A 56,081-nucleotide genomic window follows, 5' to 3' on the forward strand; every position below is an offset into this window, starting at 1 on the left:
AGCCCCCGCTATCAGCAGCAGGCTGCTCCTCCGGCCGCGCGGCCCGGCTATCCGCCGGCCCAATCCGGCTATCCCGCACCGTCCGGCGGCGCCGGCCTGACGACGCTGCCGCCCTCGGCGACGCCGCGCGACGAGTTCGATCTCGGCATCGGCTACATGCAGCGCAAGGACTATGCGCTGGCCGAGCAGACCATGAAGAATTTCGCGCAGAAATACCCGAGCGATCCCCTGCTCGGCGATGCGCAATACTGGCTCGGCGAGAGCTACTTCCAGCGCCAGCAATATCGCGACTCCGCGGAAGCCTTCCTCGCCGTCACCACCAAATACGAGAAATCGGCCAAGGCGCCGGACGCGCTGTTGCGGCTCGGCCAGTCGCTTGCCGCCCTGAAGGAGAAGGAGGCCGCCTGCGCCGCCTTCGGTGAGGTCGGCCGCAAATATCCGCGCGCCTCCGCCGGCGTCAAAGCCGCGGTCGACCGCGAGCAGAAGCGGGTGAAGTGCTGACACCAGGCGTCCGGGTCCTGACAATGCGGATGGTGCTGCGCTAAACATTGCGGACCATCCGCCGATGATGCCGGGCCGCGTCATGTCAGACGACGACAATTCACCAATCTCCGCGCGTGAGGCGAGGCGGCTCTTCGCCGACCTGAAGGCTGCGCCGGCGCTCGTGCTCGCGGTCTCCGGCGGGCCCGACTCGGTCGCGCTGATGTGGCTCGCGGCACGCTGGCGGCGCGCTCTTGCGCGCGGCCCTGAGCTCACGGTCGTCACCGTCGATCACGGCCTGCGCCCGGAAGCGGCCCGCGAGGCGCGCGAGGTCAAGCGCCTGGCAACCGAACTTGGACTGCCGCACCGGACCCTGCGCTGGCGTGGTGTAAAGCCGAAAACGGGGCTTCCTGCCGCAGCCCGCGAGGCCCGCTACCGCCTGCTCGCCCAGGCCGCGCTGGCCGTGGGCGCCAGCCACGTGCTGACCGCCCACACCCGGGACGACCAGGCTGAGACCTTGTTGATGCGCATGCTCAGGGGCAGCGGGCTCGCCGGGCTGTCGGCGATGGCCGACGTCAGCCAGCGTGACGGCATCGTGCTGGTGCGGCCGCTGCTCGATGTTCCCAAGGCGCAACTGATTGCGACCCTGAAGCGGGCGAAGGTCGGCTTTGCGGACGACCCCACCAACCGCGACACCGCCTTCACCCGGCCGCGCTTGCGCGCGCTGCTGCCGCTGCTCGCGGCCGAGGGCGGCGATGCCCGCACGCTGGTGCGGCTCGCGGCAAGGCTGGGTCGCGCCAATGCAGCGGTCGAGGTGCTGGCCGATGGCGCCGAGCGCTTCTTGCGCTTGCGGGATCGCGACGTTGCGCCGCAGGTGGGCATTCGAAGCTTCGAGGCCTCGGCTTTTGCTGTTCTGCCGGAGGAGGTTCGCTTGCGCCTGCTGCTTCGGGCCATCGACGCGCTCGGGCACGAGGGGCCCGCGGAACTCGGCAAGGTCGAAAACCTGATGTCTGCGCTCGACCGGGCGATGGCCGGTCCCGGAGCGGCCGCAAATGGCCGGCCGGTCCTGAAGCAAACCCTCGCGGGAGCCTTGATCAGCCTGGCCGGCGGGCGTATCCAGATCGCGCCAGCGCCGGCCCGCCGGCGCAAAGGTCCATGATGCGCGGCATGAGGTCGGATCATGACACCGGCCAATTCGCCTTCGCGCCGTCAGGCCACCTTAACCAGGCAGGAAAAACCCCGGTTTCGGCGCCATTATTTCAGCGGGAATCGCGGTAAGATGGGCTAAATAGTCCCATCTCGTTCCCTTGGCAGCGACCGGGGCGGCACCTAAATTGTATCCGTCTAACGATGAGGATTCCTTGGGATTTCCTCGCACTGAGCTAATCAACTTGCCCAAGGATCAGGCCGCGATCCGCGCGACCACGAAGGAAGATCGATGAACGCCAATCTGCGCAATTTCGCCCTCTGGGTCATCATTGTCTTGCTGCTATTGGCGTTGTTCACGCTCTTCCAGAATCCGGGTCAGCGCGCCTCCTCGCAGGACATCGCCTTCTCCCAGCTCCTGAGCGAAGTTGACCGCGGCAACGTGCGCGACGTCGTGATCCAGGGGCCGGATATCCACGGCACCTTCACCAACGGCTCCAGCTTCCAGACCTATGCGCCGAACGACCCGACGCTGGTGAAGCGCCTCTATGACAGCAAGGTCCAGATCACCGCGAAGCCGCCCGGCGACAACGTGCCGTGGTTCGTCTCGCTGCTGGTCTCCTGGCTGCCCTTCATTGCGCTGATCGGCGTCTGGATCTTCCTGTCGCGGCAGATGCAGGGCGGCGCCGGCAAGGCGATGGGTTTTGGCAAGTCGCGGGCGAAGATGCTGACCGAGGCCCACGGCCGCGTCACCTTCGAGGACGTCGCCGGCGTGGACGAAGCCAAGCAGGACCTGCAGGAGATCGTCGAATTCCTCCGCGACCCCGGCAAATTCCAGCGCCTCGGCGGCCGCATTCCGCGCGGCGTGCTGCTGGTCGGCCCTCCCGGCACCGGTAAGACCCTGATCGCGCGTGCGGTCGCGGGCGAAGCCAACGTGCCGTTCTTCACCATTTCCGGCTCCGACTTCGTCGAGATGTTCGTCGGCGTCGGCGCCAGCCGCGTCCGTGACATGTTCGAGCAGGCCAAGAAGAACGCGCCCTGCATCATCTTCATCGACGAAATCGATGCGGTCGGTCGTCACCGTGGCGCCGGTCTCGGCGGCGGCAATGACGAGCGCGAGCAGACGCTGAATCAGCTGCTGGTCGAGATGGACGGCTTCGAGGCCAACGAGGGCGTGATCCTGATCGCCGCCACCAACCGCCCCGACGTGCTCGATCCCGCGCTGCTGCGTCCGGGCCGCTTCGACCGCCAGGTCGTGGTGCCCAACCCCGACGTCGTCGGCCGCGAGCAGATCCTCAAGGTTCATGTCCGCAAGGTGCCGCTGGCGCCGGATATCAACCTCAAGACCATCGCGCGCGGCACCCCGGGCTTCTCCGGCGCCGACCTGATGAATCTCGTCAACGAGGCTGCCCTGACCGCCGCCCGCCGCAACAAGCGGATGGTGACCCAGGCCGAGTTCGAGGAAGCCAAGGACAAGGTGATGATGGGCGCCGAGCGCAAGTCGCTTGTCATGACCGAGGAAGAGAAGCTGCTCACGGCCTATCACGAGGGCGGCCACGCCATCGTCGGCCTCAACGTGCCCGCGACCGATCCGATCCACAAGGCGACCATCATCCCGCGCGGCCGTGCGCTCGGCATGGTCATGCAGCTGCCGGAGCGCGACAAGCTGTCGATGTCGCTGGAGCAGATGACCTCGCGCCTCGCCATCATGATGGGCGGCCGCGTCGCCGAAGAGCTGATCTTCGGCCGCGAGAAGGTGACCTCGGGTGCCGCCTCCGACATCGAGCAGGCCACGCGCCTTGCCCGCATGATGGTGACGCGCTGGGGCCTGTCGGAAGAGCTCGGCACTGTCTCCTATGGCGAGAACCAGGACGAAGTCTTCCTGGGCATGTCGGTATCGCGCACGCAGAACGCGTCCGAAGCCACCGTCCAGAAGATCGACTCCGAGATCAAGCGTCTGGTCGAGGAAGGCTACAAGGAGGCGACCCGCATCCTCACCGAGAAGCACGCCGACCTCGAGGCGCTGGCCAAGGGCCTGCTCGAGTTCGAAACGCTGACCGGCGACGAGATCGTGGACTTGCTCAAGGGCAAGAAGCCGAACCGCGAGTCCGTGCTCGAGCCGACCACCCCGCGCGCCTCCGCCGTGCCCCCTGCCGGCAAGTCGCCGCGCCCGCGGCCCGATGCGGATCCCGGCCTCGAGCCGCAGCCCCAGGCGTAAGCTCAAGGCGACCCGATCGAATTGAAAAACGCGGCGGCAACGCCGCGTTTTTTATTGGGCCATGGCGCATTTGCGAGGGGGCATGTTCAGTGACTCGCTTATTGCGAACTACCATGTTCGTTCACCGACCACGATTGGACCTACGCGATCACCTTGTTCGCGAGGACCAACATTCGCGTGTTCAGTCGTGCCAGGCGATTTGGCGTCCTCAAGGTTCAGTCACGGAGCACTTCGACTTTGGCCGCCATATCCGGCGCGCGCGTGATCCTATACGTCGCATTGCTGCATCTAAGAACCCAGGCATCACGATCTGGCCGGGAGCGTTTCTTGTCCAGTTTTGCTCCGAGGGTCTTCTCGCAGATGAAGCCTTGCGAGCGAATCTGGGCAGAGAGCATCTCCTGAGGCGTTTCAGATCTAACCTGTTGCTGCGCCCTAGCTTCCAGGCTGCAGAGAACGGCCAATATGGTCAAGCATGGTAGCGATATCCGCTGCTTACGCATTTCCTGCTCCCCTGACAAAGTCTTCTTGAACTGAACTCTACAGTAAAACGCCTGATCGTGTGCATCGGGTTGGAAGCAGCAGCTCGGTCAAATCCCTCCCAAAGTCCGCCAGCCATCGCGGATCGGTCAGTTCGCATGGACGTCAGCCGAGAGGTTGACCTAGCGGAGTGCAATGCCGGCACGACGAACTGGTGTCTTGGAGCCAATAGCGAGGCACCAGCTTCGTAGGGTGAGCAAAGGCGCGTAGCGTCGTGCCCACCATTTTTCGTCATTGCACAGACACGGTGGGCTTTCCGTTCGCTCTTGGATATGCGGCGGACAAGGCTTTGCCTCGAGCGACGATGCCGTCACTTTGCGGCAGCCTCTGGCATCTTGCGCCTGAGGAAACGCAGCACATCATCATTGAACTGTTCCGGATCCTGCAGGAACGAGAAGTGACTGACCTCGGGCTGAATCAGCAGGCCAGCGCCCGGAATGTTCGCTGCCATGAACTCGGTATTCTCGCGCTTGATCGCCTCGTCGTGATCGCCATCCACGATCCAGGTCGGGACCTTGATCGCTGCGAGGTCGGACGCCGACCATTTCGGCTGGCTCTCCCACATCTTAGTGATGTCGGCGACGAAATTCTTGTATTCGGTCGGGGTCGGCGAGAGCCGTTTGTATTCCTCGCCGGCCCTGGCGATGTAGGCATTGAAGACGTCGCTCGTCGCGATGTCCGCAACGCCTGACGGATCCGAATTGGCCGCGAAGGCGAACAGCTTGCTCACTCGCTCGGGATGCTTCATCGCGATGTCGAGGCCGATAATCGCGCCGTCGCTCCAGCCCACGATCGCAGCCTTGCTGATCTTGAGATGATCGAGCAGCCCGATCACGTCCGAGGCCATCAGATCGTAGCTGTAGGGCTCATGGTTGCGGCTGCTGCGCCCATGGCCGCGGCTCTCCATGACGATGACCTGATAGTGCCGCTGCAGCGCGCGGACCTGATGGCCCCAATAACTGGCATTGGCGAGGCCGCCATGCAGCAACAGCACCGGCTGCCCGCGGCCGAACCTTGCGTACCAGATATTGACCCCGTTGATCGGCGCGAGGCCGCTCTGGGTCGCCTTGGGCAAGACTGGTGTCGGCGGCAGGCTCAGCCATCGCGGCGCCGCATGCGTCGTGCCGATCGAGACCATGACCAGAAGTGCGATGACCAGATTGCAGAGCCGCATGAGACGCCTTCCTGTTCGACCATCGGATACTACAGCATGGCGCGGCGGGTGCCTTACCTCGCAACATGGTCCACCACCGAGATGTGAAGCCGCGTGATCCTTTGCCGGACAGAGGCGGTCCATGTCACCGCGCAACATCCGGGTTCAAGCGGACGCGCGCTGGGTCTGCGGCGTCATCGCCACTATGGAGATCGCGAGCAGCCGACGCGGTGACAAACGTTGCACCGTGGCGCGTCCGGATATTGAATGAACTGCGCTGGAGGGCGGAGCGGCATGTTATTCTAAGCCATAGTACCTATTGTGATTGTCCAGGAGACTGGATCATGATTCCTCAAGATCGGTTTCGCAGCCTCTTTCGTAAATACTTGCTCGCGCTTTTCGTGGCTGTCGCAACCCCGCTGGCTTTTGCCGGCGTTATCGAAGGGTGGTTAGGCTATCGCGATCAGCGCGCGAGGCTTGACCAGTGGCTTGGTCTCCAGTCGGCATCAGCGGCCGCGGAAATACACGATTTCATCCACGGGATCACAACTCAACTGGGCTGGCTGGTGCAGCTTCCGTGGACCGAGGAGCCCGACGAACGCCGGCGAACCGACGCGTTGCGCCTGCTTCGACAGGCGCCTGCCATCGCTAGTCTCACGCTCATCGACGGCAATGGTCGGGAGCGTCTTTACATCTCGCGGATTGGCCTCAATCGAATTGAGAGCCGCGCGGACCGGTCAGCCGACCCCGCTTTGATCGGTGCGCGCGCAACCCAGATCTGGTTCAGCGACGTCAGCTACAACAGAGGCTCCGAACCGTACCTCACCGTTGCGATTGTCGGCAACCGGCCGGCTGTCGGCGCCGTCGTGGCCGAAGTCAACCTCAAGCTGATTTGGGATGTGATCTCGGCGATCAAGTTTGGAAAGACCGGTTACGCCTTCATCCTGGACCGATCGGGCCGCCTTATCGCCCATCCCGACATCAGCCTCGTTCTGCGTGGGGCGGAAGAAGCAACCTCCGAACGTTTCCGGGCCGTTCGGGACGCGATAGGACCGGGACGGGGGTTCGCAACGAGCCGGGATGCACAAGGGCACTATGTCGCTGCCAGCGCGGCACCAGTAAAGGGCCTCGATTGGACAGTCGTGGTCGAGCAGCCGCTATCCGAAGCTTACGCGCCGATCTATGCCGCACTGTGGCGGACCGCAATGCTTCTCGCAATAAGCAGCCTACTCGCGGGGATTCTGGCCTATGCATTGGCGGACCGCATGACGGAGCCAATCAAATTGCTCGAGAAGGGCACGGAGAAGATTGGTGCCGGGTCCTTTGACCACCGCATCTCAATCCACACCGGGGACGAGTTTCAGCGCCTTGCAGACAGCTTCAACAGAATGGCTTCCGAGTTGGAGCTGGCTCAGCAGCACCAGGAGCGCATAGCCAGGCTCAGGCGGTTCCTTGCCCCTCAGGTCGCCGATCTCGTCGATAGAGCCGGCGACGACAGTGTGCTGGACGGCCGCCGTACGGAAGTCGTCGTCGTCTTCTGCGATCTCCGCGGTTTCACCGCGTTTTCAGCAGGAGCGACGCCTGAAGAGGTCATGAGCGTCCTGTCGGAATACTATGAGAGCCTTGGCGGGGTCATCGCAAAATTCGAGGCAACGCTGGTCAACTTCTCCGGAGATGGGCTGATGGTTCTGGTGAACGCTCCCGTCGCGATCGAAGAGCCTGCTCTGAGAGCCATCGATCTTGCGGTCGACATGCAGAAGAACGTGCAAGCCCTCATCGCCGGCTGGCGATCCCGTGGCTACCACGTTGGTTTCGGAATTGGTCTTGCCAGCGGGCCCGCGACGGTCGGCCGGATCGGCTACAAGGATCGGCTCGATTACACCGCCATTGGCAGCGTCGTGAATCTCGCGGCCCGACTGTGCGCATCTGCCGCAGACAAGGAAATCCTGATCGACGCCAAGGTCGCCGCCGACGTCAAGGGCAAGCGGCCCGTTGAGGAGCTTGGCGGGCACAAAATCAAGGGATTCGACGAAGCTATTCCGGTCTTCGGGATATCCTTCCACTCTCTCTGACAGAGACTGACCACCGGGTCGTCAACGTCATCCAGTTGGGGACTGCTCGGGTGTTCGGGGCTATGCTCTGCCAATCGGCTGACGGCAGCGGGTTCGTAGCCATGAGGTGCACCAACTCTCGAGCGGCAATGCTGCGACGTCGCGTCAAGCGGCGTGATGTCCTGCTCTTGATGGCAGGCGTGGCGATGTCAACGACGAGATCGCATGCGCAGAAGCCCTCCATGCCGGTCATTGGCTATCTCTGTCCGGAGTCGCCCGAGCTATTTGCCAGCCGACTTCAGGCTTTCCACCAGGGACTGGGAGAAGCCGGCTTCGTCGAGGGCCGCAATGTAAAGATCGAATTTCAATGGGCGGACGGACAATATTCCCGGTTGCCGGCCTTGGCGGCCGAGCTGGTCGCCCGCAATGTGGATGTGCTCGTGGCTCCCGGCGGCGCACCCGTGGCGCTGGCCGCGAAAGCTGCGAGCACGACCAAGCCGATCGTTTTCGAGATGGGAGGCGACCCCGTCCAGCTACACGTGGTCGATAGCTTGTCGCGGCCGGGCGGAAACATTACGGGGGTTTCGAGCCTGAGTGTCGACGTTTCGCCAAAGCGGCTTGAATTCATGCGCGACCTGGTGCCCACGGCGACGAAACTGATGGTCGTCGTCAACCCGACAAGCCCGACCGCACAGTCACAATTGCAGAAGCTTCACGCAGCTGCAGCCACGCTGGGTGTTCGATTGGAAGTTTCGGGTGCAAGCAAGGAAGATGAATTCGAATCTGTGTTCGCTGCCGCGACGAGGGACGGGGCAGGTGGACTTGTGTTCACCTCCGACCCCTATTTTGCCTTTCGCAGCTCGCGGTTGGCTGCTCTCGCGATGAAGTATCGCGTGCCCGCGATCACGCAGACCCGGGACTTCCCCATTGCGGGAGGCTTGATGAGCTATGGCGGAGATTTCATGCAGTCGCACCGGCGCGCGGGGATCTATGCCGGCCGGATCCTGTCGGGCGAGAAGCCTTCTGATCTTCCGGTCCAGCTCGTGACCAAGGTGGAGCTCGTGATCAACTTGAAGGCAGCCAAACTGCTAGGTCACGCGTTCTCCTCCGGATTCGTTGCCGGCGCAGATGAGGTGCTCGAGTAAACCACGCGTCCGAGCGGAGGGCGTGCCGTCCGAGGGGATGCGCCTGAAGCCGCGCCTCACTTCGACGACGTCCTCGCCGCTCCCTGCGCGTAGTCCCGCACATGGATCACCGCGATGTCGTCCGCATAGATCCGCTTCCAGCCCTTGAGCTGGTCGAGGATCTGCGGACCCGGCGCATCGGCGACCAGGAGCGTCGCGTCGATCTTGTATTCGTCGAGCAGGCGCGGCAGCAGCTCGGGCTTCTTGCCCTCGGTCGCCTTGAAGAAGTCCATGACGAATTTCTCGCCATAGAGCTCGGCGCGGCCGTCGACGAAGACGGGGATGTCGCGCGAGATCAGATAGCCGCCGAATTGATAGGCGTTGAAGATGCGTTGTACCTTGAGCTTCTCGAGCAGGTCGACCGCCGCGACCGGCGTCTGCGTCATCGTGAAGGTGAAGCGGTGGTGGTTCATGTAGAGCGAGGTCGAGGTCCAGCTCGCGACCACGATCATCACCGCGCCGAGCGCGGTGAGATAGCGGGCCGGCCGGCGGTCGGAGCCGGTGGCGTCGGCCGGCGGGCGGCCGAACATCTCGCCGAGCGGTTTGGCCAGCACCAGCGGCACCAGGAAGGCGAAGGCATCGATGCTGCGGACATGGGTCAGCGCGCTCCAGGTCAGGAACAGGATCAGGAAGATCCGGGGCGCCGAGAGCACGAGGCCGCGATAGTAACCGAGCGCGATCAGGCCGAGCAGCGCGCCTTCGAACGCAGTGAAGGTGGCGAAGTTCGCCGGCATCCATTCGAAGATCACCGACAGCAGCTCACCGAGGCCGAGGATGCCGGTCGCGCCCATCAGCGTCTTCCAGCCGTAAGGCGTGCAGCAGCTCGCGACCAGCGCGCCGATGCCGAACAGCACCCAGCGCAGGAACAGCTGAAGCCGTTTGCCTTTCTCGGCATGCTCGACCGCCTCGAGCGAGATCGGGCCGATCAGCGCGAGGCCCAGCACGAAGCCACCGTGCAGATTCGCCCACAGCGCCATCAGCGGCAGCCAGGTCCAGGACGGCGCGCTCCTGCGGTCGGCGGCCGCCATCAGGAGACCGACCCACGCCACCATCACGGGCAGCGCCAGGATGTGCGGACGCGCCAGCACGTGATGCAGCGCGAGCAGCAGCGCCAGCATCGCGAACAGCACCGCGCGCGGCGCCTCGATCTGCGCGTCGAGCAGATGGACGAGGATCGCGACCGACAGCGCCATCCCGACGGCGGTGAGGATCACGGGCCCGGCCCAGCCCCATTGCGCGTAGGAGAACGCGAACATCACCTGCGACAGCCACGACGTCGAGATCCATGGCGCGCCCGTCCGCGTGAAGGAATAGAGATCGTTGGTGGGCATGGCGCCGTGATCGAGGATCCATTGCCCGATCTTGATCTGCCAGAACGAGTCGGAGTCCTGAAGCAGGGTGTCGCCGACGAAGAGGAAGAAGAGATAGGCGCCGGCACCGACGCATAGCGGCACCAGGGTGCGGGCGCGGCTTTGCACCGCAATGCTGTTGGCAAAGGAAAGGGACATGCCGCCTCGTCGTCCTGTTGTTCTTGTCGGCCGGGCATGATCCGAAAAGAGCGCGTTGCGCTCTTGGGGAAGATCATGCTCGAACGCTAACCAGACGCGCGATGAGCCCTGTCGTGCGTCGGTCCGAGCGGGCGGCATTGGAGCATGCGCGGTCATAACTTCGGGTAAACCGGCAGCTTTGGGCGGTCCTCAGGTTTCGACAATTTAACCGATTGTTTTCAATTTCGGTTTACCGTCGGCGAATACGTGCAAACCGCTCCCTGTTTACGCAGCCGAATTAACTGCGACGAAATTCTTTGCCTCTAGGTTCGTTTCATGGTCGGGCGGCGCTGGGAAGCCGAGAAGACCAGACCATTTTTGCAGCCCCGTTTACTCCTTGGAGCAGTCTATGAAGAACCTCGTTTCGCGTTTCGTGAAGGACGAATCCGGCGCCACCGCCATCGAATACGGCCTGATCGCCGCCGGCATCGCGCTCGCGATCATCACCGTCGTCAACAATCTCGGCACCTCGCTGAACACCAAGTTCGGCTCGATCTCGTCCAGCCTGAAGTAAGATCGGACGACCCAGAGAATTTTCGAGAGCCCCGTCCCTGACGGGGCTCTTTTCTATTGGCTGAGTGCCTTGGCTGGCGGTCTCTCTCCAAGGGCGAGAGGCGGCTCTTACCGCTGTGGGCCTCTATAAACTTCTATCATTGTTCGAGGCGGTACTTCCTCACACTGTATGACGGTGCGAGGTCGCGCTGCATCGCCCGTGATGCCTTCAATCGTGATGGTCTTGCTCATTCGGCTCCATACGATGCGGCGGGGAACGTCGAAATTCATCAATAACATGACCTCATCCTGGCTCGCATCAGTAACCTCACCGCGAAACCCTCTAGCTTCCTGGCCACGCTCGAAGAGTGCTTGTTTTGAAGCGACATCCATCGTGAAGTACATGTATCCGGCGTCTTCACAGCGGACGGAGATTGGGTGCTGAATGGGATCGCGAACCCGGAAGCTTAAAATGCTTCGCGGAGGCGTGATGGTGCACTGATGGGTTAATGTTGGCCGGAAAGTGGGGTCATCAAATCCTGGCCAAGTCATCGTCTTCTTAATGCGATCAAAGATGAGGTCGATCTTGCCCGGATAGACGCGCAGCATGAATTCGATCTTTCCATCGGTTGCGGAAATGATCTCTCCCGAATGCGCATTGATGCCGAAATTTGTGTCGATGTTTATAGGCGGCGTTTCAAAGACGATCGTTTTTGCATCGACGTCGAACGTCGCGAAGTAAGGGCGGCCGGGAACGCCACCTTCACAACGCACCGAGGATAGTTCGGCGGCTGCCGCGTAATCTGGCGTCAGTGTTAGAAAGGCAATGAGAGCGAGGCCCCCAAACCGACCCATGTCGCGCGCTCCTTTCTCGATGAGGCTTCCGCCGTGGCTTGGCAGCGCCCGAAGGCTGTTCGAACTTTTTGGCCTAACTCAGCGGTAAAGGTCGGCCCCATCAGCACACTGCGCACCGGCGCGCGTCAACGTCCGGCTGGGATCTACGTAAATAAACCCATAAGAGCAAATTTCCGTAACGCATCCTGAAGATGTGCTCTCGCAAGCAGAGGGCAACGATCCAGCTTCAATGTGAATTGGCAGTACGCTCGAAGAAAATGCTCGTTCAGACTTGCTGGCGGTTCGCTGAAGATGGACGGACGATAGAGTTGACGTTGATTTCGTTTTGCTCGTGGCATTGCGACCATTTTGAAGATTGGCCTCGGCAACATGCCGCCCCCAGCGCTTCGGCGCTCCAGCCCGCTCGTAATGACGCTTCACGCATTTCCATCTTGTCATCCCCCGTGAATAGTTGTTCAGTCCTTGCGGGGCGATTTGCATCTTTCGACGTGACGAAGCGTTCGGCCGCAGGGCGTGCGGCTGGCGTGGGTGGGACAGGAAGCGCGCCATGGTTTATCGGCGGACGCATCAAGTGGTGAAGCGCCTTGCGGCCCGCCGCAGTGCGATATTGGCGGCGGCGCGGGAGGCTGCGGCGGAAGGTGGGATGGCGGCGGTGCAGATCGCACCCGTCGCGGTCCGCGCCAATGTCGCGGCCGGCACGGTCTACCGCTACTTCCCCTCCAAGGCCGAGCTGATCTCCGAGCTCATTGCCGAGGTCTCGCGCGACGAGCTCGCGGCGATCCGGCGGGCCGCCGACGCCGCGCCGGGGCCGTCCTCGGCACTGGCGGCCGCCGTCACCACGGTGGCGGTCCATACGCTGTCGCAGCGCAGGCTGGCCTGGGGCATCCTGGCCGAGCCGGTCGATGTCGATGTCAGCGCCTCCCGCCTTGCCAGCCGGCGCGAGATCGCGGGCGAGATCGCCTCGCGCATCGACGCCGCCGTGCGTGCCGGTCATCTGCCGGCGCAGGATACCGCGCTCGCCGCCACCGCGCTGCTCGGCGCCCTGCATGAGGCGCTGGTCGGACCGCTCGCGCCCGACAATCTCGATGATCCCGTCAAGATGCGCGATGCGGTGCAGACCGTTACGCTGCTGGCGCTGCGCGCCGTCGGCGTCATGGACGCCCGCGCCCGGGGTCTGGTGGTTCAACAGACGCTTCTGCCGACCGCCAAGGCGCTGGTCGGCGCGTAAATTCGCGGCGCGAAGCGGAATGGCGGCCTGATTGCGCTCAGGCCGTTGCTCGCGCAGGAGTTTTCGAAAGAACCACAGCACCGGCGCCGGGCGCGCCTTCTACTGTGCATGGGGTTGTTTTCGCAGTTTGGTGCGAGCGGCCGAAAAATCAGATGTTGGCGTCGCCCTCGGGGCCGACCGAGGCGATGCGCACCATGTTGGTGGTGCCGGGAATGCCGAGCGGCACGCCGGCGACGATGATGACGCGCTGGCCGGCGCGGACGAAGCCATCCCGGAACGCGATCTGGCCGGCGCGGCCGACCATGTCGTCCTGGTCGCGGGCATCCTCGGCCACCACGCAGTGCACGCCCCAGACCACGGCGAGCCTGCGGCCGGCGGTGATGTTCGGCGTGATCGCCACGATCGGTGGCTTCGGCCGCTCGCGTGCCACGCGCACGGCGGTCGAGCCCGAGCTGGTCCAGCAGATCAGAGCGGGCAGGTCGAGCGTCTCGGCGATCTGCCGGGCGGCGTCCGCGATGGCGTCGCCTGCGGTGGATTCCGGTGCTGGGCGCTGCGCCATGATCACCGAGCGGTAGGTCGGGTCGCGCTCGACCTCCTCGCCGATGCGGTTCATGGTCGAGACCGCCTCGACCGGGAATTTGCCGGCCGCCGATTCCGCCGACAGCATGATGGCGTCGGCGCCCTCATAGACCGCGGTGGCGACGTCGGAGACTTCGGCGCGGGTCGGCACCGGCGACTGGATCATCGATTCCAGCATCTGGGTCGCGACCACCACCGGCTTGCCGGCCCGGCGCGCCATCCGCGTCATCTGCTTCTGCAGGCTCGGCACGCGCTCCAGCGGCAGCTCGACGCCGAGGTCGCCGCGCGCCACCATCAGCGCATCGGAGGCCTCGATGATGTCGGCCAGGCGGTCGATCGCCTGCGGCTTCTCGATCTTGGCCATGACCGCGGCGCGGCCACGGATCATCTTCTTGGCTTCGAGCACGTCGTCGGCGCGCTGCACGAAGGACAGCGCGATCCAGTCGACGCCGGTGACGAGGGCCGCCTCGAGGTCGGCGCGGTCCTTCGGCGTCATCGCGGAGACCGGCAGGTCGGTGTCGGGCAGGCTGACGCCCTTGCGGTCGCTCATCTTGCCGCCGACCACGACACGCGTCACCGCGTGCTCCTTGGAGGTCTCCTCGGCGATCAGGCGCACCTTGCCGTCGTCGAGCAGCAGGGCATGGCCCGGCCGGAGCGCGGCCAGGATCTCCGGATGCGGCAGGTGGACGCGCGTGGCATCCCCCGGCGCCTTGTCGGAATCGAGCGTGAAGGTCTGTCCGTTCTGGAGCTGGACCGCGCCGTCGGCGAAGGAGCCGAGCCTCAGCTTCGGGCCCTGGAGATCGACCAGGATGCCGATCGGCCGGCCATAGCTGCTCTCGACGTTGCGGATCGTCGCCACCAGCTCCCGCATCTTGTCATGCGGGGTGTGGCTCATGTTGATGCGGAACAGGTCGGCGCCGGCCTCGAACAGGCGGCGGATCATCGCGAGGTCCGAGGAGGCGGGGCCGAGCGTCGCGAGAATCTTGATACGGCGAAGGCGCCTCATGGCTTACTTCCAGACGGGGGGGCAGCGGCTGGCGGGAGGCCAGGCGCGGGGGACGTACCACCGGGCGGGCTGTTGGGCAAACCCGGAACCCCGCCCGGTCCAACCGGGCCGGGCAGGCCGGGCACGCGCTGCTGCGCCGGCTGTTCGTTGGCATCCGTGAGCTGGACGGTCCAGGCCCGCTGCTCGCCGGTATCGACCTCGAAATAGCCGGTGCGGTCGTAGCCGCGCGCCAGGCAATCCTCGGTGCCGCGGATGGTGAACTCCTTGTCGCGCGAGCACATGAAAGCCTGGCCCGACCATTCGCCGCCGCGATCATAGTCGATGGCGTAGATGTAATAGTAACGGGCGACCAACGTTCCCCGCAGCAGCGTCTCGCAGGACCGGGACGAGATGTTCCACCAGCCCTCGGTGGTCCAGCCCTCGGCGTCCTTGTAGCCCAGCGCGATCCCGACCCGGCTCGACGTATTGTTGCAGAGGCGGAAATCGGCCGATGCCGGGCTGCTCCAGGAGCACAGCAGCGCGACCGCCAGCACCGGGACCAACCGGGCGAGCAGGCGAAGGGGGGAGCGGGGAGATTCGGCGATCATTGTCGCGGAAGCTATATCAGATCATTGGCGATTTGGCGTAGGGGCAGGGTGCCGCCCGGAAGGCCCGGTTCGGGGTCCGTTTGCGCCGGGATATGGCAAAATCTGTGACAGGCCCCACCTGATCCCGTAAGGGTGAGCGCCATCCGGGCAGCCTCAAGGAATCCAGCCATGGCAATCGACAACAAAACCAGAACGGAGCTCGAGGCGGCCGCTTTCCGCCGCCTGGTCGATCATCTGAAGACGCGAACGGACGTCCAGAACATCGACCTGATGAATCTAGCCGGCTTCTGCCGCAACTGCCTGTCCAACTGGCTCAAGGACGCCGCCGACGCCCAAGGCGTGAGCTTGAGCAAGGACGAGAGCCGCGAGGCCGTCTACGGCATGCCCTACGAGACCTGGAAGGCGAAATACCAGGGCGCGGCCACGCCCGAGCAGCTCGAGGCGATGAAGAAGGTCCATCCCCACGGGCATTGAATAGCCCCGGCGCGCATCGCCTGAGTCGCACCACACAACAGCTTTCTTCAGCCGGCCGCAGGAAGGTGTGGGCGCGCTGTGGACGAGCGTGATGCTTGCTTGAACGCAGGTGGCGCCAACCCTAAGGGTCTACCCAGCACGCGCGGTGGGGATGCCGGCGTCACCTCGTTTTGCCAGTTCCATTGGGAGTACCAAGATGGCCACCTCCGCCGCCGTCCGCGACGACGAGCCCGCGACGAAATTTGCCAAGGACCAGCTCAAGTCCATCATCGAGCGCATCGAGCGGCTGGAGGAAGAGAAGAAGGCGATCTCCGACGACATTCGCGACGTCTATGCCGAAAGCAAGGGCAACGGCTACGACGTCAAGGCGCTGCGCACCATCGTGCGTCTGCGCAAGCAGGACCCCAACGAGCGCGCCGAGGCCGAGACCATTCTCGAGACCTACATGCAGGCGCTGGGCATGATCTGAGGCGCACCGCCCGGTCAGCATTGCAGCGCACCAAGCTTGGCGAAATCCCTTCGTCTGCTACAGTGCGCGGCGAAAGGACCGAGCGATGGATGTGCCCGGACCAGAGCGCAGGCTCGCCGCGGTCCTCGCCGCCGACATGGTCGGCTTTAGCCGGCTCATGGAGGTCGACGAGGCGGGTACGCTTGCGCGCCTCAAGACCCATCGGGTCGAACTCATTGATCCCGCCATCACCAAGAATCGCGGCACCATCATCAAGACGACGGGTGATGGCCTGCTCGTGGAATTCCACAGCGTGGTCGACGCCGTATTGTGCGCCGCGGAGGTTCAGCGCCGCATGGCGCGGCGCAATGCCGATGTCCCGCCGCCACGGTGGATACAATTCCGCATCGGCATCAATCTGGGCGATGTCATCGTCGATCAAAACGACATCTTCGGTGATGGCGTCAACGTCGCGGCGCGGCTGGAGGCGCTCGCCGAGCCTGGAGGGATCTGCGTTTCGGGCGCGGTGCGCGATCAGGTCGGCGACCGCCTCGACGGAGTTGAATTCGACGATCTTGGCGAACAGAACGTCAAGAACATTGCGCGCCCGATCCGTGTTTTTCGGATTCGGCTGCCGGAGCGGCCTGCAAGTCAGCAAGATGGAGCAAGGCTCTCCGCAGCGCCATCCGGTAGCTCGAGGAAGCCGTCCATAGCCGTCCTGCCGTTCGCCAACATGAGCGGCGATCCGGAACAGGAATTCTTCGCTGACGGACTCACGGAAGACATCATCACCGAGCTGTCGCGCTTCCACGATTTGCTCGTCATCTCCCGCAACTCGACCTTCGTCTACAAGGGCAAGGCCGTAAAGGTGCAGGACGTCGGCCGCGAATTCGGTGTCGACTACGTCATCGAGGGAAGCGTGCGAAAGGCCGGGGATCGTGTCCGCGTCACCGTGCAGCTCATCGATGCGGAAACGGATCGGCATATCTGGGCCGAGCGGTATGACGGCGAGCTCAAGGACATCTTCGCGATCCAGGACGAGATGACGCGCGCCATCGCCGCCACGTTGCCCGGCCGCGTCGAGGCGGCCACGCACGATCGGGCGAACCGCAAGCCAACGGACAACATGGCAGCCTATGAATGCGTTCTGGCCGCGAAGATCTTGCACCACCGCTCCAATCGCGAGGACAACGCACGTGCGCGGCTTCTGCTCGAGCGGGCGATCGAGCTCGACGCGAACTATGCTCACGCACATGCGTGGAAGGCGTGCGTCCTGGGCCAGAGCTGGGTCTATAGCTGGTGCGCCGATCGCGACGCCACCTTCCAACAGGTGGCCGCCGAGCTGGAGATCGCGCTGGTTCTCGACGACAATGACAGCGACGTTCATCGCATCCTCGCGGCGCTCAATCTGAACCGCGACGACCATGACAAGGCCGCCTATCATCAGGAGCGCGCGCTCGCGCTCAACCCGAACTATGATCTCGTGGTGGTGCAGCAGGGCGAACTGCTGACTTGGCTGGGGCGGCCGGAAGAGGGCATCGATTGGATCAAGAAGGCGATGAGGCTCAACCCTTATCATCCGGAACGGTTCTGGAGCCATCTCGGGCGGGCCTATTACTGTGCCGAGAAATACGCCGAAGCCGCCGAAGCTTTCTCGCGGATCTCACGGCCCGATCACACCCATCACGCGTTCCTTGCGGGCATCTTCGCGCAAATGGGCAACACGGTGGCGGCGGGCGCGCATGCGGCCGAAGTTCTCAAGCGTGAACCGGCATTTTCGGTGGCCAATCATCTTTCGACCCAGCATTATAAGCAAAACGTCGATCGTCAGCGCTATGAGGCGGGCCTTCTCCAGGCAGGCCTGCCGGCTTGATCCGGCGCGCAGCGGAAACCGGTTGGCGATCATCGAGAGTGAGACCGTGACTGAGCCGCTGTTGCTGCCCGAGGTGCGCCGGGCCTTCGACGCCTTTCCCGTGCCGATGCGCAAGCGGCTCCTGCAGGTGCGCGATCTGATCTTTGCGACGGCTTCGGCGCATGACGAGGTCGGACGGCTCAGCGAAACGCTCAAATGGGGCGAGCCTGCCTATCTGACTGAGGAGACAGGCAGCGGCAGCACGATCCGGCTTGGCCGCCTGAAGGGATCCGAACACGCCGCTATTCTGTTCAACTGCAAGACGACCCTGGTCGGCACCTTCCGCGAACGCTTTCCCGAACAGTTCGAGTATCGGCAGACGAGGGCGCTGCTGTTGCCGGTGGCGGGCAAGCTGCGCACGCGGGAGCTCACGGTTTGTTTGTCGCTGGCGCTGACGTATCACCTCGACCGGCGGAGCAAGAGAGCGCGTTAGGGCACTCGTAGCCAGGATGCGCAAAGCGATATCCGGGGATTCCCAAGCACACGCAGCTTCCCCGGATGTCGCTTCGCTCATCCGGGCTACGAGATCGAGTGTTTGGAAATTGTCGCTGCTATCAGCGCAGCGCCGCCGTCCGCATGACGAACGACGTCGTCGGGAGCTTGGCGGTGGCGCTGCCGGAGAACGTCTCGCAGGACAGGCCCTGCATCGGATCGTCGACAAAGCCCATCGCGATCACGGATTGCGGCTTGACGAAATAACCACGCAGCGCCGCGGTATCGAGCTCGCCCATCAGCGTCACCGACATCGCGCGGCTGGCGCTCGGCGACAGCATCACGATTTTCAGCCAGATGCTCTCGCCCTTGGCGGCCGAGAGGCGGGTCGCGGTCGCGACCATGCCGTCGATGCTCTTGCCGACCACCGTATTGATCTCGGTCGCCTGGGCGACGTTGCGGGGCCGCGTGGAGCGCGGGATCGGTGCGGAGGCGGCGACGACGTTGGCGCGGTCGACCGGGGAAGCGGCCGGCGCGTAAGCCAGGGCCTGAAGAGTTGCGCTGGCGACGCTGGCGGTCGGGTGCGCGTCGGTGGCGGCAGCGAGCGCCTGGCGCGCTTTCAGCGCGGCCACCTGAGCCGGCGTTGCCTGTTGCGGAGCGGCCGGGACGTCATCCCAGAAGCCGCGGGCATTGATGATATCAGCGGGGGTCTCGGGCTTGGCGTCGGCAGACCGCGTGGTCGCCGGCTTGTCAGCCACGGGCGCGGGCTTCGGCTTGGGCGGCGCAACGATCTGCGCATCGGCCGAGGCGAGCTGGATCGTGGCGGCGATCTGCGGCTTGGCGCGGGGCGTCGGCACCGGTTCGGCGGGCTTGGCAGCGGCTGCGACGACGGTCGGTGCTGCCGGCTTTGCGGCCGGGCTGGGCGCGCCCTCGTCGTCCTCGTCGCTGGCGGCCGGAGCCGCCGACTTGCCCTTGAACAGGGCGGCGAAGAAATTCGTCTTGCTGCCGGAATCATCGCCGCTGCCGCGTCGCTCGATCTCGGCCTTGGCGAGCTCATAGTTCTTCAGCGGCACGCCGTCGGTCGGCAGGTGCACGGTCTTTCCATCCGGGAAGACGCGGGCGAGCTGGTCATGCGTCATGCGCGGCCAGTGCCGGACGCTGCCGGTGTCCAGATGAACGAAGGGCGAGCCGGAGGTCGGGTAGAAGCCGACGCCGCCGCGCTGCAGGCGCAGGCCGGCGAAGCGGATCTGCTCCAGCGGCACGCCGGGGATGTAGAAGTCCATCGCATGGCCCAGCATGTGCTGGCTGGCGCGTGCCACACCGGAGGACCGGCGGCGGAGCATGGCGTTGGTGGCGGGGGAGCGGTAGGAGGAGATGATCTGGATCGGCTGCTTGCCGTCGACGTCGCGATAGACTTCCCACAGGATATCGAACAGGCGACGGTCCATGACCGTCGATTCCTGGGTGCGCCAGTCGCGCAGGAAGTGGTTGAGCTGCTTCAGCGCGGCTTCGTCATAGCGCCCGTCGCGCTTGAAGGTGACGGTGAGGTCTTCGCCGGAATGGGTGTGGTGGAAGGAGAGCGTCTTGGTCTCGTTCAGCGCGGCGGCGTCATGAACCGAGCCTGCGGCGGCAAGCAACAGTGCGGCAGCAAGGCCGATCCGGGATCCGGCCTTCACTCCCGCATGGGACAACGACAGCACAACGAATTGGCGTGCGAGACCAGTCAGCACGTATGAGCCCACCCAGTCGACGAGCGTTCAAATGGACTCTCCCGCCAACCCCGTAGCAGCGCGAAAGAGGATGAACGCTTTCTTAAAGCGAGAAGGTTAATTTGAGGTTGACCTTCCCGCCCCCAAACCAAGTCAGAATACAATCCTAACCGGTTGACTGTGGCAAAAAAACGCCCGCTGCTCCGGTCGAGGTGGAGAATGGTTAAAGTTAAGCGACCCCATCCAAGGGATGAGGTCGCTGATTTCTTTGCAAAATTTGAGTGATTCAGGCGCTGAGGCTTAGCGGGTGAACACCCGCTGCTGCGGCGGCCGGCGGCCGACGGGCGCCGGCGGCGGGGTCGGCGGCCCCGCCCCGAACAGCCGCTCGAAGAAATTCGGGCCGGACGAGCCGAAACCGCCGCCATTGTTGGCCACCGCCACACCTGACGGCAGTGTCGTCGCCGGGCGGGAATAGCTCGGCTGCGAATGCGCGACCACGTTCTCGATGTCCTTGCCGCGGCTGTTCTTCAGGATGTTGATCATGACCGCGTCGCGACCATAGATGTCCTTGCGGAATTGCAGCTTGCCGGCGTCATCCACAAACGCGGTCTGATAGGTGATGTTGACCGGGATCGGCGTCGGGAATTTCAGGTCAATCTCGCTCTTGCCGTACATGCTGCGGATGCGTTCCGGCGTGTACTTCTCGTTGGGCATGACGATGTTGAGCAGCACCGAGGCGTACTGATCCGGATTCTGCACACGCATGCAGCCATGGCTGAACGCGCGCTCTTCCTTGGCGAACAAGTGCTTGTCCGGCGTGTCGTGCTGATAGACCAGGAACTTGTTCGGGAAGTTGAAGCGGATGCGGCCGAGCGCGTTGGCTTCGCCAGGCGGCTGCGAGATGTGCACCGAGCCATCGCGGTTTTGCTCGAGCCTCAGGCCCATGCGCTGGAGCACGGTCGGATCCTGCTGCAGCGCCGGCAAATACTCGTTGTAGACGATCGAGGGCGGCACGTTCCAGGTCGGGTTGACCGTGATGTACTTCATCGTCTCGGTGAGGAGCGGGGTGGCATGCTTGCCCGGCTTGCCAGTGACGACGCGTGTGGTCCAGACCTGCTGCCCACGCTGCATCACCTTCAAGGTGAAATCCGGAATGTTGAGGATGACATAGGCATCGCCGATCGCCGGTGCGCCGAGGTCGCGCGGCAGCCAGCGCCAGCGCTCCATGTTGACCAGCACCACGTCGATCTGCTTGTCGCGCTTCGGCGTATTGAGCGCCTTGACGGTCTTGTCGTCGAGGATGCCGGTCGCCTTCATCTCGGCGCCGCTCTGGAATTTGCGCACGGCTTCGGCGACAGCCGCATCGTAGCGGGTGTCGTTCGCGTTCTCGGTGATGCCGAGCTTGGCGCGCAGCTGCGGCACGCGCGGATCTTCCACGATGATCTCGGCCTGCTTCTTGCCGGCCGGGGTGTATTTCAGCGCCGGACCGTCGGAAATCTCGATGGCCGGGCCGCTGCCCTGACCGCGGAGCTCGGCGAGCTTGGCCTTCAGCTCCTTGTAGAGCTTGTGGGGCGGGTTGTAGCTGTCGAGCGCAGCGGACGCATCCGTTGCGGTCGTGACCTTGGCGAGCACCTCGTTCGGATCGACAGGATGCTCGGGATAGAGGATGTCGCCGCTGGCCTGCGACCAGTGCATGCGGCCGCTCTGGGCCTGGCGCGCATAGTCGAACATGCTGGCGGTGAGCTTGAGCTCGGCATCGGCGAGCGCATTGGGCGTGGTGGCGGCGGCGAAATCGGGCACCGGATAATCGGCCGGATTGAGGCCGTCGGAGGCCGCATCCTTCAGCCGCGCAATCACGCCCTTGGCCGCCGGCGTCAGGCTGCCGCCTTGGGTCCAGACCGGCGCGAAGTCGCGCGCGCCGTAGAACTTCTCGATCGCGGCCCGCTCGTTCTTGCGGTCGAAATGGCGCGAGGTCTTGGCGCCGATGATGTCCTTGAGCTTGTCGGCGACCGGCTGGTCGGCAGCGGGAACGTTGCTAGCGGTCTTCACCGGCTCGGCGGCGGGAGCAGCAGGCGCCGCGGGGGCGGTCGCGGTATCGGCCTTGGCGGGCTCGGCCTTGGCGGGCTCAGATTTCGCAGGGTGGGTTTTTGCCGTCTCGCTCTTCGGCGCCTCGGTGGCGGGCGTGGTCGCAACGTCGGAAGGCTTCGGCTCGATCTTGGCCGGTGCCGGCGCGGCTTCGACCTTCGCGGGTTCCTTGCTTGCGTCCTGAAGCGTCGCAGTGGTGTCCAGTTTGATATCCGATGCGGTCGGGGGCGGGACGTTGGCCGGCTCGGGACGCGGGATCGCGGCTTCGATCGCGAGCTCGGCGGCGCTGCTGCGCCCCTGATCCTGCGCCAGGGCTGAGCTGGCAGACACCGTGAGGAAGGTTGCCGCGACCGTCATCAAGACACGGTCAAAGCCTGCACGGTGGTTCAAACAGTCACGCATTGTGTCACACCCCTCGGGTGAACTGTCCCTCGTGGAACAGCTTCGTTATCGTCTGTAGATCTTCGGCTAAACTGCGCCGGCCTCTCGAAAGTCGCACGCCTGCACGCAACGATTCATACGCAGACGATATACAGGCCCCGATTTTGCAGCCAGCGCTACCCGGGACAACTCACGACAAACTGACTTCAAGGGAGCCTCTTGGCAACGGATTGTGCGCTTCTGCCACGCGCTTTTCCCTACGTCTGTCACTTCCAGGTCACGGTTCACGACGAGGTCAAATTTCACCGTAATGCGAAGGGCTTGCGGCCTCCTCGCAGCACGGCGCGAAGCGCTGTTCGCATCAGGCTCAGTGCGTCTCCCCGCCGCTTTTCCCGCCATGGCCGGGAACCCCGGCTTCGTCGAGTTTGCGGTAGAGCGTGGAGCGGCCGATTCTGAGGCGCCGGGCGACTTCGGACATCTGCCCGCGATAATGCGAGATCGCGAAACGGATGATCTCGTTCTCCATCTCCTCCAGCGGACGAACATCGCCGTTCGCCGTCAGCATCGAGAGACTGCCCGCGGCGGCGAGGGGGGCGATCGGTATTTCGTTACCCGAGACCACCGAAGGTGCCGCAATCGGGTCGATCATCAATGGCGCCGTCGGAATCTCGGTTTCAGCATGCGGCTGCGCGGCCAGCAGCGGGAAATCGCCAAGACCAAGCTGGTCGCCGTCGCTCATCACCACCGCGCGGTAGACGGCGTTTTCGAGCTGGCGGATGTTGCCGGGCCAGTCGAGCTGGGCGAGATGCGCCACCGCCTCGCCGCTGATGCCGGTGATTGGGCGGTTCTCCTCGGCGGCGAAGCGCGCCAGGAAATGCCGCAGCAGATGCGGGATGTCCTCGCGCCGGGCGCGCAGCGACGGGATCGTCAGCGGCAGCACGTGCAGGCGATAGAACAGGTCTTCGCGAAAGTGCCCCTGCTTGACCCGCTCCAGGAGCTTGCGGTTGGTCGCGGAGACGATACGCACGTCGACCTTGACGGGCTTGCGGCCGCCGACCGCCTCGACCGCGCCTTCCTGGAGCGCGCGCAGAAGCTTGACCTGCGCGGTCAGCGGCAGCTCGCTGACCTCGTCCAGAAACAGCGTGCCGCCATGGGCCTCGACGAACTTGCCCATGTGCCGCTCGGTGGCGCCGGTGAAGGCGCCCTTCTCGTGCCCGAACAGGATGGACTCGACGAGATTGTCGGGGATCGCACCGCAATTGACCGCGACGAAGGGTTTTGCCTTGCGCTCGCCGCTGCCATGAATGGCCCGCGCAAACATCTCCTTGCCGACGCCGGACTCGCCCTCGATCAGCACGGGAATCGAAGAGTTCGCCGCCTTCTGCGCGGCGCGCATCACACCCGCCATCGCCTCGGAGCGGGTGATGATGTCGGAGAAGGTGAGCCGGCCCTCGCGGCTGTGACGGATGCGCTGCAATTCGCCCTTCAGCGCGGAGGCGTTGAGCGCGTTGCGCAGTGAGACCTGAAGTCGCTCCAGGCCAACCGGCTTGACGACGAAATCGGCCGCGCCGGCGCGCATCGCCGAGATCACGTTGTCGATGCCGCCATGCGCGGTCTGCACGATCACGGGGATGCTGAGGCCGGCCTCTCGAATTTTCGCCAGCACGCCCATGCCGTCGAGGCCGGGCATGACAAGATCGAGGATGACGCCGTCGATCGCGGGGGCGTCGGGCGCGGTGAGGGCGGCGATCGCGGCGTCGCCGGAGTCGACGACGACCGTCTCATAGCCGCATTTCTGCACCATGTTTTCGACCAGACGGCGGGCTACAGCATCGTCGTCGGCGATCAAAATACTGGCAGCCATGGTGTTCCCTGCACGCTACAACTATCTGTCTCGAATCGGGGCACTCTGGCCGAAGCCGATTAACACACTCTTAAACCTTGATGCCCCCGCCCGCCGTCGCGCTTGTTGAACACAGGTTTCCCACACAATGACTCCGCGCTCCAAGACCGCACTCCGCAAGCTCGCCACCAAGAAATCCGCCGCCAAGAAGTCTGTCGCCAAGGCAAAGCCCTCCAAGTCTTCGTCTGCAAAGTCTTCGTCTGCAAAGTCTTCGTCCGCAAAGCCAGCGAGCAAGACCGGCAAGCTTCCGGAGTGGAACCTGGCCGATCTCTATTCCGGGATCGATGCGCCGGAAGTGGCGCGCGATCTCGAAAAGATGGATGCCGACTGCGTCACGTTCGAGACCGACTACAAGGGCAAGCTCGCGACAGGGACAGCAAATGAAGATGGCGGAAAATGGCTCGCCGAGGCAGTGCGACGCTATGAGGCGATCGACGATCTCGCCGGCCGTCTCGGTTCCTATGCCGGTCTCGTCCATGCCGGCGACAGCGTGGACCCCAAGATTTCAAAGTTTTACGGCGACGTGTCCGAGCGCCTGACGGCGGCGTCCACGCATCTTTTGTTCTTCGCGCTCGAGCTCAATCGAATCGATGACGATATTTTGACCCGCGCGCTGCAGACGCCGGAGCTGGCGTATTACCGCCCGTGGATCGAGGATCTGCGCAAGGAGAAGCCGTATCAGCTTGACGACAAGCTCGAGCAGCTCTTCCTCGAGAAGGCGCAGACCGGCTATTCCGCCTTCAACCGGCTGTTCGATCAGACCATCTCGGCCCTGCGCTTCAAAGTCGGCACCAGGGAGCTCGCGATCGAGCCGACGCTCAATCTGTTGCAGGACCGCGACGGGGCCAAGCGCAAGGCCGCAGCGGAGGCGTTGGCCAAGACCTTCAAGGCCAATGAGCGCACTTTTGCGCTGATCACCAACACGCTCGCGAAGGACAAGGACATCTCCGACCGCTGGCGCGGTTTTCAGGATGTCGCGGACTCCCGGCACCTCAACAACCGCGTCGAGCGCGAGGTGGTGGATGCGTTGGTCGCTTCCGTGCGCGCGGCCTATCCAAAGCTGTCGCACCGCTACTACGCGCTGAAAGCGAAGTGGTTCGGCAAGAAGCGGCTGGCCTATTGGGACCGCAACGCGCCGCTGCCCTTTGCCGCGACCGACGTCATCGGCTGGCCCGATGCACGCAACATGGTGCTGACAGCCTATCGCGGCTTCTCGGCTGAGATGGCCGACATTGCCGAGCGCTTCTTCGCCGACCGCTGGATCGATGCGCCGGTGCGTCCGGGCAAGGCGCCCGGCGCGTTCTCGCATCCGACCACGCCGTCGGCGCATCCTTACGTGCTGATGAACTACCAGGGCAAGCCGCGCGACGTGATGACGCTTGCGCACGAACTCGGCCATGGCGTGCATCAGGTGCTCGCCGCGAAGAACGGCGCGCTGATGGCGCCGACGCCGCTGACGCTGGCGGAGACCGCGAGCGTGTTCGGCGAGATGCTGACCTTCCGGCGGCTATTGGCGCAGACCAAGAGCCCAAAACAGCGCAAGGCGCTGCTCGCCGGCAAGGTCGAGGACATGATCAACACAGTGGTGCGGCAGATCGCGTTCTATTCGTTCGAGCGCGCGGTCCACACCGAGCGCAAGAACGGCGAGCTCACCGCGACGCGGCTCGGCGAGATCTGGCTATCGGTGCAGGGTGAGAGCCTGGGGCCGGCGATCGAGATCAAGGCGGGTTACGAGAACTACTGGATGTACATCCCCCACTTCATCCACTCGCCGTTCTACGTCTACGCCTATGCCTTCGGCGATTGTCTCGTGAACTCGCTCTATGCGGTGTACGAGCACGCGGCCGAGGGCTTTGCCGAGCGCTATCTCGACATGCTCGCCGCAGGAGGAACCAAGCATTATTCCGAGCTGCTGCGTCCGTTCGGGCTGGACGCCAAGGACCCCAAGTTCTGGGACGGCGGGCTCAGCGTCATCGCGGGGATGATCGACGAGTTGGAGGCGGTGGGCTGAGGCCCCTCTCGTGTTGCGTAAAACATCTGTTGAACTGCCCTCATGGCAATGTTATACATATGTATAACGCGTTGGAGGTGGCCATGAAGATCGAGATCAAAAAAATCGGCAATTCCGACGGGCTGTTGCTGCCGCGCGAGCTGATGCAGCGGCTCGATCTCAAGCGTGGGCAGCAGTTGCATATCGTCGAACTTCCCGGCGGGGGATTCCAGGCGCTGCCCTACGATCCGGACTTCGAGCGGACGATGGAGATCGCCGACGAGATCATGGACAAGTACCGCGACACGCTCGCCGCTCTCGCAAAATAATGGAGCGAGGCGGTGAGCGAGCCTCAAGAGCCGCTGTGGATCACCTACGAGCAGACTGTCGCAATTCACGCCCGTCAGCTTCGCCGGTTTGGTGGTGCACCAGGGCTGCGTGATGAAGGGATGCTGCGGTCGGCCCTGGAGCGTCCAATCAATAAATGGCGCTACGAGCAAGCGACGCTGGATGAACTCGCCGCGGCCTACGCGTTTGGACTGGCGAAGAACCATGCATTCGTTGATGGAAACAAGCGCATCGCCTTCATGGCGATGATGGTCTTTTTGCACAAGAACGACGCTGCTTTTAGTCCCGATCCTGCGGAAGCGACGACTATCATCCTGGCCCTTGCCGCCGGCGAAGTCAGCGAGCAAAGCCTCACGCGCTGGATCCTGGACAATCGGAATTCTAAATGACCCCATTTGCGGGCAAACCCCGCCCGCGTGCCGTTGCCCTGCCCGAAAGTTTGCGGTATCCCAGCCCGAGAATTCGACTTTCGACTGGGGACATTCCATGGCTGACCATAGCGAAGTGGCGTACACCACCGCCGACGGCAACGACTACGTTGCCCACGAGCAGACCTACGAGGGCTTCATCAAGCTGGTGAAGTACGGCACCGTCTCGGTCGCGCTCATCGTCATCCTGATGGCGATCTTCCTGACCTGATCTGACTGATCGGCAGCTGCACACGCCAGCGGCAGCGGCTGCCCAGAAAATTTGCATCCAAGCCGGTGTTAAAACCGGTATCGAACGCCGCGGGAGTAACGCTCAATTTTGCGCGCGCGCTGTCCTGCGCCGCCGGAGGCCTCATGAAGATTGCCGTTGCCAAGGAAATCGATCTGTCGGAGCCGCGTGTCGCCGCTTCGCCTGATACGGTGAAGAAGTTCAAGGCGTTAGGCGCCGAGATCGCCGTCGAGCCGGGTGCCGGCCTCAAATCTGGCCTGCCGGATTCCGAATTCACCGCCGTGGGCGCCACGGTCAGCGCTGACGCGCTGAAGGATGCCGACATCATCATCAAGGTGAAGCGCCCCGAAGCTTCCGAGCTCGCGCAGTACAAGCGCGGCGCGCTCGTCATCGCCATCATGGATCCCTACGGCAACGAGGCCGCGCTGAAGACGATCGCCGACGCCGGCGTTTCCGCCTTCGCGATGGAATTGATGCCGCGCATTACGCGCGCGCAAGTGATGGACGTGCTGTCGTCGCAGGCGAACCTCGCTGGTTACCGCGCCGTGATCGAGGGCGCCGAGGCCTTCGGCCGCGCCTTCCCGATGATGATGACGGCGGCCGGTACCGTCCCTGCCGCGAAGGTGTTCGTGATGGGCGTCGGCGTCGCCGGCCTGCAGGCGATCGCGACCGCCCGCCGTCTCGGCGCTGTCGTGACCGCGACGGACGTTCGTCCCGCGACCAAGGAGCAGGTGGAATCGCTCGGAGCTAAATTCCTCGCCGTCGAGGACGAGGAGTTCAAGAACGCGCAGACCGCCGGCGGCTACGCCAAGGAAATGTCCAAGGAGTACCAGGCCAAGCAGGCTGCGCTCACCGCCGAGCACATCAAGAAGCAGGACATCGTGATCACGACCGCGTTGATTCCGGGCCGGCCCGCGCCGAAGCTCGTCAGCGCCGAGATGGTCAGGTCGATGAAGCCGGGCTCGGTGCTGGTCGATCTCGCCGTCGAGCGCGGCGGCAATGTCGAGGGTGCGAAGCCGGGCGAGGTCGTCGATCTCGATGGCATCAAGATCGTCGGCTACACCAACGTCGCTGGCCGCGTCGCGGCCTCGGCCTCCAGCCTCTACGCGCGCAATCTGTTCTCCTTCATCGAGACCATGGTCGACAAGAAGGAGAAGAAGCTCGCCGTCAATTGGGACGACGAACTGGTCAAGGCCACCGCGCTCACGAAGGACGGCGCCGTGATCCACCCGAACTTCCAGCCGAAGGTGTAAGGAGAGTCGTCATGGAGCATGCTGCACAACTCGTCGATCCCTTCATCTTCCGGCTGTCGATCTTCGTCCTCGCCGTGTTCGTCGGCTATTTCGTGGTGTGGTCGGTGACGCCCGCGCTGCACACGCCGCTGATGAGCGTGACCAACGCGATCTCATCGGTGATCGTGGTCGGCGCACTGCTCGCGGTCGGCGTCGGCATGGTTTCGAGCGGCTCGGGCTGGGCGCGCGGCTTCGGCTTCGTCGCGCTCATCTTCGCCTGCGTGAACATTTTTGGCGGCTTCCTTGTCACCCAGCGCATGCTGGCGATGTACAAGAAGAAGTCGAAGTAAGCGGCCACCTCGGGCTGAAGGGATCAATGGGGACCTGAGATGAGCGCCAATCTCTCTGCATTCTTGTATCTCGTGGCGGGGGTGCTGTTCATCCTGTCGCTGCGCGGGCTGTCGAGCCCGGCATCGTCGCGCCAGGGCAATCTGTTCGGCATGATCGGCATGGCGATCGCGGTCGCCACCACGCTCGCGAGCCATCCGCCGGCCGACGGCGTGGCCTGGGTCCTCGTGATCCTCGCGGTCGCGATCGGTGGCGGCATCGGTGCAGTGATCGCCCGTCGCGTGCCGATGACCTCGATGCCGGAACTGGTCGCCGCCTTCCACTCGCTGGTCGGCATGGCCGCGGTGCTGGTCGCGGCCGGCGCGTTCTATGCGCCGGAGGCCTTCGACATCGGCAAGCCCGGCGCCATTCATGCCTCCAGCCTGGTCGAGATGTCGCTCGGCGTCGCCATCGGCGCGCTGACCTTCACCGGCTCGGTGATCGCGTTCCTCAAGCTGTCCGCACGCATGAGCGGCGCGCCGATCATCCTGCCGTTCCGGCACGCCATCAACATCGCGCTGGCCGTGGCGCTGGTGTTCTTCGTCGTCCGTCTCGTCCTCACCGGCGGCGCGTTCGACTTCTGGATGATCACCATCTTGGCACTGGTGCTCGGCGTGCTCATGATCATCCCGATCGGCGGCGCCGACATGCCGGTCGTGATCTCGATGCTGAACTCCTATTCCGGCTGGGCTGCCGCCGGCATCGGCTTCACGCTCGGCAATTCCGCACTGATCATCACCGGCGCGCTGGTCGGCTCGTCGGGCGCGATCCTGTCCTACATCATGTGCCACGCGATGAACCGGTCCTTCATCTCGGTGATCCTCGGCGGCTTCGGCGGGGAGACCGCCGCGGCCGGCGGTGGTACGGGCGAGCAGAAGCCGGCCAAGCTCGGCTCGGCCGACGATGCGGCCTTCATCATGAAGAATGCGCAGAAGGTCATCATCGTGCCCGGCTATGGCATGGCGGTGGCGCAGGCCCAGCACGCGCTGCGTGAAATGGGCGACATTCTGAAGAAGGAAGGCGTCGAGGTGAAATACGCCATTCACCCGGTGGCGGGGCGCATGCCCGGCCACATGAACGTGCTGCTGGCTGAAGCCAACGTGCCCTATGACGAGGTGTTCGAGCTCGAGGACATCAACTCCGAATTCGCGCAAGCCGACATCGCATTCGTGATCGGCGCCAACGACGTCACCAACCCGGCCGCCGAAGAGGACAAGACCTCGCCGATCTACGGCATGCCGGTGCTCCAGGTCTGGAAGGCTGGCACCGTGATGTTCATCAAGCGCTCGCTCGCCTCCGGCTATGCCGGCATCGACAATCCGCTGTTCTACCGCGACAACACCATGATGCTGCTCGGCGACGCCAAGAAGGTCACCGAGAACATCGTCAAGGCGATGTAGCGCGAGGCGCGCGGGACCGTGGCCATCGACAAGGAATGGCACCGGTCCCATCGCATGGCAGTGAAGGCGACGCGCGAGCAGCGCGTCGGCTGGCACGCCGCCCACAAGGCGGCATGCGGCTGCCGCGACGTTCCGGCGAGCCTCCGGCCGGAGGTCATCAAATTGCTGCGGAGCCGTCGCAAGCCGTGAGCTGAAAGGCCGGCCGCGCATCATGACCATCGTCAAGTGGATCGCCATCCTGCTCGTGACCGTCTATTGCGCCGGTCTGCTCGTGCTGTATGTCCGCCAGCGCGAGATGCTGTTTCCGATCCCGCGCGTCGGCCGCACGGCGCCCGATGCCGCGGGCCTGCCCGAGGCGGAAGAGCACATCCTGACGACGTCTGACGGCGAGAAGATCATCGTCTGGCACGTGCCGGCCAAGCCCGGCCGCCCCGTGATCCTGTACTTTCCAGGCAATGGCGATTTCCTTGCCGGCCCCATCAGCCGCTTCAAGGCGATGACGGCCGACGGCACTGGTCTCGTCGCGCTGTCCTATCGCGGTTACGCCGGCTCTAGCGGGGCGCCGAGCGAGCAGGGGCTGCTGCGCGACGCTGCGGCCGCCTATGCTTTCACGACCGCGCGCTATGAGGCGGAACGAATCGTTGCCTGGGGGTTTTCGCTCGGGACGGGCGTCGCGGTTGCCATCGCCTCGGAGCACCGCGTTGGAAAACTCATCCTGGAGGCGCCCTATACATCGACCGCCGACATTGCGGCTGCATCGTTCTGGTACGTTCCAGTCCGCCTGCTGATGCGCGATCCCTTCCATTCCGACGAGCGCATTGCGCGCGTCACTGTGCCGCTCCTCGTGATGCATGGCACCAACGATCCTGTCATTCCGATCGCGTTCGGAGAGCGTCTGTTCGCACTCGCCCGAGAGCCCAAGCGGTTGGTTCGCATAGAGAGCGGCGGACACGAAAATCTCGATCAATTTGGCGCGATCGAAACAGCGAGAGATTTCATTGGCAGCTGACAGCTCGTTTGCACGTTGCGGTTCCGCGCTCGCCGTTGTCTGCCTGACGCTTCTGCCGCAGAATGCGTTTGCGGCAACCGGACTCGACGGCGCGGCGATGCGCTGGCCGTATGCGCTGCCCTTTGCCGGCCTGCTGCTGTCGATCGCGCTGGGCCCGCTGCTGTTTCCAAAGATCTGGCATCATCATTACGGCAAGATCACTGCGGGCTGGTCGCTGCTGGCACTCGCCGCGCTCGTCGTCTTTGCCGGCAGCGCAGCGACACTGGCGGCGCTCGTGCACGCCATGCTCGCCGAATATCTCGGCTTCATCGTGCTGCTGTTCGCGCTCTATGTCGTGGCCGGCGGCGTCCTCATCACTGGCGACATCAAGGCGACACCAGCGACCAATATGGGCATCCTCGCGCTCGGCACGGTAGGAGCGAGCATCGTCGGCACCACCGGTGCGGCGATGATCCTGATCCGCCCCCTGATCCGCGCCAACCGGCCGCGACGTCACAACGCCCATGTCGTCATTTTCTTCATCATCCTGGTCGCCAATGTCGGCGGCGCGCTGAGCCCGCTCGGCGATCCCCCGCTGTTCGTCGGCTTCCTGCACGGCGTCGACTTCTTCTGGACGACGCGGACCATCTGGCTGCAGACCGCGATCGTGGCCGGGCTGCTGCTCGCGATCTTCGCCGTCATCGACGTCTGGCGCTTTCGCAGCGAGCCGCCGCCGGCCGACACAGGCCGCGGAGAGCCGTTGCGCATCCGCGGCCTCGTCAATCTGGTGCTGATCGCAGCCATCGTCGCGAGCCTTCTCGCCTCGGCGATGTGGAAGCCCGACATTGCCTTCGACATTTTCGGCACCAAGCTGGAACTGGAGGACGTTGCGCGCAATCTGGCGCTGCTGGCGATCGCGGCGCTGTCGGTGTGGCTGACGCCGGACGAGCACAGGCAGGCCAACGGCTTCACCTGGGAGCCGATCCGCGAGGTCGCAAAACTGTTCGCGGGCATTTTTGTCGCCATCATCCCGGTCATTGCCATGCTCAATGCCGGCCATCAGGGCGCGTTCGCCTGGCTGCTGTCGGCGGTGACCGCGCCGGACGGTGCGCCGCGCGAGGTCGTCTATTTCTGGTTCACCGGCCTGATGTCCGCGTTCCTCGACAATGCGCCGACATATCTGTTGTTCTTCGAGCTCGCTGGCGGCAATCCGCAGGTGCTGATGCATCAGCTCTCGGGTACGCTCGCCTCGATCTCCATGGGCGCGGTCTACATGGGGGCACTCACCTATATCGGCAATGCACCGAACTTCATGGTGAGCAGCATTGCCCGCGAGAACGGCATCGAGATGCCGAGCTTCTTCGGCTATTTCCTGCGCGCTGGCGCCGTGCTGATCCCGCTTTTCCTGCTGCTGACGCTGCTGCCGATCGCGCCGATCCTGCACTGGCATTGAATCTCGCGCCTGATTTGCTACTGCTGATCCAAGCAAATGGAAGCGGTGGATGAGCGCGCATAATCCGATGCCCCGGACGGCCTGGATCTTTCCGGCGCTGGCCATGCTGTTGTTCGCAGCTGTCAGCGCCACGGATTACGTGTTCACGCTGTCGCTCGGCGGGCTCGTCTTCGCCATCGTCCTTCTCGTCATCCTGTTCGGCACGGTGTTTGCCGCGGTCCATCATGCCGAGGTGATCGCGGAGCGGGTCGGCGAACCGTATGGCACGCTGGTGCTGACGCTGTCGGTGACCATCATCGAGGTGGCGCTGATCACCACGATCATGCTGGGCGACAAGCCCGCCCCGGCACTGGCCCGTGACACCGTGTTCGCCGTCGTCATGATCGTCTGCAACGGCCTCGTCGGGCTCTGCATCTTCATCGGCGGCCTGCGCTATCGCGAGCAGGGTTTCCAGCTCTCCGGCGCCAACGTCTATCTCAGCGTGCTGTTCGCGCTCGCGACCATCACGCTGATCATGCCGAATTACACCACCACCACGCCCGGACCGGTCTATTCGGCGGTCCAGCTCGGCTTCGTCGACGTGGTCACGCTCGCGCTGTACGGGGTGTTCCTCTACACCCAGACCGTCCTGCACAAGGATTATTTCGTCCACGAGCGGGCGGGCGGCAGCGGCGAGGCGCATCTGTCGGGCAGGACGTTGGTGCTCAGCGTCGTGCTGCTGCTGATCGCGCTGCTGGCGGTCGTGCTGCTCTCCAAGAAGTTCTCGCTGGTGGTCGACGCCGTTGCGGTCAAGATCGGTGTGCCGCCGGCCTTCACCGGACTCTTGGTCGCGCTCCTGATCCTGATGCCGGAAGGCGTCGCGGCCGTGTCGGCGGCCCGCAAGAACGACCTCCAGAAGAGCATCAACCTCGCGCTCGGCTCGTCGCTGGCGACCATCGGGCTCACTATCCCGGCCGTCGGCGTTGCCACCTACGCGCTCGACAAGGAGCTCGAACTCGGCCTCAGCGCCCAAGGCAGCGTGCTCATGCTCCTGACCTTCTTCCTGAGCATGCTGACCTTCGGCACGGGCAGGACCAACGTCCTGTTCGGACTGGTCCATATGGTGGTATTTGCGGTCTACGTGTTCATGGTTTTCGTGCCCTGAAGCGCGATAGGGGGAGTTCCAATGCTTGCCGCCAAGTCCGAGGTTCAGGTCGACAACGAAGAGGTCCGGGTCACCGAATGGCGGCTTGCGCCGGGCAGCGCGACCGGACATCACACCCACGGCATGGACTATGTGATTGTTCCCGTCGTGGCGGGGGAAATGACCATCGTGGCGCCGAATGGCGAGCGGTCCAAGGCGCAGCTTGCGGCGGGGAAATCCTATTTCCGCAAGGCGGGTGTCCAGCATGACGTACTTAACGAAACCTCAACCGAGATCGTGTTCCTTGAAATCGAGCTGAAACCGTAAGTTGGCCCGACTGTTTGCCATCGATCCGTCGCAGTTGATCCCTCACAATGCCCTAAAGTTCCCGCATCAGATCGCGCGGGGAGTGGCCGAGAAATGCTGAAATACCTCGCTAAAATCTCGATGGATATTTTCCCCTCGGTGCTCGCGACGATCATCGGGGCTTACATCGTTAACCACTACATCAATGCCAAGCCCGCCCCCGATTCTCCGTCAGCCGTGACGGCGCCGGCCCAGGCTGGCAGCGAGGGCAAACCGACCGACACCGCCAACCTTCCCGCGCCCGGCGTCAAGGCCAAGGGCGTCTCCGAGAAGAGCGTTACGGACAAGGCGGCGGCCGAGAAGCCTGCCGATCATCAGCCCGCTGCCGAGACCAAGGCCGCGGATGTGGCTCCCGCCGAGACCGGTCCGCGCGGCCGTACGCCGTCGCGTGAGAAAGCCGCTGCCAAGTCCAATCCGGCTCCGGCCGCTCCGGCCGTCGTGGAGGCCAATTCGGCGCCGGCTGCGTCCCCGGCCCCTGATGCCAACGATCTCGCGCGCGCCGCCATCGAGCGGTTGCGCAAGTCGCCCGAGGGCAGGGCCGCCGAGGGCAGATCCTCTGAACCCAAGTCCTCTGAACCCAAGTCCTCTGAACCCAAGTCCTCTGAAACCAAATCTGCCGAAACCAAGCCGGCCGAGAGGCCGGCGGAGCCGGCCGTACGGGAAGCTGCCCGTACGCCGGAGGCCCCGCGTGTCATCTCGGCGGAGCCGTCCATGGTCCGCCCGCTGCCGCCGCCGATCACGGTGTCGACGCCCTCATCCGAAGCCTATGGCAATGGCGGTGCGTCACAGGGCAGCCCGCCCTACACGGCTTCGATTGGCAAGGACGATCCAACCCGGGTGACCCCGCCGGCCGATATTCCCGTGCCGGTGATCGCGCCGCCGCTCGACCTTCGTGCCGATGCCGGTGGCGCTCTGCCGCGGCCGAAAAAGACGAATGTCGCCGACGAGATGCTGTCGGGCATGAAGTCGATGTTCCAAGCAGTGCTGCCGAAGGGCGCCACCCCCGATTAAAGCGGCGGCGGAGCCGCGTTATCAGCCGCCGACGCGGGCAAGGCCGCTGCGGGCGGCGTCATCGCGTGGGCGAAGCGCGACAGCCTTGGTGTAGGACGCCGCTGCCTTGGCCCTGTCGCCCAGCCGCTCATAAGCCTGTCCTCGCGTGGTCCAGACTTGCGCGTTGTGTGGATCGGCCTCGGACGCCTCGTCCAGATCGGCTGCGGCCTCCTTGGCCTTACCGAGTGCGAGATAGCTGGTGGCGCGGCCGAGCAGCGGCTCGACCTTCTGCGGGTTGAGCCCGCTCGCAGCACTGAAATCTGCGATCGCGAAATCGTGCTGGTTCTTGCCCTGATAGATCAAGGCACGGCCATAGAGCGCCTGCGCATTGTAGGGATCGAGGCCGATTGCGCGATTGAACTCGTCGAGCGCAGCTGCAATCTCGCCCGATTTCGCCAGGGACTGGGCCTTCGCCGTATGGGCCTGGGCTTCGCTGACATTGCCTGGGCTGACCGCGCTTTCGGTGGTCGTGGCTGCCGTCGCGGCTGCCTTGGGCGCCTCCTGAGACTTCTCCTTCTCCGGCATCAGCGAGCCCAGGTCGAAGGAGCAGCCGCACAGCGCGATTCCCACCACTACCAGCGCGAACGGCCGCTGCCAGATCTGGCATCGCCGCGGCATGCCGCGCTCGGGGAAGGGGGAGGCCATTTACGCTTCGCTCGTGCCAGAGCATCCGGAAAGTGACAGCGGGAGGAGAGCGCAATGATAATTCGAGCAACCTCATCACGCTTTGGTGCCGCATCGGCAGCGCCCCGTCCCAGAAGGGCACCGCTCACAAAACAATAACGCGGGCCAGGGGCCCGCGTCATCGAAAACTGAAGTCTTGCTAAATGCGGTCGATCAGCGCGGTCCGCGCGGACCGGCTCCCGGGCCGCCGCGACCACCGCGGTCACCGCCGGGGCCGGCGCCGAACACCGGCTTCGGCTTCATCGGCAGCAGACCTTCGCGCTGAAGCTTCTTACGGGCCAGCTTGCGCGCGCGGCGCACGGCTTCGGCCTTTTCACGGGCCTTCTTCTCGGAGGGCTTCTCGTAATGACCGCGGAGCTTCATCTCGCGGAAAATTCCCTCGCGCTGCATCTTCTTCTTCAGCGCCTTGAGGGCTTGATCGACATTGTTATCGCGAACGAGAACCTGCACGCGGCATCCTCTTCAGGTGGATCGGATTTGAATTCTGGTAAGTCAAAGGGGAAGGCGAAACGCGCAAGCCCTTAACCTTGAGCGCGCGGATGTATCAGACAAAACCCTGGATGTCCACCGGCCAAGCGGGGATTTGGACCAAGTTCGGCCATTAAATGCGGCGAAAATACCTCCGTACGGTCGCGATTTGGGTGATTTGGCGCCAGAACGTGGGCCGTTTTCCGGAAGTTGATCCGGAACTGAAATCAGGGGAGACGCCACATGGACGTGAAAAAATATGCAGCTGAGGCCATCGGCACCTTTTGGCTCACATTCGCAGGTTGCGGCAGCGCGGTGATCGCGGCCGGCTTCCCCCAGGTCGGCATTGGCCTGGTTGGTGTATCCCTCGCGTTCGGCCTGAGCGTTGTCACCATGGCCTACGCGATCGGGCACGTCTCGGGGTGCCATCTCAATCCGGCCGTCACCGTCGGCCTCGCCGCCGGCGGCCGTTTTCCGGCTGGCCAGATCCTGCCCTATGTGGTCGCCCAGGTGGCGGGCGCGATCGTGGCCGCATGGCTGCTCTATGTCATCGCGAGCGGTGCGCCCGGCTTCGATGTCACCAAGGGCTTCGCGTCCAACGGCTATGGCGCGCATTCGCCCGGCCAATACAGCATGATCGTGTGCTTCCTGACCGAGGTGGTGATGACCATGATGTTCCTGTTCATCATCATGGGCGCCACCCATGGCCGTGCGCCCGCGGGCTTCGCGCCGCTCGCGATCGGCCTCGCGCTGGTCATGATCCATCTCGTCAGTATCCCCGTCACCAACACCTCGGTGAATCCGGCGCGCAGCACCGGCCCGGCGCTGTTCGTCGGCGGCTGGGCGATGGCGCAGCTCTGGATGTTCTGGGTCGCGCCGCTGATCGGCGGCGCGCTCGGCGGGGTGATCTATCGCTGGCTCAGCGAGGAGCCCGCAGGCATCGTCGCGGGCGTAAAGACGGCGTAGAGCGTTTTCGCGCAAAGCGGGATCGCAGCGCTTGCTGCGGTCCCCTCACTTGCCCTTGGTCGGCCGGACTTCGGTGACGTGGCCCATCTTGCGGCCGGGGCGCGGGGTGCCCTTGCCGTAGATGTGCACGGTCGCGCCCGGCACGCTCAGCCATTTCTCGTAATCGTTGATCTCATCGCCGATCAGATTGGTCATGGTGACGATCTCACCGTGCCGCACCGGCTTGCCAAGCGGCCAGCCGGCGATGGCGCGGATGTGCTGCTCGAATTGCGAGACGGAGGCGCCGTCCAGCGTCCAGTGGCCGGAATTGTGCACGCGGGGGGCGATCTCGTTGACCAGCACCTTGGGCCCGGCGCCATTGGCGAGCACGAACATCTCGACGGCGAGCACGCCGACATAGTCGAGCGCGCTTGCGATCTTGCCGGCGATGCTGCGCGCGTCCTCGGCGAGCGAATCAGGAATCTGCGCGGGTGCGCGCGAGATCTTCAGGATGTGGTCGCGGTGCTCGTTCTCGGTGACGTCGAAACACTCGACCTGGCCCGTGGCGGAGCGCGCCGCGATCACGGAGATCTCGCGCTCGTACGGCACGAAGGCTTCCAGGATCGCCGATTTGGTGGCGAGGCTGGTCCACACCTTCGCGATGTCGTCGCCCTCGCGAATGATGGCCTGGCCCTTGCCGTCATAACCGAAGCGGCGGGTCTTCAGCACGGCCGGAAGGCCTATCCTGACGATCGCCTCGCGCAACGACGCGACCGATGTCACATCGGCATAGGCTGCGGTGCCGATGCCGAGCTTCGTCACGAAATCCTTCTCCGCCAGCCGGTCCTGCGTGGTCTCGAGGATCTTGCGGTTGGGCAGCACGGGGCGGCGGGCATCCAGCACCATCGCGGCCGCCGACGGCACGTTCTCGAACTCGTAGGTGATGACGTCGACGTCATTGGCGAACAGCTCGAGCGCTTCGACATCGGCATATTCGGCGCAGGTCGCATTCAGGACCACGTCGAAGGCCGGCGAATCCGGATCGGGCGAGAACACCTGACAACGCAGCCCGAGCCGCGCCGCAGCCATCGCCAGCATCCGGCCGAGCTGTCCGCCGCCGAGGATTCCGATGGTGTCACCGGGCTTCAGCGTAACCTGCCTAGCCTCGGTCACGCCTTGTCCTCCGGGTGCTCGGCCACCGCATCGGTCTGCGCCTTGCGCCAGGCGGCAAGGCGATTCGCCAGGGACGGGTCGGACAGCGCCAGCACGGAGGCGGCCAGCAGCGCCGCGTTGATCGCGCCGGCCTTGCCGATGGCGAGGGTGCCGACGGGGATGCCTGCGGGCATCTGCACGATCGAATACAGCGAATCGAGGCCCTTGAGCGTCTTGGATTCGACGGGCACGCCGAACACCGGCAGTTCCGTCAGCGCGGCCGCCATGCCGGGCAGATGCGCGGCGCCGCCGGCGCCGGCGATGATGACCTTGTATCCGGCAGCCTTGGCGCCCTTGGCGAAAGCGAACAGGCGGTCGGGGGTGCGGTGTGCCGAAACGATGCGGGTATCGGCGGAGACGCCGAGCGCGGCGAGCGTATCGGCGGCATGCCGCATCGTGTCCCAGTCCGACTGGCTTCCCATGATGATGGCGATCGGCGCGGTCATGACGTCAATTGTGCTCGGAAAACAGAAAGATAGGCCAGATTAATGGTTCCGGCCGGCGGCTCGCAAGGCGGTGGCAAGGAGAAGGGAATGCACTATCCTGTCTTGGTGAATCCCCGCAAGCCTTCATTGAGCAGGATGCCCATGAAGAAGCCAAAAAGGGCGCGTGCTGCGAAGGCCAAAATGGGCCGGAAGACCAGCGCCACCCGCTCCAAAGCTGCTGCCAAGCGCTCCGCCGGGCCGCGGCAGCGGCGAACGCCGCCCGATGCGGCCACGGATACAACCAAGGCGATCATCCGCGGCTTGCGGAGCAAGCTCAAGGCGGCCGAGCGCCGGGTCGCGGAGCTCGAGGCGGCCGCCGACACCGATTTCCTCCTGGAGATTCCGAACCGGCGCGGGTTCGAGCGCGCGCTCCAACGTGCCGTTGCCTATATGAAGCGCTACCGCGCCAGCGGGGCGCTGATCGTGCTCGACGTCGATCGGCTGAAGCCGATCAACGATTCCTTTGGACACGCTGCCGGCGACGAGGTGCTCAAGGCGATTGCCGCGACGCTGACGCGTCAGGTCCGCGCCTCGGACGTGGTGGGCCGTCTCGGAGGCGACGAGTTCGCGCTGCTGCTGTGGAATCTCAGCGAGACCGACGCCATGGCGAAGGCCGCCATCTTCGAGCAGACGGTCGACGAGCTGTCATTCACCTTTCGGGGCCAGCAGGTGACTGCTGGCGCTTCCGCCGGCGTGGCGCTGCTGGGAGCGCAGTCCGACGCCGGCCGTGCCCTGGAGGAGGCCGATGCCGCCATGTATGTGCGCAAGGCGCACCGGCGGCACGAGCCGCGGATCAGGCTGGTGAGCAGCTGACGTTACAGCGTGGCCAGATCTTCCGGCACGTTGCCGAATTTGCGCAGCAGCGTGGCGTCGCCGAACTCGCCGGTCATCGGGTCGCCGCTGCGGCTGAATGCAACCGCACCGATGTTGCCTGCACCACGCGACAAGGCCTCGGCGCGCCGCAACGCTGCCGAGGAGCTCTGGCATTCCTCGGCGGCGCCGGCGACCGGCGAGCCATCGGCATCGATCAGGAAGGGCATTGCAACGTAATAGGTTACATCTGACATGGCGTTGCGCTCCAATGGTGAAGCTCAGGCGGCGCTGCTCTTGCTCCGCGAGGTCTCGGGAATGCAGCCGGCGGCAATCGCCGCCTGCAATTCTTCCAGCTCCGTCTCGAGATATTCGTTGGCCATGATCAGCGCCTTGATGGTGCTGCGCAGATTGCCGTCGCACATCGCGATCGCCTGATCGCAGGCTTGTTCATAATGGCTGTTGTCGAGAAGGGCGGTTGCCGGCATCTGCGTGGTCCTTCTGCCTTGTCTGGCGTGTTCTTTGGCGTGGTCCCTTGGCCTCGTACGCCGGCGTTTTCCGCGGCGCTGCGGTGTCGAATGTTCCTATTTTGTTCTTTTCGAGTCAAGCGGATTCAGATGCGGCGAGCGGCCGCGAGATCGGCTCAACACGCTCAGGCAATGATGTCGGGTGTGATCTGGTCTTCGATGAACGCGATGCGATCGCGCAGCAACAGCTTGCGTTTCTTCAACCGCTGTAGCCGCAACAGGTCGGGGGCGGGCGATTGATGCAATGCATCGATCGCCGCATCGAGATCTCGGTGTTCCTGCTGCAACCGGGTGAGCTCGGCTGCGAGCTCACGCTCGTCTTCATTGGTCATGTCTGCGGTGGCCGAAAACCGATAGGCGTGAGATCTGGGCTGTGGACGCCCTGTGGAAATTATCGTCCTTGCGCGGCGTGATCGCAAGCGATCTCGGGCCGCCGCTCGACGATCTCCCGCAACATATTTCTGCGGATCGCCGAGGGGCTGCGCAAGCGCATTGATATCATGGATTTTTCCCGCGCGGTTCCCGTACTCACGCTTCGTTACATATGAATTTTCAAAAATGACGGAGCGACGACGGATATCCGTCGACAGAACGAATCGGTGATGTAGACTTGCTCGTCCGGATCGAATCCTGAGGTTCAACCCTACCGAGGAGGTTTCGAATGACAATTCAGGCACATCTTGTTGAATTGGAGCGGAAGCACAAACTTCTCGAAAACGAATTGCACGAAGCTCTCGTGCACCTTTCAACAGACGACCTGCAAATTGTTGAGTTGAAGCGCCGGAAGTTGATGGTCAAGGACCAGATCGAGCGTCTGAAGCAATCTGGCGACACGCTCCACTAGTACCCCCGTAACAATGTAGAGTTGATCTAACCCTTCACGCAGGGATGACGCCTTTGCGCTCATCCCTGCTGCGAGGGACGCACGCGCCGTGCAAAGTTGTTTGCACGACGCTTAGATGTCTGCGAGCTCGGCAACGTGATCCGCGATCGCGAGCGACGACGTCAGCCCCGGCGATTCGATGCCGAACAGGTTGATCAGACCTGTGACGCCGTGATCGCGCGGGCCCTGCATCAGAAAATCCTGCGTGGCCACCGCCGGGGGCACGATCTTCGGACGGATGCCCGAATAGCTCGGCATCAACGCGCCGTCGGGCAGCGTCGGCCAATATTTGCGGATCGCAGGGTAGAAGCGCTCGGCACGTGACGGGTCGACCTCGTAGTTGATCGTCTCGATCCACTCGACGTCGGGGCCGAAACGGGCCTGCCCCGCCATGTCCAGCGTCAGGTGCACACCCAGCCCGCCGGGCTCGGGCACCGGGTAGATCAGGCGCGAGAACGGCGCCTTGGCATTGCAACTGAAATAGTTTCCCTTGGCGAGATAGGCCGGCGGAATGCGGTCCAGCGGCATGCCCTCGATGTTGCGCGCCACCATCGTCGCCGACAGCCCTGCGGCGTTGACGAGGAGGCTGCATTGCAGGGTCATCGGCGCTTCGCCGCCGGCTTCGATCTCGATCACGCCTGCGGCTGCCTTGGCGCGGACCAGGGGCGTGTGGAACGCGAAGGCCGCGCCCGCCGCCTCGGCCTCGCCGCGCAGCGAGAGCATGTAGGCGTGGCTGTCGATGATGCCGGTCGAGGGCGACAGCAGTGCGGCGTCGCAGGCGAGCGCCGGCTCCAGCTCGCGTGCGGCCTCGCCCGAAAGCAGCTCCATGTCGAGCACGCCGTTGGCTTCGGCGTGCGCCTTGATCGATTGCAGCTTTTCCGTCTCCTTCGCACTGGTCGCGACGATCAGCTTGCCGCAATTTTTGTGCGGGATGCCGCGCTCGGCGCAGTAGCGGTAGAGCGCGTGCTTGCCCTCGACGCACATGCGCGCCATCCAGCTCCCGGCGCGGTAGTAGATACCGGCATGGATCACCTCGCTGTTGCGTGATGACGTGATGGTGCCGATGGCCTCGGCTTCCTCGAGCACGATGACCTCGCGCCCGGCCTGCGCGAGCCTTCGAGCCACCGCGAGCCCGACCACGCCGGCTCCGATGACGACGCAGTCGACCCTATCCATGATTGTGCAGGCGGTCCGCTGGAGGAGCCGGTGGCAGGAGGGCTGCAGAGGCGGGCGTGCGGCCGTTTTCCGTTAAGGAGGCGTTTATCATGTCAGGGCAATTGCCGTGTTTCGCGTCACATTTTTCTGTTGCACGTACAGGCGTTTACCCGATCCAAACCCGTGAAGCCAGACAATCCGACGTTGAAATCGCGGGTGGCTGATGGCTGAGAAGAACTGGCACGTGGGCAGCACGCTTCCGATTGCTGTGCAGGCCGTCGTGTGCCTGGCCGGCGCGGTCGCGCCTGCGCGCGCCTTTGCGCTGTCGGACGCCTTCGCCGCTCCGGCTGATCTCGCCAGGCTCAATCCCAGCGTAATCTGGGAAGCCTTGATTGCGGGCATCGTTCTCTGCTCGTTCCTCGCCGCGATCGTACTGTGGATCCATTCCTCGCTGCGCCGGACCCGGCGCTTGCAGTTGCGGCGCAATGCCTTCGTCTCCTCCGCCATGAACAATCTCAACCAGGGCGTGGTGATGACGGATGCGCAACGGCGCGTCATCTTCTGCAACGACCGCTACCTCGAGATCTATGGCCTGACGCGGTCGGAGATCCGGCCCAACATGACCGGCCACGACCTTCTCGAGCTGCGGCGCCGGCGGGGGGTGCTGGATGCCGCTACCGACGAGGAGTTCTACCAGAAGGCGTCAAGCACCAACGGCTTGATCACCGAAATGCCGGACGGACGGGCCATCCTGGTGAAGTTCTTCGTGCTCCCGAACGGCGGCTCGGTGGCGACGCATCTCGACGTCAGCGAAGAGCGCAGGCTGTCGCAACAGCTCGCCTCCACCAAGCAGTTCCTGGAGACGGTGCTGGACAACGTGCCGGCCTGTGTCGCCGCCAAGAACATCGAGGACGGCCGCTATATCTTCGCGAATACGGCCTATGAGCGGTTCTGGGGCTTCTCGCGGGATCATGTCGTCGGCAAGAATGCGCGCGAGCTGTTCGCGCCGGGCTCGGCGGCTACCATCGAGGCGACTGACCGCGCGGCGCTCGATTCGCCGGACGGCCAGTTCCGCAATGAATTCGAGGTCGAGCGTGGCGGAGAGCGGCGCATGGTCGCCTCGATCCGGATCGCGGTCCGCAATGACGGCAACAAGCCCGGATTCCTGCTGCTGGTGTTCGAGGACATCACGGACCGCCGCTCGCTGTCGCAGGAGCTGGAGAGCACCAAGAGGTTCCTCGAGCTCGTGGTCGACAACATCCCGGTGGCGCTGATCGTGGAGCAGGTCAAGGACGGCCGCTATCTGCTCGCCAACCGCAGCGCGGAGTCGATCCTCAACCGCAGGCGCGAGGAAACCACGGGCCTGACCGCCGCCGATATCTTCAATCCCAAGGAAGCCAAGCTGATCATCGCGCGCGACGAGGCCGCGATCAAGAAGCGCGGGATGATCACCGAGGAGCATCCGATTTCCACCAAGGACGGCCTGCGCCTGTTCCTGACCCGCCGCGCCACTGTGCTGAACGATGCCGGCGAGCCGCAATATCTGATCAAGACCCACGAGGACGTCACCGATCGCCGGCAGACCGAGTCGCGCATGGCGCACATGGCCTATCACGACGGCCTCACCGACCTGCCGAACCGCGCCGCCTTCCTGCAGGCCCTGACTCAGATGATCGAGGCCTGCGAAGGCACCGGCGAGGAGTTCGCCGTCCTCTGCGTCGATCTCGACGGCCTCAAGGAGGTTAACGACGTTTTCGGTCATGCGCTCGGCGACAAGCTCCTGATCGAGGTGGCCCGGCGGCTCCAGGATTCCGCGCGCGGCGGCGTCGTGGCGCGCCTATCGGGCGACGAGTTCGGCCTGATCATCGACGGCAAGCAGCCGCAGGCGGGCCTGGCGCTGGCGCAGCAGATCGGCGAAGCCGTCGCTCGCGAGTTTCAGATCGACGGCCGGCCGGTCCGCGCCGGTATCACCACCGGCATGTCGATCTTCCCGCACAACGGCGCTGATGGCGCCTCGCTGCTCGCCAATGCCGGTGCGGCCCTGTTCCGCGCCAAGCAGAAGTCACGCGGCACGATCAGCCTCTATCAGCCGGAGATGGACCAGCAGATCCGCGATCGCCGCGTGCTGCATCAGGACCTCTCGATGGCGATCAAGAACGGCGAGCTCTCGCTCGCCTTCCAGCCGCAGGGTGTCGCCGGCAACAGCGTCGCCGAGAGCGAGATCATCGGCTTCGAGGCATTGGCGCGCTGGCAGCATCCGGTGCGCGGCCAGGTCTCGCCGGCCGAGTTCATTCCGATCGCGGAGGAAAGCGGCCTGATCGTCGAGATGGGCGAGTGGATCCTGCGCGAGGCCTGCCGCGAGGCGGCGTCCTGGCCGAAGCCGCTCCAGGTCGCGGTCAACCTGTCGCCGGCGCAGTTCATGCACGGCGACGTGGTCGGGCTGGTCCATTCGATCCTGCTCGAGACCGGCCTTGCGCCGGGCCGGCTCGAGTTGGAGATCACCGAAGGCGTCTTGATCGAGGATTTCGCCCGCGGCCTTGCGCTGCTGCGCCGGCTGAAGGCCCTCGGGGTGCGCATCTCCATGGACGATTTCGGCAGCGGCTATTCCTCGCTGAGCTATCTCCAGGCGTTTCCGTTCGATAAGATCAAGATCGACCGCGCCTTCATCATCAATCTCGGCCGCAATCCGCAATCGGCGGCGATCGTGCGTGCGGTGATCGATCTCGGTCACGGCCTCGAAATGTCGATCATCGCGGAAGGCGTCGAGACCCTCGATCAGCTCGCCTTCCTGGCCAAGGAAGGCTGCGACGGCGTGCAGGGCTACCTGCTCGGCAAGCCTTTGCCGATCGGAAAATATTCCGGCCTCGTCGGCCGCACCGAAGTCATGGAGCTTGCGCTCAAGACCGGCTAGTGAAGACGGGGCGCTTCGCTCCTTCTCGACGGCCTCATGGCGGATTACGACCTTGCGATCATCGGCGGCGGGCTGAACGGGGTCAGCCTTGCGCGCGATGCGGCCGGCCGCGGCTTGCGGGTCATCCTGTTCGAACAGGGCGATCTCGGCGGCGCGGCGTCATCAGCGACACCGCGGCTGATCCATGGCGATCTCTCGGTTCTGGAACGGCGCGGCTTCTGGCGGGTGCGCCGGGCGCTGGCTGAGCGCCGGACCTGGCTCAAGATCGCGCCGCATCTGGTCCGGCCGATGCAGTTCGTGATCCCCGCGCATGCCGAGGAACGTCCGCCATGGCTGCTGCGCGCCGGCCTGCTCCTTTATGACCGTCTCTCCGGCCGGAGCGGCCTGCCTGACGCGACGACCCTCGACATCACGCATCATCCGGTCGGCAACGCGCTGAAGCGTCCGTTCGGCACGGCTTTCGCATATTCGGACTGCGTCGTCGACGATTCCCGCCTGGTGGTGTTGACGGCGCGCGATGCCGCCGAACGGGGCGCAGCGATCCGGACCGGGGCGCGCTGTGTCCGCGCCGATCGAACCGACATCTGGCGCCTTGCGGTGGTCGATCGTGGTCACCGCCGCACGATCACGAGCCGGGCGTTGGCCAACGCCACCGGGGCGTGGACGCCGATGGTCGCGGAGACCGTGCTGCGGCATCAGCAAGTGCCCATGGCAGCAACGCAGATGAGCCAGATCATCGTGCCCAGCCTGTTCGAGTCCGACAACGTCTACGTCTTCCAGAACAACGACGGACGGCTGATCTTTGCTCAGCCGCTCGAACGCGACTTCACCCTGATCGGCACGGTCACGCACGAATTCACCGGCGATCCCGCGATCGTGGCCATGCGTGGAGCCGATGTCGGCTATCTCTGCGAAGCCGCCAGCCGCTATTTCCGCGATCGCGTCACCCCGACCGACGTGGTCCGGACGGTCTCCGGCGTCAACCTGACGTTGGCGTCTGTGCGAGGACGCGATGGCACGACCTTGTTCCACGCGCGCCGGCGCAAGGCGCCGCTGATCACGATATTCGGCGGTGACGTCACCACCTCACGGCTGCGCGCGGAGCGGGCGGTGACGCATCTGACGCCGTTCTATCCGATGTCGCCGCCCTGGACCGCCGGCACGGCGCTGTCCGGTGGCGATTTTGCCTGGGATCGTTTCGACACGGAGGTCGACCTCGCACGCGACCGCTGGCGCTTTCTGTCGGAGCCGCAGGCCCGGCGCCTGGTCGCAGCCTATGGCTCGCGATTGCCGGCAGTGCTGGGCGAGGTGAAGACACGTGAAGAACTCGGCCCGACCTTCGGTTCCGAACTGACCGGCGCCGAGGTTCGCTATCTCATGGACCATGAATGGGCGCGCTTTCCCGACGACGTCCTGTGGCGCCGTTCCAAGCTCGGCCTGACCATGCCCGCGACAGATCGTGACGCGCTGGCGGCGTTTATGGCGGGAGCAAGCTAGACGGAGCCGCGCTTGCCCGGCATCCCGCCGGGACTGCGAGCGCCATGACGAATGGCGTGGATGATGATCTCCTGGCCTCTGATTTCGTAGAATACGAGAAATGGGTAGGGCGTTGTGGTCAGCCTTCGGATGTCCGAATCATCGGTCCGTACACCAATCTCCGGATGCGCTGTTAACAGGCTGCTCACATCCTGAATGCGCTTTTGGACGCGCGCGGCTCCCTGGGGAGACGTCTTCGCAATGTAGGTCAGAATGGAATCGAGGTCCGCTAGCGCCGGAAGCGTATAGCGAATATTCACAGGCCGTGTTTGGCCCAAGTCGCGCGGACCTGAGCCTCGGTTGCGAATTCGCCTCGTTCGGCGGCCTCCTTGGATCTGGCAATTGCCGATCTCTCATCGTCCGAGAGGATGACGGGAGAGGCTGCTTCTGCGCCGGCGAGCTGGAGCACGATCCGAGCAATGTCATCCTGCGCGTCGGACGGCAGACTGCGCGCGATCTCCACGGCTTGATCCAGCAACTTGGTCATGCCGCATCATACGCTCTTTGCCGTCCAGCATGAAGACCAATTTGGGACGATCCGCCCCCGAACCGGTTGAGCTGGGGACGATCGGCCGCTAGCGTGCGGCGGAATCGGGGTTGGCAGGGACCATGACGGACGAGTTGCCCAGACCAGACATCGCGGCCAATGCAGCCGGCGGAGATGCACATCCCGCAGCGGGGCAGCCGCTGCTGCGCATCGAGGGCGTTGCCAAGACGTTCGGCACGTTCCGTGCCGTGGACGGCGTCTCGCTCGACATCAAGGCCGGCGAGTTCTTCGCATTGCTTGGCCCCAGCGGCTGCGGCAAGACCACGCTGCTGCGCATGCTCGCCGGCTTCGAGGCGCCGGACGAGGGGCGCATCCTCCTCAATGGCAAGGACATCGCGCAGGCGCTGCCGCATGAGCGGCCAATCAACATGATGTTCCAGAACTACGCGCTGTTTCCGCATCTGTCGGTGCGCGACAACATCGCCTTCGGCCTGAAGCGCGCCGGCATGGCGCGCGCCGACATCGCCACGCGCGTTGCGGAGATGGTGGCGCTGGTGAAGCTCGACGGCCTGGAAAAGCGCAAGCCCGACCAGCTCTCCGGCGGCCAGCGCCAGCGCGTGGCGCTGGCGAGGGCGCTGGCACGGCGGCCGCAACTGCTGCTGCTCGACGAGCCGCTCGCAGCGCTCGACAAGAAGCTGCGCGAGAGCACGCAAGGAGAGCTGATGGAGCTGCAGCGCCGGCTTGGCATGACCTTCATCGTCGTCACCCACGACCAGGAGGAGGCGATGACGATGGCGAGCCGGATCGGCGTGATGAAGGCCGGCAAGCTGGCGCAGGTCGCGGCTCCGCGCGAACTCTATGAGGCGCCGCGGTCGCGCTGGATCGCGGAGTTCGTCGGCGACGTCAATCTGTTCGAGGGCGAGTTCAAGCTCCGTGACGGCCATCACCTGGTGATCGCCACGCGCGAAGCGGGCACGCTGGTGGCGACGGAGCCGCGCGAGCCGGTGGGCGAGACGACATTGTCGGTCGCGATCCGGCCGGAAAAGGTGAAGCTGTCGCGCCGCGCGCCGGTGTCCGAGGCCGGTCGTGCAACGGCGATCAACAGCCTGGAGGGCGTGATCGCCGACATCTGCTATCTCGGCGGCACCACCACCTACAAGGTGAAGCTCGATGCCGGCGGAACGGTGCAAGCTTCGGTCGTCAACAGCGCGCGCATCGACGTTGACGCCTACAGCGTGAACCAGAGCGTCGTCGCCTGGTTCACGCCCGACGATTGCGTGGTGCTGCCGCCATGAGCTCCCGTCGCATCTTCGCGCGGCCGGCGCGCTTTGCCGCGATTGCGCCTTATCTCTGGATGGTGCTGTTCTTCCTGGTGCCGTTTGCCTTCGTGCTGAAGATCAGTCTGTCGCAAACGGCGATCGCGCAGCCGCCTTACGAGCCCGTGTTCGACCTGACGGCGGGATGGGAGGCGCTGAAGGCGGCCTTTGCCGCATTGTCGCTCGACAATTTCAGGCTGCTGATCTCCGACGACATCTACGTGTTCGCCTATTTGCGCAGCTTCACCGTCGCCGTCACGGCGACTGCGCTCCTGCTGTTGATCGGCTACCCCGTCGCCTATGGCATGGCGCGGCTGCCGAAGACTTGGCAGGCGGTGGCGATGGTGCTGGTGATCGTGCCGTTCTGGACCTCGTTCCTGATCCGCATTTATGCGTGGATCAACATCCTCCAGCACGATGGCCTGCTCAACCAGATCCTGCTGGCACTGCATCTGGTCAGCCAGCCCGTGGTGTGGCTCTCCACCGACAGCGCGATGTATATCGGCATCGTCTATTCCTATCTGCCGTTCATGATCCTGCCGCTCTACGCCACGCTCGCCAAGATGGAGCCGGCGCTGGAGGAGGCGGCAGGCGATCTAGGTGCGCCGCCCTGGCAGGTGTTCTGGCTGGTCACCTTCCCGTTGTCGCTGCCCGGCGTCGGCGCCGGCGTGCTGCTGTGCTTCATCCCGATCGTCGGCGAGTTCGTCATCCCGGATCTTCTGGCCGGCTCCAATTCGCTGATGATCGGCCAGACCCTCTGGCTCGAATTCTTCACCAACAAGGACTGGCCGGTGGCCTCCGCGGCGGCCATCGTGCTGCTGGTGGTGCTGCTGGTCCCGCTGTTGCTGTACGAACGGCTGCAGAAGCGGCAGCTGGAACAGGGGCGCTGAGACGATGCGCAAGCTCTCACGTCTCTCCCGCTTCAACATTGCCTCGCTGGCGCTGGGGCTGGCGTTCCTTTATTTGCCGATTCTGATCCTCGTGATCTATTCCTTCAACGCCTCGCGTCTGGTGACGGTGTGGGGCGGCTGGTCGCTGCGCTGGTATTACGAGTTCTTCAACGACCGCGCCATGATCGAGGCGGCCTGGATGAGCCTGCGGGTCGCGGTCTCCTCGGCGACCATTGCCACGCTGCTCGGCACGCTTGCCGCGGTCGCGCTGTCGCGGGGCGAGCGTTTTCGTGGTCGCACGCTGTTCTCCGGCATGCTCTATGCACCGCTGGTGATGCCGGAGGTGATCACCGGTCTGTCGCTGCTGCTGCTGTTCGTCGCGCTGAACGCCGAGCGCGGTTTCTGGACGGTGACGATCGCCCACACCACGCTGACCATGTGCTTCGTCGCGGTGGTCGTGCAGTCGCGCCTTGGCTCGCTCGATCGCTCGCTGGAGGAGGCCGCGATGGATCTCGGCTGCGATCCGGTCCACGCCTTCGTCGCCGTGACGCTGCCGCTGATCGCGCCAGCGATCGTCGCCGGCTGGATGCTGGCGTTCACGCTGTCGCTCGACGATCTCGTGATCGCGAGCTTCACCACCGGCCCAGGCTCGGCGACGCTGCCGATCCGCATCTATTCGGAGGTGCGGCTGGGCGTGAAACCCGAGATCAACGCGATCTGCACGCTGGTGATCGCCCTGATCGCGGTCGTCATTGTCATCGCCTCGCTCGCTTCGAAGCTGTCGAGCTCGCAGGGCGAGAGCGCGGCGCCGCTGTAAACAGGGAGACTGGCCGGGATGTTCGCCTATCAGGTGCTGATCCACACGCCGCCCTGGGTTTGGGTGCTGCTGGCCTATCTCGTCTGGCAGGGCGTTCAAGCGCTGCAGCCACGCACGACGCCGATCTGGCGTGCGCTGGTCCTGCCGGTCGTGTTCATCGTTTGGGGGATGTCGCGGATCGGCTTCGGGCTCCAAGGCAGTACCTGGCCTCTGGTCGCATGGATGACGGCCGCGCTGGTATTTCTGCCGCTGGGTGTGCTGACACCACGCCCCTTCGATGTCGATCACAAGACGGGCGAAATCATCCGCCCAGGCAGCGCCTTCGCGCTGATCCGCAATCTCGTCGTGTTCTCGCTGCAATATGCGGTCGGCGTGATCTCGGCGATCGATGCGGCCGACCGGGCATTGGCGATCATTGTCGGCCGCGCCGTCTCGGGCGCGATCGCCGGCTATTTCATTGGTTCGGCGATCGCGCTTCTTGTCGCCTATCGCCGGAAGCGCGCGGCGATTGCTTAGGACTTCACCGCACCTGCGGTGAGCCCGCCCACCATGTAGCGGCGGAAGGCGTAATAGACCGCGGCCGGCGGCAGGGCGTAGATGAAGCCGGTTGTCATCAGCAGCTCCCAGGGCGAATCGTCTGCGGCGAGGAAGTTGCCGAGCGCGACGGGGAGGGTGATCTCGCGGTCGTTCGAGAGCAGCAGGAACGCGTAGAGATATTCGTTCCAGGCCAGCAGCACCGCATAGGTGCCGATCGCGACCAGCGAGGGCATCATCAGCGGCAGATAGACCAGGCGGAAGATCTGCAGCGTCGTCGCGCCGTCCATCACGGCGGCCTCGTCCAGCTCGACCGGCAGCTTATCGGACGCCTGCTTCAGCACCCAGATCGCGTAGGGGCTCGCGATCGTCACCATGGCCAAGATCAGTGACCAGTGATTGTTGAGCAGGCCGTAATTGCCCATGGTGCGGTACATCGGCACGGCAAGGAACGCCGCGGGGATGAAATAGGTGAAGAGCGCGAGGTTCAGCACGGTCCGTCCGCCAGGCACCTTCAACCGCGAGATCGCGAACGCCGCGCAGGTCGCGATGACCAGCGTCAGCACGCCGACGGAAACGGCGATCACCGTCGAATTCCAGAACTGGATGTAGAAGTCGCGCAGGAAGTAGTGCTGCTGCTTGAACACGATCGTGAAATTATGCAGCGTCGGATGGTCCGGCCACAGCTTGCCCGAGAACGCGTCGTCCTTCGGGGAGATCGCGAACAGGAACATGTGATAGATCGGGATCATCGTCCACAGGAAGACGGGAATGCCGATCAGCAGCAGCCGCGCTTCGGTCGCGACGTCGCGCCAGGAAAATTCGCTTACGCCGGGGAGCTTCATCGCGACAACCGTTTCATCATGAAATACACGAGCGGCAGGACGAACGGCATCGCGCAGACGATCGATGCCATGGCCAGCGAGAGCTGGTCGAGCCGCAGATAGCGAATGCCGAGCGTCGCCAGCACATGGGTGAGGTCGGCAGGTCCGCCGCCGGTGAGCAGATAGACGCTGTTGAAGTCGCCGAGCGTCCAGATCATCGAGAGCAGGGTGCAGGTGACGTAGAGCGTCTGCATCGACGGCCAGGTGATGTAGCGGAATTTTTGCCACCAGCTCGCACCGTCCACTTCGGCTGCCTCGAACAGGTCGTGCGAGATCGCAAGCCGGCCAGTGATCAGGATCAGCGTCCAGAACGGCAGCGACTTCCAGATGTGCACGCCGATCGCCATGCTGAGCGCCACGGTCGGGTCGTTGAGCCAGTTCGGGCCGTCATCGCCGGTGAAGGAGAAGATGAGGTGGTTGATCACGCCCCATTCGGGATTGAGCATGAAGCGCACCGACAGGATGGTCGGGATCGACGGCACCGCCCAGGGCAGGATGAAGATCACCGAAAGCCATTTGATCCAGGGGCGCTGCACGGCGAAGAAGCCGGACAGGAACAGCGCGATCAGCATCTTGATGTTGATGCCGACGACCAGGAAGATCAGCGTGTTGATCGCGGCCCGCGCGAAGATCGGGTCATGGTAGAGCGCGACGTAGTTTTCCGGCGCGCGCGCCAGCCACAGGCCATAGCAGACGGGATAGACGACGAAAGCAAGGAAAACGAGCAAATAGGGCGCAAGCAGCACGATGCCCCAGACCTGCGCCGGGGTCAGCCGGGACGACAGGGGCGGGCCGGGAAGTGCCTGATCGCCTGAGAGCGTGATCGCCATTCTTTTCGGACTCTTCAAAGAGAAGCCGGCCGCGAAACGCGGCCGGTGTTGTTCTTACACCTCTCTCCGCAGCGCGGGGAGAGCAGCGGACGACTTAACCCGCGACCTGCTTGATGCGGGCGATCATCTCGTCGACGGCCTTCTCGACCGGCACCTTCTCGCTGACCACCCGGTTCATCGCCTTGGCCCAGATGTTCTCGTTGTTCAGGATCGTGAACTTCCAGTTCTTGGTGAAGTCGAACTGACTGGTTCCGCCCTTGAACTGCGTGTAGACGGCCTTGCGGTGCTTGTCAGCCTGCCAGAACGGGCTTTCCTGGCTTTCCTTCGTCACCGGGAACCAGCGGCCGAGCGCGCCCTCGATGTAGGGACGGATGTTCTCTTCCTGAAGCAGGAAGCTGATGAACTGCTTGCCCTCGGCCTTGTTCTTGGCCGCGGTGAAGATCAGCCCGGTCTTGACGTCGGAGCGATATTTGATGGTCGAGCCGTCAGGAGCCTTCGGGAAGGACGCCGTGACGATGTCCTGCTCATAGGCCTTCTTGCCGGCGTCGCGCTGCTCCTGGGTGAGGGCCTGGTTCTGCGAATCTTCGAACCACTTCGCCGCGATCGAGATCGTGAAATTGTGGGTCATCACGATCGTCTTGTTGTGGAACGCGACATTGTTGTCGGGATCCTTCCAGGTCGTCGAGGAGGGCGGCGTGCAGCCCTTGATGTAGGTGTCGGTGTAGTCCTTCATCGCCTTGATCAGGTTCTCGCGAACCTTGGGATCGTCGACCGTGAGCTTGCCGTCGTCGTCGACCAGCTTGACGTGATAGGCGTCCATGAAGGTGTAGAAAGACTGGAAGGCGTCGGTGGATTCCACGCCCATCGGCTGGCCCACACCGTAAACCCGCTGGCCCGTTGCCTTGCGGATCGCCGGCTGCACCTTGTCGCACCAGAACGTCCAATAGCCGGCCCAGTCGGTCGGGATGTCGGCGAGCTTGAAGCCGGCTTTCTCCAGCATGTCGTTCCAGATTTCGACATGCATGCTCTGCTGCTTCAGCGGGAAGCCGTAATAGGCCTTCTTCTTGGCGACGTCGTTGTAGAGGATCGACGCGTCGAGCGTGTTCTGCGCGAACCGGCCCTTGATCGGCTCCATAATGTCCGTGAGGTCCTCGAGCTTACCCTCATAGGCCCACTTGCCCTGCGCCTGCACGTCGTAAGAGTCGGAATAGGCGACATCGGGCACGGTGCCGGCATCGAGCGCGGCGACCGTCTTCGGAATCATGTCCTGGATCGCGTATTGCGACAATTCGACCTTGATGCCGGTCTTGGCCTCGAATTTCTTGATCGTCTCGATCAGCGCGTCGTCTTCGGAGCGATAGAAGCCCTTGCCCCACCAGACCGTAATCGTCTTCTGCTGCGCAAAGGCGGGTGCAGTGGCGGCAAACAGCCCAACCGCAGCGACCGCCAATGATACTGCGCCAATAACCTTGGATTTCACGTTCTTCTCCCTCAAACGGCCGGTGTTTTTAACCGGTCGTATAAAACACTAGCGCATGGCGGGAGGCCGATCTAGCGCCATCTTGTCAGACCAAGGTCGCGGAATGTCGGGCCGGATGGATGCTTAATTCACGCATCGATCCAATCGCCGCATCAATTCGCCCTGATCAATTCGCGTCGCTTGATGGACTGCAAATCCTCGGGTCGGACTCTCAATTCGGACTCTCAGTTCGACTTGGCGCCCTCTTTGGCATTCTCGGCCGCCGGCGATCCGTCCTGGGCCGGGCGCTTGCCGCCCCCGGTGATGCGCTGCTTCAGGAGATCGAGGAAGGGCGACGCCGCAGGCGATTGCCGGATCAGGCTTTCGGGATCGGGAAAGACCAGAGGATCGTCCCAGGGACCCTGCACCATGAAGGGCAGTTGAAAGCCGGACGCCGTGTTGAGGCTTGCGACGCCCTTCATGTCGTATTCGCGGGTCGGCACCGAGGCGGTGCCGGTCAGCGTGATCTTCGCCGTGGGCCCTTCGATGCGGATGTCCTCGGCGGTGGCGATCCCATCCGAAAACTTCACCGCGATCGTGAGGCTGTCGTAGGGCGTGGAGCCGCTGCGGAAATTGCCGCCGCCCGACAGCGGTCGCCGTTCCAGGCGCTTGAGGAGTTGCTCGGCATTGAAGCCCGAGATCGCGCCGTTATGCCCCTTGACCGTTGCGCTGCCGTCGAGCGACTGCACGAGGCCGAATGGGCTCGAGCCGGAAGCGAAGAGGGAGACGTTGATGTTGCCGCGGCCGGACAGCTTGTTGAGGCCGAACAGTTCGGATGCGCAGGCCTGGAGGTCGACGTCTGTGAACTGGAATTGCGCCTTGATGTCGGCGACGTTCTCGGCGCGCGCGATGCCGAACGAGCCTTTGGCGATGCCGCCATAGATCTGGGCCTCGCCCACCGAGAGCGCCAGCGTGCCGTTGCGCAAATTGGCGCCGATCGCGGTGCGGCCGAGCTTCGTCGGGCCGACCGTCAGCTTTGCTGCCGAAAGGCGCATGTCGAGGTCCGTGGTCGACAATCCGTTGAGGTCGAACAGCTGCCTGTTCCAATCGCGCGCTCCGCTCGCGAGCAGGCGAAAGGTCGAGATATAGGGCGTGAAGTCGAGCGCGTCGGCGGCGAGGGTTGCTTGCAGCGCCTGGCGACCGTTGTTGGCGTAGGTCATGACGCCTTCGGCGGTGTTGCCGTCGAGCTCGACGTTGACGTTGGTGAGCGCGGTCGAGGCGCCGACGACGTTGGCGCGCGCCTTCAGCGCGAAGCGGCCGAAGCCGCCGCTTGCTGGCTGCGGCTGTCCGGTCCAGCGCAGCGCGTTGCGCAAGGACGGGCTGTCGATGGTGAGCGTGCCCTCCATCATCGGGCTGGTGCGGTTGGCGACGCTGCCATCGAAGGCGAGCTTGAGCGGCGCGCTCGCGATCCGCGCCTTCAACCCCGAGCGCTCGCCGGAGAGGGCGGCCACGAAATCGGAAAAGCTGATCGTGCCGTCGACGCGTTCGCCGCGCCAGTCGAACTGCCCGGTCGCGGCGAAGGAGCGCGAGATCGACGGCCAGGCCAGCGACAGGTCGATGTCCTCGAGCTTCTCGGTGCCGTGCGTGGCGACGTCCTCGTAATTGAGGACGCCGTCCTGGATCCTGATTTCGGAGAACGAGACTTGGTTTTCGGCGCCGGGCTTCATGGTGCGCGCGATGGTCTGGATGAAGGGTGTCCAGTTGCTCTCGCCGTCCGGCTTCAGGCTGACATGGATGCGCGGTCGCAGCAGCGTCAGGTCGGCGATCTCGAAGCGTTGCAGCAGCAG

55 protein-coding genes (1 of these 55 running past the window's edge) are annotated in these 56,081 nt (G+C 64.2%); 33 read left to right on the forward strand and 22 right to left on the reverse strand.

The window, feature by feature from the left end:
- The 3 genes from ybgF to ftsH form a co-directional block, all read left to right on the forward strand.
- The coding region (gene ybgF / locus SE91_RS01340; RefSeq protein ID WP_063921276.1) for a tol-pal system protein YbgF at window positions 1–501 on the forward strand (501 nt) is incomplete at its 5' end.
- 82 nt (window positions 502–583) lie between these two features.
- A complete protein-coding gene (tilS, locus tag SE91_RS01345; protein ID WP_061850857.1) occupies window positions 584–1,639 on the forward strand; it encodes a tRNA lysidine(34) synthetase TilS in 1,056 nt (351 codons plus the stop codon).
- Window positions 1,640–1,918: 279 nt separating this feature from the next.
- Window positions 1,919–3,844, forward strand: coding sequence for an ATP-dependent zinc metalloprotease FtsH (gene ftsH, locus SE91_RS01350; protein ID WP_008546307.1), 1,926 nt, complete (start codon window positions 1,919–1,921; stop codon window positions 3,842–3,844).
- A gap of 847 nt (window positions 3,845–4,691) precedes the next feature.
- Here ftsH and SE91_RS01360 read toward each other — a convergent pair.
- Entirely contained in the window at window positions 4,692–5,555 is an 864-nt protein-coding gene (locus tag SE91_RS01360; protein ID WP_061846301.1) for an alpha/beta fold hydrolase, read from the reverse strand.
- Window positions 5,556–5,878: 323 nt separating this feature from the next.
- Here SE91_RS01360 and SE91_RS01365 point away from each other — a divergent pair, with 323 nt between their 5' ends.
- Both SE91_RS01365 and SE91_RS01370 read left to right on the forward strand, forming a co-directional pair.
- On the forward strand, window positions 5,879–7,606 hold the full coding sequence (locus SE91_RS01365) for a cache domain-containing protein (RefSeq protein WP_061846302.1): 1,728 nt from the start codon (window positions 5,879–5,881) through the stop codon (window positions 7,604–7,606).
- A gap of 128 nt (window positions 7,607–7,734) precedes the next feature.
- Window positions 7,735–8,730 carry an ABC transporter substrate-binding protein gene (locus SE91_RS01370; RefSeq protein ID WP_061850858.1) on the forward strand — a complete coding sequence of 332 codons (996 nt, stop codon included), beginning with the start codon at window positions 7,735–7,737 and terminating at the stop codon, window positions 8,728–8,730.
- Between the two features lie 56 nt (window positions 8,731–8,786).
- Here SE91_RS01370 and SE91_RS01375 read toward each other — a convergent pair whose 3' ends face one another.
- The gene (locus SE91_RS01375) at window positions 8,787–10,277 is read right to left on the reverse strand and encodes a hypothetical protein (protein WP_061846303.1); all 1,491 of its coding nucleotides are present in this window, start codon (window positions 10,275–10,277) and stop codon (window positions 8,787–8,789) included.
- A 388-nt stretch (window positions 10,278–10,665) separates the two neighbouring features.
- Between SE91_RS01375 and SE91_RS01380 the strand changes: the two genes are divergently transcribed.
- Window positions 10,666–10,830, forward strand: a complete 165-nt coding sequence (locus SE91_RS01380; protein WP_014439808.1) for a Flp family type IVb pilin — start codon at window positions 10,666–10,668, stop codon at window positions 10,828–10,830.
- Window positions 10,831–10,937: 107 nt separating this feature from the next.
- Here the strand turns inward: SE91_RS01380 and SE91_RS01385 are convergent, their stop codons facing one another.
- Window positions 10,938–11,663: a hypothetical protein gene (locus SE91_RS01385; protein ID WP_061846304.1), complete on the reverse strand. Its 726-nt coding sequence runs from the start codon at window positions 11,661–11,663 to the stop codon at window positions 10,938–10,940.
- Between the two features lie 547 nt (window positions 11,664–12,210).
- On the opposite strand from SE91_RS01385, the gene SE91_RS01390 reads away from it, so the two are divergent.
- Window positions 12,211–12,891, forward strand: coding sequence for a TetR/AcrR family transcriptional regulator (locus SE91_RS01390; RefSeq protein WP_060737111.1), 681 nt, complete (start codon window positions 12,211–12,213; stop codon window positions 12,889–12,891).
- A 148-nt stretch (window positions 12,892–13,039) separates the two neighbouring features.
- Here the strand turns inward: SE91_RS01390 and pyk are convergent, their stop codons facing one another.
- Both pyk and SE91_RS01400 read right to left on the reverse strand, forming a co-directional pair.
- On the reverse strand, window positions 13,040–14,476 hold the full coding sequence (pyk, locus tag SE91_RS01395; protein ID WP_061846305.1) for a pyruvate kinase: 1,437 nt from the start codon (window positions 14,474–14,476) through the stop codon (window positions 13,040–13,042).
- Window positions 14,473–15,063 (reverse strand): DUF1036 domain-containing protein, encoded by a 591-nt coding sequence (locus SE91_RS01400; RefSeq protein WP_061846306.1) that lies wholly within the window; start codon window positions 15,061–15,063, stop codon window positions 14,473–14,475. The genes pyk and SE91_RS01400 overlap by 4 nt, the downstream gene beginning before the upstream one ends.
- A 168-nt stretch (window positions 15,064–15,231) precedes the next feature.
- On the opposite strand from SE91_RS01400, the gene SE91_RS01405 reads away from it, so the two are divergent.
- The 4 genes from SE91_RS01405 (at window position 15,232) to SE91_RS01420 (ending at window position 18,330) form a co-directional block, all read left to right on the forward strand.
- On the forward strand, window positions 15,232–15,537 hold the full coding sequence (locus tag SE91_RS01405; RefSeq protein ID WP_061846307.1) for a DUF1244 domain-containing protein: 306 nt from the start codon (window positions 15,232–15,234) through the stop codon (window positions 15,535–15,537).
- A 196-nt stretch (window positions 15,538–15,733) separates the two neighbouring features.
- On the forward strand, window positions 15,734–16,006 hold the full coding sequence (locus SE91_RS01410) for a DUF2312 domain-containing protein (RefSeq protein WP_008546273.1): 273 nt from the start codon (window positions 15,734–15,736) through the stop codon (window positions 16,004–16,006).
- Between the two features lie 85 nt (window positions 16,007–16,091).
- Window positions 16,092–17,858, forward strand: coding sequence for an adenylate/guanylate cyclase domain-containing protein (locus SE91_RS01415; protein ID WP_061846308.1), 1,767 nt, complete (start codon window positions 16,092–16,094; stop codon window positions 17,856–17,858).
- A gap of 46 nt (window positions 17,859–17,904) precedes the next feature.
- The gene (locus tag SE91_RS01420) at window positions 17,905–18,330 is read left to right on the forward strand and encodes a hypothetical protein (protein ID WP_061850859.1); all 426 of its coding nucleotides are present in this window, start codon (window positions 17,905–17,907) and stop codon (window positions 18,328–18,330) included.
- 121 nt (window positions 18,331–18,451) lie between these two features.
- On the opposite strand, the gene mepK is transcribed toward SE91_RS01420, so the two are convergent.
- The 3 genes from mepK to SE91_RS01435 form a co-directional block, all read right to left on the reverse strand.
- Complete coding sequence (mepK, locus tag SE91_RS01425) at window positions 18,452–20,059, reverse strand: peptidoglycan L,D-endopeptidase MepK (protein ID WP_245318248.1); 1,608 nt, start codon at window positions 20,057–20,059, stop codon at window positions 18,452–18,454.
- Between the two features lie 279 nt (window positions 20,060–20,338).
- On the reverse strand, window positions 20,339–22,525 hold the full coding sequence (locus SE91_RS01430) for a L,D-transpeptidase family protein (protein ID WP_061846310.1): 2,187 nt from the start codon (window positions 22,523–22,525) through the stop codon (window positions 20,339–20,341).
- 346 nt (window positions 22,526–22,871) lie between these two features.
- The gene (locus SE91_RS01435) at window positions 22,872–24,368 is read right to left on the reverse strand and encodes a sigma-54-dependent transcriptional regulator (protein ID WP_061846311.1); all 1,497 of its coding nucleotides are present in this window, start codon (window positions 24,366–24,368) and stop codon (window positions 22,872–22,874) included.
- 127 nt (window positions 24,369–24,495) lie between these two features.
- Here SE91_RS01435 and SE91_RS01440 point away from each other — a divergent pair, with 127 nt between their 5' ends.
- The 13 genes from SE91_RS01440 to SE91_RS01495 all read left to right on the forward strand — a co-directional run bounded on the left by SE91_RS01440 (window position 24,496) and on the right by SE91_RS01495 (window position 35,362).
- On the forward strand, window positions 24,496–26,418 hold the full coding sequence (locus tag SE91_RS01440; RefSeq protein WP_061846312.1) for a M3 family oligoendopeptidase: 1,923 nt from the start codon (window positions 24,496–24,498) through the stop codon (window positions 26,416–26,418).
- An 83-nt stretch (window positions 26,419–26,501) separates the two neighbouring features.
- Window positions 26,502–26,726, forward strand: coding sequence for an AbrB/MazE/SpoVT family DNA-binding domain-containing protein (locus tag SE91_RS01445; RefSeq protein WP_061850860.1), 225 nt, complete (start codon window positions 26,502–26,504; stop codon window positions 26,724–26,726).
- A gap of 12 nt (window positions 26,727–26,738) precedes the next feature.
- Window positions 26,739–27,134, forward strand: a complete 396-nt coding sequence (locus SE91_RS01450; RefSeq protein ID WP_082813631.1) for a type II toxin-antitoxin system death-on-curing family toxin — start codon at window positions 26,739–26,741, stop codon at window positions 27,132–27,134.
- Between the two features lie 97 nt (window positions 27,135–27,231).
- On the forward strand, window positions 27,232–27,384 hold the full coding sequence (locus SE91_RS01455) for an aa3-type cytochrome c oxidase subunit IV (RefSeq protein ID WP_008546229.1): 153 nt from the start codon (window positions 27,232–27,234) through the stop codon (window positions 27,382–27,384).
- A gap of 143 nt (window positions 27,385–27,527) precedes the next feature.
- Window positions 27,528–28,655 carry a Re/Si-specific NAD(P)(+) transhydrogenase subunit alpha gene (locus SE91_RS01460; RefSeq protein WP_061846313.1) on the forward strand — a complete coding sequence of 376 codons (1,128 nt, stop codon included), beginning with the start codon at window positions 27,528–27,530 and terminating at the stop codon, window positions 28,653–28,655.
- 11 nt (window positions 28,656–28,666) lie between these two features.
- On the forward strand, window positions 28,667–28,984 hold the full coding sequence (locus SE91_RS01465) for a proton-translocating transhydrogenase family protein (protein WP_008546224.1): 318 nt from the start codon (window positions 28,667–28,669) through the stop codon (window positions 28,982–28,984).
- Window positions 28,985–29,023: 39 nt separating this feature from the next.
- On the forward strand, window positions 29,024–30,421 hold the full coding sequence (locus tag SE91_RS01470) for an NAD(P)(+) transhydrogenase (Re/Si-specific) subunit beta (RefSeq protein WP_061846314.1): 1,398 nt from the start codon (window positions 29,024–29,026) through the stop codon (window positions 30,419–30,421).
- Window positions 30,422–30,439: 18 nt separating this feature from the next.
- A complete protein-coding gene (locus SE91_RS35845; RefSeq protein ID WP_156489403.1) occupies window positions 30,440–30,610 on the forward strand; it encodes a hypothetical protein in 171 nt (56 codons plus the stop codon).
- A 22-nt stretch (window positions 30,611–30,632) separates the two neighbouring features.
- A complete protein-coding gene (locus SE91_RS01475) occupies window positions 30,633–31,430 on the forward strand; it encodes an alpha/beta hydrolase (protein ID WP_061846315.1) in 798 nt (265 codons plus the stop codon).
- A gap of 97 nt (window positions 31,431–31,527) precedes the next feature.
- A complete protein-coding gene (locus tag SE91_RS01480; RefSeq protein WP_082813886.1) occupies window positions 31,528–32,862 on the forward strand; it encodes a sodium:proton antiporter in 1,335 nt (444 codons plus the stop codon).
- A gap of 49 nt (window positions 32,863–32,911) precedes the next feature.
- Window positions 32,912–34,006, forward strand: a complete 1,095-nt coding sequence (locus tag SE91_RS01485; protein ID WP_061846317.1) for a calcium:cation antiporter — start codon at window positions 32,912–32,914, stop codon at window positions 34,004–34,006.
- Between the two features lie 21 nt (window positions 34,007–34,027).
- A complete protein-coding gene (locus SE91_RS01490; protein WP_025034144.1) occupies window positions 34,028–34,312 on the forward strand; it encodes a cupin domain-containing protein in 285 nt (94 codons plus the stop codon).
- A gap of 93 nt (window positions 34,313–34,405) precedes the next feature.
- The gene (locus SE91_RS01495) at window positions 34,406–35,362 is read left to right on the forward strand and encodes a hypothetical protein (protein WP_061846318.1); all 957 of its coding nucleotides are present in this window, start codon (window positions 34,406–34,408) and stop codon (window positions 35,360–35,362) included.
- Window positions 35,363–35,383: 21 nt separating this feature from the next.
- Here SE91_RS01495 and SE91_RS01500 read toward each other — a convergent pair whose 3' ends face one another.
- Window positions 35,384–36,046, reverse strand: coding sequence for a tetratricopeptide repeat protein (locus SE91_RS01500; RefSeq protein WP_061846319.1), 663 nt, complete (start codon window positions 36,044–36,046; stop codon window positions 35,384–35,386).
- 192 nt (window positions 36,047–36,238) lie between these two features.
- Entirely contained in the window at window positions 36,239–36,535 is a 297-nt protein-coding gene (rpsU, locus tag SE91_RS01505; protein WP_008546194.1) for a 30S ribosomal protein S21, read from the reverse strand.
- A 261-nt stretch (window positions 36,536–36,796) separates the two neighbouring features.
- Between rpsU and aqpZ the strand changes: the two genes are divergently transcribed.
- A complete protein-coding gene (gene aqpZ, locus SE91_RS01510; protein ID WP_061846320.1) occupies window positions 36,797–37,519 on the forward strand; it encodes an aquaporin Z in 723 nt (240 codons plus the stop codon).
- Between the two features lie 45 nt (window positions 37,520–37,564).
- Here the strand turns inward: aqpZ and SE91_RS01515 are convergent, their stop codons facing one another.
- Both SE91_RS01515 and purE read right to left on the reverse strand, forming a co-directional pair.
- Window positions 37,565–38,671 carry a 5-(carboxyamino)imidazole ribonucleotide synthase gene (locus tag SE91_RS01515; RefSeq protein ID WP_061846321.1) on the reverse strand — a complete coding sequence of 369 codons (1,107 nt, stop codon included), beginning with the start codon at window positions 38,669–38,671 and terminating at the stop codon, window positions 37,565–37,567.
- Window positions 38,668–39,156: a 5-(carboxyamino)imidazole ribonucleotide mutase gene (gene purE / locus SE91_RS01520; RefSeq protein WP_061846322.1), complete on the reverse strand. Its 489-nt coding sequence runs from the start codon at window positions 39,154–39,156 to the stop codon at window positions 38,668–38,670. Before purE ends, SE91_RS01515 begins: the two co-directional genes overlap by 4 nt.
- A 141-nt stretch (window positions 39,157–39,297) precedes the next feature.
- On the opposite strand from purE, the gene SE91_RS01525 reads away from it, so the two are divergent.
- Entirely contained in the window at window positions 39,298–40,008 is a 711-nt protein-coding gene (locus SE91_RS01525; RefSeq protein WP_061850862.1) for a GGDEF domain-containing protein, read from the forward strand.
- 2 nt (window positions 40,009–40,010) lie between these two features.
- Here the strand turns inward: SE91_RS01525 and SE91_RS01530 are convergent, their stop codons facing one another.
- From SE91_RS01530 to SE91_RS01540, 3 genes are all read right to left on the reverse strand, one after another.
- A complete protein-coding gene (locus tag SE91_RS01530; protein WP_008546181.1) occupies window positions 40,011–40,262 on the reverse strand; it encodes a hypothetical protein in 252 nt (83 codons plus the stop codon).
- A 24-nt stretch (window positions 40,263–40,286) separates the two neighbouring features.
- A complete protein-coding gene (locus SE91_RS01535) occupies window positions 40,287–40,493 on the reverse strand; it encodes a hypothetical protein (protein ID WP_008546180.1) in 207 nt (68 codons plus the stop codon).
- 164 nt (window positions 40,494–40,657) lie between these two features.
- Complete coding sequence (locus SE91_RS01540) at window positions 40,658–40,864, reverse strand: YdcH family protein (protein ID WP_061846323.1); 207 nt, start codon at window positions 40,862–40,864, stop codon at window positions 40,658–40,660.
- A gap of 329 nt (window positions 40,865–41,193) precedes the next feature.
- Here SE91_RS01540 and SE91_RS01545 point away from each other — a divergent pair, with 329 nt between their 5' ends.
- Complete coding sequence (locus SE91_RS01545; RefSeq protein WP_008546178.1) at window positions 41,194–41,376, forward strand: YdcH family protein; 183 nt, start codon at window positions 41,194–41,196, stop codon at window positions 41,374–41,376.
- A 111-nt stretch (window positions 41,377–41,487) separates the two neighbouring features.
- Here the strand turns inward: SE91_RS01545 and SE91_RS01550 are convergent, their stop codons facing one another.
- A complete protein-coding gene (locus SE91_RS01550) occupies window positions 41,488–42,591 on the reverse strand; it encodes an NAD(P)/FAD-dependent oxidoreductase (RefSeq protein WP_061846324.1) in 1,104 nt (367 codons plus the stop codon).
- A gap of 202 nt (window positions 42,592–42,793) precedes the next feature.
- Between SE91_RS01550 and SE91_RS01555 the strand changes: the two genes are divergently transcribed.
- The gene (locus SE91_RS01555; protein WP_061846325.1) at window positions 42,794–45,481 is read left to right on the forward strand and encodes a sensor domain-containing protein; all 2,688 of its coding nucleotides are present in this window, start codon (window positions 42,794–42,796) and stop codon (window positions 45,479–45,481) included.
- 36 nt (window positions 45,482–45,517) lie between these two features.
- On the forward strand, window positions 45,518–46,978 hold the full coding sequence (locus SE91_RS01560; protein WP_061846326.1) for a glycerol-3-phosphate dehydrogenase: 1,461 nt from the start codon (window positions 45,518–45,520) through the stop codon (window positions 46,976–46,978).
- Here the strand turns inward: SE91_RS01560 and SE91_RS01565 are convergent.
- Together SE91_RS01565 and SE91_RS01570 are read right to left on the reverse strand one after the other, a co-directional pair.
- Complete coding sequence (locus SE91_RS01565) at window positions 46,975–47,277, reverse strand: type II toxin-antitoxin system RelE/ParE family toxin (RefSeq protein ID WP_061846327.1); 303 nt, start codon at window positions 47,275–47,277, stop codon at window positions 46,975–46,977. The two genes, SE91_RS01560 and SE91_RS01565, sit on opposite strands and share 4 nt — an antisense overlap.
- Window positions 47,274–47,480: a hypothetical protein gene (locus SE91_RS01570; RefSeq protein ID WP_349540729.1), complete on the reverse strand. Its 207-nt coding sequence runs from the start codon at window positions 47,478–47,480 to the stop codon at window positions 47,274–47,276. The genes SE91_RS01565 and SE91_RS01570 overlap by 4 nt, the downstream gene beginning before the upstream one ends.
- A 146-nt stretch (window positions 47,481–47,626) precedes the next feature.
- Between SE91_RS01570 and SE91_RS01575 the strand changes: the two genes are divergently transcribed.
- From SE91_RS01575 to SE91_RS01590, 4 genes are all read left to right on the forward strand, one after another.
- The gene (locus tag SE91_RS01575) at window positions 47,627–48,799 is read left to right on the forward strand and encodes an ABC transporter ATP-binding protein (RefSeq protein ID WP_061846329.1); all 1,173 of its coding nucleotides are present in this window, start codon (window positions 47,627–47,629) and stop codon (window positions 48,797–48,799) included.
- Window positions 48,796–49,710 carry an ABC transporter permease gene (locus SE91_RS01580; RefSeq protein WP_061846330.1) on the forward strand — a complete coding sequence of 305 codons (915 nt, stop codon included), beginning with the start codon at window positions 48,796–48,798 and terminating at the stop codon, window positions 49,708–49,710. Before SE91_RS01575 ends, SE91_RS01580 begins: the two co-directional genes overlap by 4 nt.
- A gap of 4 nt (window positions 49,711–49,714) precedes the next feature.
- Window positions 49,715–50,527: an ABC transporter permease gene (locus tag SE91_RS01585; protein ID WP_061846331.1), complete on the forward strand. Its 813-nt coding sequence runs from the start codon at window positions 49,715–49,717 to the stop codon at window positions 50,525–50,527.
- Between the two features lie 63 nt (window positions 50,528–50,590).
- Window positions 50,591–51,043 (forward strand): hypothetical protein, encoded by a 453-nt coding sequence (locus SE91_RS01590; RefSeq protein WP_245318249.1) that lies wholly within the window; start codon window positions 50,591–50,593, stop codon window positions 51,041–51,043.
- On the opposite strand, the gene SE91_RS01595 is transcribed toward SE91_RS01590, so the two are convergent.
- From SE91_RS01595 to SE91_RS01610, 4 genes are all read right to left on the reverse strand, one after another.
- Window positions 51,040–51,906 (reverse strand): carbohydrate ABC transporter permease, encoded by an 867-nt coding sequence (locus tag SE91_RS01595; protein ID WP_008546165.1) that lies wholly within the window; start codon window positions 51,904–51,906, stop codon window positions 51,040–51,042. The two genes, SE91_RS01590 and SE91_RS01595, sit on opposite strands and share 4 nt — an antisense overlap.
- A complete protein-coding gene (locus tag SE91_RS01600) occupies window positions 51,903–52,775 on the reverse strand; it encodes a carbohydrate ABC transporter permease (protein ID WP_008546164.1) in 873 nt (290 codons plus the stop codon). The genes SE91_RS01595 and SE91_RS01600 overlap by 4 nt, the downstream gene beginning before the upstream one ends.
- Before the next feature lie 94 nt (window positions 52,776–52,869).
- Complete coding sequence (locus tag SE91_RS01605) at window positions 52,870–54,255, reverse strand: ABC transporter substrate-binding protein (protein ID WP_061850863.1); 1,386 nt, start codon at window positions 54,253–54,255, stop codon at window positions 52,870–52,872.
- A 224-nt stretch (window positions 54,256–54,479) separates the two neighbouring features.
- Window positions 54,480–56,081, reverse strand: the 3' portion of a protein-coding gene (locus SE91_RS01610) for an AsmA family protein (protein ID WP_061846333.1). Its footprint extends 291 nt past the window's final position; 1,602 of the gene's 1,893 nt are visible here — the last part of the coding sequence; its start codon lies beyond the right edge, outside the window; the stop codon is at window positions 54,480–54,482.

Origin of the sequence: Bradyrhizobium sp. DOA1 (assembly GCF_001593325.1) — a bacterium.
Classification (GTDB): domain Bacteria; phylum Pseudomonadota; class Alphaproteobacteria; order Rhizobiales; family Xanthobacteraceae; genus Bradyrhizobium.

Coding starts and splice junctions, on each gene's coding strand:
- SE91_RS01385 (WP_061846304.1), bottom strand. CDS start 11,663: ATGGGTCGGTTTGGGGGCCTCGCTCTCATTGCCTTTCTAACACTGACG.
- SE91_RS01430 (WP_061846310.1), bottom strand. CDS start 22,525: ATGCGTGACTGTTTGAACCACCGTGCAGGCTTTGACCGTGTCTTGATG.
- SE91_RS01600 (WP_008546164.1), bottom strand. CDS start 52,775: ATGGCGATCACGCTCTCAGGCGATCAGGCACTTCCCGGCCCGCCCCTG.
- SE91_RS01360 (WP_061846301.1), bottom strand. CDS start 5,555: ATGCGGCTCTGCAATCTGGTCATCGCACTTCTGGTCATGGTCTCGATC.
- tilS (WP_061850857.1), top strand. CDS start 584: ATGTCAGACGACGACAATTCACCAATCTCCGCGCGTGAGGCGAGGCGG.
- SE91_RS01480 (WP_082813886.1), top strand. CDS start 31,528: ATGCGCTGGCCGTATGCGCTGCCCTTTGCCGGCCTGCTGCTGTCGATC.
- SE91_RS01575 (WP_061846329.1), top strand. CDS start 47,627: ATGACGGACGAGTTGCCCAGACCAGACATCGCGGCCAATGCAGCCGGC.
- SE91_RS01465 (WP_008546224.1), top strand. CDS start 28,667: ATGGAGCATGCTGCACAACTCGTCGATCCCTTCATCTTCCGGCTGTCG.
- SE91_RS01525 (WP_061850862.1), top strand. CDS start 39,298: ATGAAGAAGCCAAAAAGGGCGCGTGCTGCGAAGGCCAAAATGGGCCGG.
- SE91_RS01415 (WP_061846308.1), top strand. CDS start 16,092: ATGGATGTGCCCGGACCAGAGCGCAGGCTCGCCGCGGTCCTCGCCGCC.
- SE91_RS01500 (WP_061846319.1), bottom strand. CDS start 36,046: ATGGCCTCCCCCTTCCCCGAGCGCGGCATGCCGCGGCGATGCCAGATC.
- SE91_RS01365 (WP_061846302.1), top strand. CDS start 5,879: ATGATTCCTCAAGATCGGTTTCGCAGCCTCTTTCGTAAATACTTGCTC.
- SE91_RS01390 (WP_060737111.1), top strand. CDS start 12,211: ATGGTTTATCGGCGGACGCATCAAGTGGTGAAGCGCCTTGCGGCCCGC.
- SE91_RS01580 (WP_061846330.1), top strand. CDS start 48,796: ATGAGCTCCCGTCGCATCTTCGCGCGGCCGGCGCGCTTTGCCGCGATT.
- SE91_RS01455 (WP_008546229.1), top strand. CDS start 27,232: ATGGCTGACCATAGCGAAGTGGCGTACACCACCGCCGACGGCAACGAC.
- SE91_RS01380 (WP_014439808.1), top strand. CDS start 10,666: ATGAAGAACCTCGTTTCGCGTTTCGTGAAGGACGAATCCGGCGCCACC.
- SE91_RS01545 (WP_008546178.1), top strand. CDS start 41,194: ATGACAATTCAGGCACATCTTGTTGAATTGGAGCGGAAGCACAAACTT.
- ftsH (WP_008546307.1), top strand. CDS start 1,919: ATGAACGCCAATCTGCGCAATTTCGCCCTCTGGGTCATCATTGTCTTG.
- SE91_RS01440 (WP_061846312.1), top strand. CDS start 24,496: ATGACTCCGCGCTCCAAGACCGCACTCCGCAAGCTCGCCACCAAGAAA.
- SE91_RS01410 (WP_008546273.1), top strand. CDS start 15,734: ATGGCCACCTCCGCCGCCGTCCGCGACGACGAGCCCGCGACGAAATTT.
- SE91_RS01485 (WP_061846317.1), top strand. CDS start 32,912: ATGAGCGCGCATAATCCGATGCCCCGGACGGCCTGGATCTTTCCGGCG.
- SE91_RS01555 (WP_061846325.1), top strand. CDS start 42,794: ATGGCTGAGAAGAACTGGCACGTGGGCAGCACGCTTCCGATTGCTGTG.
- SE91_RS01560 (WP_061846326.1), top strand. CDS start 45,518: ATGGCGGATTACGACCTTGCGATCATCGGCGGCGGGCTGAACGGGGTC.
- SE91_RS01470 (WP_061846314.1), top strand. CDS start 29,024: ATGAGCGCCAATCTCTCTGCATTCTTGTATCTCGTGGCGGGGGTGCTG.
- aqpZ (WP_061846320.1), top strand. CDS start 36,797: ATGGACGTGAAAAAATATGCAGCTGAGGCCATCGGCACCTTTTGGCTC.
- SE91_RS01495 (WP_061846318.1), top strand. CDS start 34,406: ATGCTGAAATACCTCGCTAAAATCTCGATGGATATTTTCCCCTCGGTG.
- SE91_RS01400 (WP_061846306.1), bottom strand. CDS start 15,063: ATGATCGCCGAATCTCCCCGCTCCCCCCTTCGCCTGCTCGCCCGGTTG.
- SE91_RS01445 (WP_061850860.1), top strand. CDS start 26,502: ATGAAGATCGAGATCAAAAAAATCGGCAATTCCGACGGGCTGTTGCTG.
- SE91_RS01550 (WP_061846324.1), bottom strand. CDS start 42,591: ATGGATAGGGTCGACTGCGTCGTCATCGGAGCCGGCGTGGTCGGGCTC.
- SE91_RS01530 (WP_008546181.1), bottom strand. CDS start 40,262: ATGTCAGATGTAACCTATTACGTTGCAATGCCCTTCCTGATCGATGCC.
- pyk (WP_061846305.1), bottom strand. CDS start 14,476: ATGAGGCGCCTTCGCCGTATCAAGATTCTCGCGACGCTCGGCCCCGCC.
- SE91_RS01370 (WP_061850858.1), top strand. CDS start 7,735: ATGCTGCGACGTCGCGTCAAGCGGCGTGATGTCCTGCTCTTGATGGCA.
- SE91_RS01405 (WP_061846307.1), top strand. CDS start 15,232: ATGGCAATCGACAACAAAACCAGAACGGAGCTCGAGGCGGCCGCTTTC.
- SE91_RS01585 (WP_061846331.1), top strand. CDS start 49,715: ATGCGCAAGCTCTCACGTCTCTCCCGCTTCAACATTGCCTCGCTGGCG.
- SE91_RS01535 (WP_008546180.1), bottom strand. CDS start 40,493: ATGCCGGCAACCGCCCTTCTCGACAACAGCCATTATGAACAAGCCTGC.
- purE (WP_061846322.1), bottom strand. CDS start 39,156: ATGACCGCGCCGATCGCCATCATCATGGGAAGCCAGTCGGACTGGGAC.
- SE91_RS01460 (WP_061846313.1), top strand. CDS start 27,528: ATGAAGATTGCCGTTGCCAAGGAAATCGATCTGTCGGAGCCGCGTGTC.
- SE91_RS01435 (WP_061846311.1), bottom strand. CDS start 24,368: ATGGCTGCCAGTATTTTGATCGCCGACGACGATGCTGTAGCCCGCCGT.
- SE91_RS01540 (WP_061846323.1), bottom strand. CDS start 40,864: ATGACCAATGAAGACGAGCGTGAGCTCGCAGCCGAGCTCACCCGGTTG.
- SE91_RS01375 (WP_061846303.1), bottom strand. CDS start 10,277: ATGTCCCTTTCCTTTGCCAACAGCATTGCGGTGCAAAGCCGCGCCCGC.
- SE91_RS01595 (WP_008546165.1), bottom strand. CDS start 51,906: ATGAAGCTCCCCGGCGTAAGCGAATTTTCCTGGCGCGACGTCGCGACC.
- SE91_RS01490 (WP_025034144.1), top strand. CDS start 34,028: ATGCTTGCCGCCAAGTCCGAGGTTCAGGTCGACAACGAAGAGGTCCGG.
- SE91_RS01475 (WP_061846315.1), top strand. CDS start 30,633: ATGACCATCGTCAAGTGGATCGCCATCCTGCTCGTGACCGTCTATTGC.